The organism is Nitrospirillum amazonense (assembly GCF_029594735.1).
GTDB classification, from domain to species: Bacteria; Pseudomonadota; Alphaproteobacteria; order Azospirillales; family Azospirillaceae; genus Nitrospirillum; species Nitrospirillum amazonense.
Genome location: NZ_JARPAF010000004.1, coordinates 738353 through 796023, shown reverse-complemented (window position 1 = coordinate 796023; position 57671 = coordinate 738353). Strand labels below are relative to the sequence as shown.

General features: G+C 67.7%; 49 protein-coding genes and 1 tRNA gene (1 of these 50 cut by a window edge). 18 read left to right on the top strand and 32 right to left on the bottom strand.

Annotated features, from left to right (window positions below):
• On the bottom strand, positions 1-382 hold the start of the coding sequence (gene ppk2, locus P5F91_RS24325; RefSeq protein WP_277908502.1) for a polyphosphate kinase 2. It extends 536 nt beyond the left edge of the window; the window shows 382 of its 918 coding nt (coding positions 1-382); its start codon is at positions 380-382; its stop codon lies beyond the left edge, outside the window.
• Positions 383-652: 270 nt separating this feature from the next.
• Between ppk2 and P5F91_RS24320 the strand changes: the two genes are divergently transcribed.
• Positions 653-3010: an Orn/Lys/Arg family decarboxylase gene (locus tag P5F91_RS24320; protein WP_145613916.1), complete on the top strand. Its 2358-nt coding sequence runs from the start codon at positions 653-655 to the stop codon at positions 3008-3010.
• A gap of 19 nt (positions 3011-3029) precedes the next feature.
• Positions 3030-3710, top strand: a complete 681-nt coding sequence (locus P5F91_RS24315) for a GNAT family N-acetyltransferase (protein ID WP_277908501.1) — start codon at positions 3030-3032, stop codon at positions 3708-3710.
• 71 nt (positions 3711-3781) lie between these two features.
• Here P5F91_RS24315 and P5F91_RS24310 read toward each other — a convergent pair whose 3' ends face one another.
• From P5F91_RS24310 to P5F91_RS24280, 7 genes are all read right to left on the bottom strand, one after another.
• On the bottom strand, positions 3782-4957 hold the full coding sequence (locus tag P5F91_RS24310; protein ID WP_277908500.1) for a permease: 1176 nt from the start codon (positions 4955-4957) through the stop codon (positions 3782-3784).
• Positions 4958-5039: 82 nt separating this feature from the next.
• Entirely contained in the window at positions 5040-5888 is an 849-nt protein-coding gene (locus P5F91_RS24305) for an SDR family oxidoreductase (protein WP_145613914.1), read from the bottom strand.
• A gap of 139 nt (positions 5889-6027) precedes the next feature.
• Positions 6028-6348: a con-10 family general stress protein gene (locus P5F91_RS24300; protein ID WP_145613913.1), complete on the bottom strand. Its 321-nt coding sequence runs from the start codon at positions 6346-6348 to the stop codon at positions 6028-6030.
• A 200-nt stretch (positions 6349-6548) separates the two neighbouring features.
• Positions 6549-7763: a zinc-dependent alcohol dehydrogenase gene (locus tag P5F91_RS24295; protein WP_277908499.1), complete on the bottom strand. Its 1215-nt coding sequence runs from the start codon at positions 7761-7763 to the stop codon at positions 6549-6551.
• Between the two features lie 117 nt (positions 7764-7880).
• On the bottom strand, positions 7881-8108 hold the full coding sequence (locus P5F91_RS24290) for a con-10 family general stress protein (RefSeq protein ID WP_040845803.1): 228 nt from the start codon (positions 8106-8108) through the stop codon (positions 7881-7883).
• Positions 8109-8303: 195 nt separating this feature from the next.
• Positions 8304-8930 carry a UdgX family uracil-DNA binding protein gene (locus tag P5F91_RS24285; RefSeq protein ID WP_145613911.1) on the bottom strand — a complete coding sequence of 209 codons (627 nt, stop codon included), beginning with the start codon at positions 8928-8930 and terminating at the stop codon, positions 8304-8306.
• A 4-nt stretch (positions 8931-8934) separates the two neighbouring features.
• The gene (locus P5F91_RS24280) at positions 8935-9345 is read right to left on the bottom strand and encodes a CBS domain-containing protein (RefSeq protein WP_277908498.1); all 411 of its coding nucleotides are present in this window, start codon (positions 9343-9345) and stop codon (positions 8935-8937) included.
• Positions 9346-9571: 226 nt separating this feature from the next.
• Here P5F91_RS24280 and P5F91_RS24275 point away from each other — a divergent pair, with 226 nt between their 5' ends.
• The gene (locus P5F91_RS24275) at positions 9572-10450 is read left to right on the top strand and encodes a nickel/cobalt efflux transporter (RefSeq protein ID WP_145613910.1); all 879 of its coding nucleotides are present in this window, start codon (positions 9572-9574) and stop codon (positions 10448-10450) included.
• Between the two features lie 21 nt (positions 10451-10471).
• Here the strand turns inward: P5F91_RS24275 and P5F91_RS24270 are convergent, their stop codons facing one another.
• Positions 10472-11332, bottom strand: coding sequence for a LysR family transcriptional regulator (locus P5F91_RS24270; RefSeq protein WP_246134653.1), 861 nt, complete (start codon positions 11330-11332; stop codon positions 10472-10474).
• Positions 11333-11451: 119 nt separating this feature from the next.
• Here P5F91_RS24270 and P5F91_RS24265 point away from each other — a divergent pair, with 119 nt between their 5' ends.
• The gene (locus P5F91_RS24265; RefSeq protein ID WP_145613909.1) at positions 11452-12444 is read left to right on the top strand and encodes a zinc-dependent alcohol dehydrogenase family protein; all 993 of its coding nucleotides are present in this window, start codon (positions 11452-11454) and stop codon (positions 12442-12444) included.
• Positions 12445-12477: 33 nt separating this feature from the next.
• Here the strand turns inward: P5F91_RS24265 and P5F91_RS24260 are convergent, their stop codons facing one another.
• The 12 genes from P5F91_RS24260 to P5F91_RS24205 all read right to left on the bottom strand — a co-directional run bounded on the left by P5F91_RS24260 (position 12478) and on the right by P5F91_RS24205 (position 25814).
• The gene (locus tag P5F91_RS24260; protein WP_145613908.1) at positions 12478-14157 is read right to left on the bottom strand and encodes a rhodanese-like domain-containing protein; all 1680 of its coding nucleotides are present in this window, start codon (positions 14155-14157) and stop codon (positions 12478-12480) included.
• The gene (locus tag P5F91_RS24255; protein ID WP_145613907.1) at positions 14157-14780 is read right to left on the bottom strand and encodes a cysteine dioxygenase family protein; all 624 of its coding nucleotides are present in this window, start codon (positions 14778-14780) and stop codon (positions 14157-14159) included. The genes P5F91_RS24260 and P5F91_RS24255 overlap by 1 nt, the downstream gene beginning before the upstream one ends.
• A 140-nt stretch (positions 14781-14920) precedes the next feature.
• Positions 14921-17155, bottom strand: a complete 2235-nt coding sequence (locus P5F91_RS24250) for a TonB-dependent receptor (RefSeq protein ID WP_277908497.1) — start codon at positions 17153-17155, stop codon at positions 14921-14923.
• A gap of 183 nt (positions 17156-17338) precedes the next feature.
• Positions 17339-17725, bottom strand: coding sequence for a hypothetical protein (locus tag P5F91_RS24245; protein WP_145613905.1), 387 nt, complete (start codon positions 17723-17725; stop codon positions 17339-17341).
• Positions 17726-17842: 117 nt separating this feature from the next.
• Complete coding sequence (locus P5F91_RS24240) at positions 17843-18730, bottom strand: sigma-70 family RNA polymerase sigma factor (RefSeq protein WP_145613904.1); 888 nt, start codon at positions 18728-18730, stop codon at positions 17843-17845.
• Positions 18730-19209, bottom strand: a complete 480-nt coding sequence (locus P5F91_RS24235) for a carboxymuconolactone decarboxylase family protein (RefSeq protein WP_145613903.1) — start codon at positions 19207-19209, stop codon at positions 18730-18732. Before P5F91_RS24235 ends, P5F91_RS24240 begins: the two co-directional genes overlap by 1 nt.
• 504 nt (positions 19210-19713) lie before the next feature.
• Positions 19714-20703: an ABC transporter substrate-binding protein gene (locus tag P5F91_RS24230; RefSeq protein ID WP_277908496.1), complete on the bottom strand. Its 990-nt coding sequence runs from the start codon at positions 20701-20703 to the stop codon at positions 19714-19716.
• Positions 20704-20729: 26 nt separating this feature from the next.
• Positions 20730-21695: a D-isomer specific 2-hydroxyacid dehydrogenase family protein gene (locus P5F91_RS24225; protein ID WP_277908495.1), complete on the bottom strand. Its 966-nt coding sequence runs from the start codon at positions 21693-21695 to the stop codon at positions 20730-20732.
• A complete protein-coding gene (locus P5F91_RS24220; RefSeq protein WP_277908494.1) occupies positions 21692-22807 on the bottom strand; it encodes an LLM class flavin-dependent oxidoreductase in 1116 nt (371 codons plus the stop codon). The genes P5F91_RS24225 and P5F91_RS24220 overlap by 4 nt, the downstream gene beginning before the upstream one ends.
• A gap of 26 nt (positions 22808-22833) precedes the next feature.
• Entirely contained in the window at positions 22834-24012 is a 1179-nt protein-coding gene (locus P5F91_RS24215) for an acyl-CoA dehydrogenase family protein (RefSeq protein ID WP_277908493.1), read from the bottom strand.
• On the bottom strand, positions 24009-24953 hold the full coding sequence (locus P5F91_RS24210) for an ABC transporter ATP-binding protein (protein WP_422394495.1): 945 nt from the start codon (positions 24951-24953) through the stop codon (positions 24009-24011). The genes P5F91_RS24215 and P5F91_RS24210 overlap by 4 nt, the downstream gene beginning before the upstream one ends.
• Positions 24954-24956: 3 nt before the next feature.
• Entirely contained in the window at positions 24957-25814 is an 858-nt protein-coding gene (locus P5F91_RS24205) for an ABC transporter permease (RefSeq protein ID WP_246134652.1), read from the bottom strand.
• A 212-nt stretch (positions 25815-26026) separates the two neighbouring features.
• Here P5F91_RS24205 and P5F91_RS24200 point away from each other — a divergent pair, with 212 nt between their 5' ends.
• Positions 26027-27244, top strand: a complete 1218-nt coding sequence (locus P5F91_RS24200) for a bifunctional alpha/beta hydrolase/OsmC family protein (protein WP_277908492.1) — start codon at positions 26027-26029, stop codon at positions 27242-27244.
• Between the two features lie 12 nt (positions 27245-27256).
• Here the strand turns inward: P5F91_RS24200 and P5F91_RS24195 are convergent, their stop codons facing one another.
• Positions 27257-28168: an ABC transporter substrate-binding protein gene (locus P5F91_RS24195; protein WP_186455036.1), complete on the bottom strand. Its 912-nt coding sequence runs from the start codon at positions 28166-28168 to the stop codon at positions 27257-27259.
• A gap of 264 nt (positions 28169-28432) precedes the next feature.
• On the opposite strand from P5F91_RS24195, the gene P5F91_RS24190 reads away from it, so the two are divergent.
• Positions 28433-29224, top strand: a complete 792-nt coding sequence (locus tag P5F91_RS24190) for a class II aldolase/adducin family protein (RefSeq protein WP_145613895.1) — start codon at positions 28433-28435, stop codon at positions 29222-29224.
• A gap of 372 nt (positions 29225-29596) precedes the next feature.
• On the top strand, positions 29597-30313 hold the full coding sequence (locus tag P5F91_RS24185; protein ID WP_277908491.1) for an alpha/beta hydrolase: 717 nt from the start codon (positions 29597-29599) through the stop codon (positions 30311-30313).
• 14 nt (positions 30314-30327) lie between these two features.
• Here the strand turns inward: P5F91_RS24185 and P5F91_RS24180 are convergent, their stop codons facing one another.
• Complete coding sequence (locus P5F91_RS24180; protein WP_145613893.1) at positions 30328-31212, bottom strand: LysR substrate-binding domain-containing protein; 885 nt, start codon at positions 31210-31212, stop codon at positions 30328-30330.
• 344 nt (positions 31213-31556) lie between these two features.
• On the opposite strand from P5F91_RS24180, the gene P5F91_RS24175 reads away from it, so the two are divergent.
• The 8 genes from P5F91_RS24175 to P5F91_RS24140 all read left to right on the top strand — a co-directional run bounded on the left by P5F91_RS24175 (position 31557) and on the right by P5F91_RS24140 (position 42175).
• Positions 31557-34070 carry a TonB-dependent receptor plug domain-containing protein gene (locus P5F91_RS24175; protein ID WP_277908490.1) on the top strand — a complete coding sequence of 838 codons (2514 nt, stop codon included), beginning with the start codon at positions 31557-31559 and terminating at the stop codon, positions 34068-34070.
• Between the two features lie 144 nt (positions 34071-34214).
• Positions 34215-35543, top strand: coding sequence for an LLM class flavin-dependent oxidoreductase (locus tag P5F91_RS24170; protein ID WP_277908489.1), 1329 nt, complete (start codon positions 34215-34217; stop codon positions 35541-35543).
• Between the two features lie 216 nt (positions 35544-35759).
• A complete protein-coding gene (locus P5F91_RS24165) occupies positions 35760-36494 on the top strand; it encodes a SapC family protein (protein WP_277908488.1) in 735 nt (244 codons plus the stop codon).
• A gap of 402 nt (positions 36495-36896) precedes the next feature.
• Entirely contained in the window at positions 36897-37907 is a 1011-nt protein-coding gene (locus P5F91_RS24160) for a hypothetical protein (RefSeq protein ID WP_277908487.1), read from the top strand.
• Positions 37908-38029: 122 nt separating this feature from the next.
• On the top strand, positions 38030-39406 hold the full coding sequence (gene selA, locus P5F91_RS24155) for an L-seryl-tRNA(Sec) selenium transferase (RefSeq protein WP_277908486.1): 1377 nt from the start codon (positions 38030-38032) through the stop codon (positions 39404-39406).
• On the top strand, positions 39403-41355 hold the full coding sequence (gene selB, locus P5F91_RS24150; protein ID WP_277908485.1) for a selenocysteine-specific translation elongation factor: 1953 nt from the start codon (positions 39403-39405) through the stop codon (positions 41353-41355). Before selA ends, selB begins: the two co-directional genes overlap by 4 nt.
• Before the next feature lie 13 nt (positions 41356-41368).
• A tRNA-Sec gene (locus tag P5F91_RS24145) sits at positions 41369-41464 on the top strand.
• Between the two features lie 126 nt (positions 41465-41590).
• Complete coding sequence (locus P5F91_RS24140) at positions 41591-42175, top strand: hypothetical protein (RefSeq protein ID WP_145613888.1); 585 nt, start codon at positions 41591-41593, stop codon at positions 42173-42175.
• A 24-nt stretch (positions 42176-42199) separates the two neighbouring features.
• Here the strand turns inward: P5F91_RS24140 and selD are convergent, their stop codons facing one another.
• The gene (gene selD, locus P5F91_RS24135) at positions 42200-43246 is read right to left on the bottom strand and encodes a selenide, water dikinase SelD (RefSeq protein WP_145613887.1); all 1047 of its coding nucleotides are present in this window, start codon (positions 43244-43246) and stop codon (positions 42200-42202) included.
• 261 nt (positions 43247-43507) lie between these two features.
• On the opposite strand from selD, the gene P5F91_RS24130 reads away from it, so the two are divergent.
• Positions 43508-44572: a permease gene (locus tag P5F91_RS24130; RefSeq protein WP_277908484.1), complete on the top strand. Its 1065-nt coding sequence runs from the start codon at positions 43508-43510 to the stop codon at positions 44570-44572.
• Here P5F91_RS24130 and P5F91_RS24125 read toward each other — a convergent pair.
• Positions 44569-45507 carry a LysR family transcriptional regulator gene (locus P5F91_RS24125; RefSeq protein ID WP_145613886.1) on the bottom strand — a complete coding sequence of 313 codons (939 nt, stop codon included), beginning with the start codon at positions 45505-45507 and terminating at the stop codon, positions 44569-44571. The genes P5F91_RS24130 and P5F91_RS24125 overlap by 4 nt on opposite strands.
• Positions 45508-45610: 103 nt before the next feature.
• Between P5F91_RS24125 and P5F91_RS24120 the strand changes: the two genes are divergently transcribed.
• Complete coding sequence (locus P5F91_RS24120; protein WP_277908483.1) at positions 45611-46603, top strand: zinc-dependent alcohol dehydrogenase family protein; 993 nt, start codon at positions 45611-45613, stop codon at positions 46601-46603.
• A gap of 39 nt (positions 46604-46642) precedes the next feature.
• On the opposite strand, the gene fdhE is transcribed toward P5F91_RS24120, so the two are convergent.
• The 5 genes from fdhE to P5F91_RS29990 all read right to left on the bottom strand — a co-directional run bounded on the left by fdhE (position 46643) and on the right by P5F91_RS29990 (position 52415).
• Entirely contained in the window at positions 46643-47569 is a 927-nt protein-coding gene (gene fdhE, locus P5F91_RS24115) for a formate dehydrogenase accessory protein FdhE (RefSeq protein WP_277908482.1), read from the bottom strand.
• Positions 47570-47677: 108 nt separating this feature from the next.
• On the bottom strand, positions 47678-48352 hold the full coding sequence (locus P5F91_RS24110) for a formate dehydrogenase subunit gamma (protein WP_145613883.1): 675 nt from the start codon (positions 48350-48352) through the stop codon (positions 47678-47680).
• Positions 48349-49272, bottom strand: a complete 924-nt coding sequence (fdxH, locus tag P5F91_RS24105; RefSeq protein ID WP_145613882.1) for a formate dehydrogenase subunit beta — start codon at positions 49270-49272, stop codon at positions 48349-48351. The genes P5F91_RS24110 and fdxH overlap by 4 nt, the downstream gene beginning before the upstream one ends.
• Positions 49272-51809, bottom strand: coding sequence for a formate dehydrogenase-N subunit alpha (fdnG, locus tag P5F91_RS24100; protein WP_479684995.1), 2538 nt, complete (start codon positions 51807-51809; stop codon positions 49272-49274). The genes fdxH and fdnG overlap by 1 nt, the downstream gene beginning before the upstream one ends.
• A gap of 12 nt (positions 51810-51821) precedes the next feature.
• Positions 51822-52415 (bottom strand): hypothetical protein, encoded by a 594-nt coding sequence (locus tag P5F91_RS29990; RefSeq protein WP_479684994.1) that lies wholly within the window; start codon positions 52413-52415, stop codon positions 51822-51824.
• 437 nt (positions 52416-52852) lie between these two features.
• Between P5F91_RS29990 and P5F91_RS24095 the strand changes: the two genes are divergently transcribed.
• Positions 52853-53395: a methylated-DNA--[protein]-cysteine S-methyltransferase gene (locus P5F91_RS24095; RefSeq protein WP_277908481.1), complete on the top strand. Its 543-nt coding sequence runs from the start codon at positions 52853-52855 to the stop codon at positions 53393-53395.
• A 6-nt stretch (positions 53396-53401) separates the two neighbouring features.
• Here P5F91_RS24095 and P5F91_RS24090 read toward each other — a convergent pair whose 3' ends face one another.
• A complete protein-coding gene (locus P5F91_RS24090) occupies positions 53402-54874 on the bottom strand; it encodes an efflux transporter outer membrane subunit (protein WP_277908480.1) in 1473 nt (490 codons plus the stop codon).
• A 20-nt stretch (positions 54875-54894) separates the two neighbouring features.
• The coding region (locus tag P5F91_RS24085) for an efflux RND transporter permease subunit (protein WP_277908479.1) at positions 54895-57671 on the bottom strand (2777 nt) is incomplete at its 5' end.

The window sequence follows — 57671 nt, the reverse complement described above, 5'->3', positions numbered from 1 at the left end:
GTTGGAAATACCATTGGGTCTTCTCGCGGTCGGACGGCGCCGGCAACGCCACCACCCGGCAGCTGCGCGGATTGACACGCTGGGTGATGCGCTTGATGGCGCCCCCCTTCCCGGCGCTATCGCGGCCTTCGAACAGGATTACCATCTTGAGGCCTTTGAAACGCACCCAGTCCTGCAGCTTCACCAGCTCGCTCTGAAGACGCAGCAGCTCGCGGAAATAGGTGTGACGGTCGAGGGTGCTCTTCTGGCGCCTTTCCATCAGGGCGCGCAGTTCGGGCGGGATGCGCACATCGTCAACGGCCTGCTCAAGCTCCTCGTCCATATCGTCTTCGAGCTCGATGTCCAGCCAGCTGCGGGTCTCGGTCTTGTCGTGTTCGGTCATGTGTCGTCCTCCTGGTCCCCAAACGGTTACCTGGAAGCGTTTGCAGTTTGGTGACAAAGCCCGAGATGGCGGACCTTACGGACGCAACAAACACTCCGCCGCGAGAGCGGATGGCTTTGATCCTGGTCGCCATGCGGTAGCGTTTGTATTAAGCGAAACGCTGTGGCTTAAGATAATACTGCGGTGCGGTCCAAAGGTAGGGGGCGAGACCGTCACGTAATTGTCATTAAATGATCCGACAGCGTGCTTTGAACAAAGGATGGCTTGGCAATGGATTTCTTTAAGCGTTTCACTGTTCTTCTTTGCGCCCCCGGCTTCGACGCCGATGACCTGGAAGGCATGCGGCTTCAGAAAATCATCGCGGCCATCGAGGACGACGGCATCGAGGTGGTCAAGGCGCGGCGGGTCGAGGACGCGGAGATCGCCGTCCAGACCGACGCCGCCATCGGCTGCATGGTGGTGGACTGGGGCAAGCGTGGGCTGGAGGGTAAGACGGCGGCCCTGATCAACCTGATGCGCCGCCGCGGCCTGGACATGCCCATCGTCATCCTGGTCCGTCGCAAGCGCCTGGAGGACATCCCGGTGGAGGTGCTGGACTTCATCGACGGCTACATCTTCCTGTCGGAGGAAACGCCGGAGTTCATTGCCCGCAACCTGATCAGCCGCCTCAAGAAATATGCCGACACGCTGAAGACGCCTTTCTTCGGCGCGCTGGTGGATTACGCCGAGGAGGGCAACCAGCTGTGGACCTGCCCGGGGCACAACGGCGGCATCTTCTACAGCCGCAGCCCCATTGGGCAGATTTTCGTTGAACATCTGGGCGAGGCGGTGTTCCGCGACGACCTGGACAATTCGGTCATCGAGTTGGGCGACCTGCTGACGCACGAAGGCCCCGCCCTGAGGGCCCAGAAGGAGGCCGCCGCCATCTTCGGGGCGGAGAAGACCTATTTCGTGCTGAACGGCACCTCCTCCTCCAACAAGGTGGTGCTGGGCGCCCTGGTGGCGGAGGGTGACCTGGTCCTGTTCGACCGCAACAACCACAAGGCCGCCCACCACGGCGCCCTGCTGATCAGCGGCGGCATTCCCATCTACCTGGAAACGGACCGTAACTGCTACGGCATGATCGGGCCCATCCAGAGCCAGGCGCTGGACGAGGCGGCGATCCGGGAGAAGATCCGGCTGAACCCGCACGTGAGCGATCCCGAGGCGTGGAAAAAGCCCCGCCCCTTCCGCGTCGCCGTCATCGAGCAATGCACCTACGACGGCACCATCTACAGTGCGGAGATGATCCTGAACCGGATCGGCCACCTGTGCGAATACATCCTGTTCGATGAGGCCTGGGCCGGCTTCATGAAGTTCCACCCCCTCTATGCCGGTCGCTTCGCCATGGGGCTGAAGGATTTGGGTGAGGACGCGCCCGGCATCATCGCCACGCAGTCGACACACAAGCAGTTGGCCAGCTTCTCCCAGGCCTCGCAGATTCATGTCCGCGACCGGCACATCAAGGGCCAGAAGCGCCGGGTGGAGCATCGCCGCTTCAACGAAAGTTTCCTGCAGCACGCCTCGACCTCCCCCTTCTATCCCCTGTTCGCCTCGCTGGACGTGGGTGCGCAGATGATGAAGGGGCGCTCCGGCACCATCCTCTGGGATGACACCGTCCGGCTGGGCATCGAGCTGCGCAAGAAGCTGCGGGCCCTGCGCCGCGAGTACGAACAGAAGGAAACCGATCCCGCGCGCCGCTGGTTCTTCGAGCCCTTCATTCCCGACGTCGTCTCGCCCCCGGGCTCCGGCCCCGAGGAGACGGCTCACGAAGTGCCCTGGGAAAGCCTGAGCACCGACGAACTGGCCACCAACGCGCGGTACTGGTCCTTCTCGCCTGGCGAGACCTGGCATGGCTTCAGCCATGTGACCGAGGGGTTGGCCATGACCGACCCCAACAAGCTGATCATCCTGACGCCGGGGTTCGACCGGCGGACGGGCACCTACAGCGACCATGGCATCCCGGCCCCGGTGGTGGCCCAATACCTGCGCGAGAACCGCGTCGTCCCGGAGAAGAACGACCTCAACTCCCTGCTGTTCCTGCTGACGCCCGGCGTGGAGTCCAGCAAAGCCGGCACCCTGCTGAGTGCGCTGGCGGCGTTCAAGCGTCTGCATGACGACAACGCCCTGCTGGACGACGTCATGCCCCGCTTCGTCACCCGCTGGCCGCAGCGGTACCGGGGCGTGCGCCTGCGCGACCTGTGCGCCCAAATGCACGCCTTCTATCGCGACATCAACGTCAGCGCACTGCAGCAGAAGCAGTTCGCGCCCGAGCACCTGCCGGAAATGGTGGTGCCCCCCCATGAGGCGGCGCGCAGCCTGGTGCGCAACAAGGTCGACTACCTGCCCCTGAGCGAGATCGACGGCCGCATCGCCACCACCCTGTTCCTGGTCTATCCGCCGGGCATCGCCACCATCGTCCCGGGCGAGCGCCTGGACGCGCGGGCCAAGCCCATGCTGGACTATCTCAAGATGTTCGAGCAGAGCGCCAACCTGTTCCCCGGCTTCGAGAACGAGGTGCAGGGGCTCTATCGCAAGATCGAGCCGGATGGGTCGATGCGGTTTTATACCTATGTGATGCAGGAGTGAGCGTGCCGGAATGTCCGCCATGACCGACTCTTCCATGCCCTTTCCCGGGCCCATTCCCAGCATGAACCAGGATCCTGGCGCCAGCCAGGACCTGGCCTCGTCCACGCCTGGGGCCTCGTCCACGCCTGGGGCCTCGTCCACGCTGGGGACGCTGCCGTCGCCCATCGTCCTGCGGCACTCGAATGACGAGGACGTGCCGGCCATGCTCGACATCTACCGGCATCACATCGGGCATGGCGTCGGTAACCTCGGCACCTTCGTACCGACACCGTTCGACATCGAGGACCTGAAGGCGCGGCGCAAGAACATGCGCAAGCACAAGCTGCCCCATCTGGTCGCCACCATCGATGGCGTCGTGGTCGGCTACGCCTACGCCGTGCTGTTCCGCAAGCGCCCCGCCTACCGGTTCACGGTCAAGCATTCGATCTATATTCATCCCGACCGCCTGCATCGCGGCATCGGCCGGGCGCTGCTGCCCGCCCTGATCCAGGAATGCGCCGCCGCCGGCTTCCGCCAGATGATCGGCTATGTCGACAGTTCCAACGTCGCCTCACTGCGATTGCATGAGGCCTGCGGCTTCCGCCAGGTCGGTTACCTGGCAGCCGTGGCCTTCCGCTTTGGGAAATGGACCGACACTGTGATGCTGCAGCGCGCCATCGGACCGGAGGGTGGGCAGGAAGAGTGCACCCATAAGCCGTAAAAACTTGGGCAATCGGGGCGGCGGTGACATGGCCGGGGTGCTGGCCGGCCCCCTGGATGTGCCGTGCGTCCTCATCCACTTGGTGGATGCGATGCTCGGGCACCAGGATGGGCGTGCGGCGAGGGTCCATCCATGGCGCGGATCATCCCCGGCCCGCCCGTGCGCATGAAGCGCCAAACCAGGATCACCGCCAGCCCCAAAAAGACAATGTTCAAGACGGTGGTGTAATTCCAGCTGATGCCGGTGGCGACGACTTGGGCCGTCCGCTGCTCCGGCACCAGGTCCAGCGCCTGGAACAGGAACTCCACGGCCAAGGCTGAGCCCACCATGGCGACGTAGAAGGTGACCAGCAGGAAGGCCGCCATTTTCAGGCCGTAATAGCGGCGGTAGATGTCCAGGATGGGCAGCACGATGAGGTCGGCGAAAATGAAGGCGATCACACCGCCAAAGCTGGCGCCGGCGTTCCATAGCACGGCCGCCAGCGGCACATTGCCCACGGAACAGACGAAGGCGATGATGGCGACGAGGGGGCCGACCAAGGGCCCGATCAATTTGGCCAGCAGCGGGTGGCCGGCCAGGAAAAAGCCCTCCCAGAAGGATTTCGGCACCCAGGCCCCCAAGGCGCCGGCGATGAGCAGGCCGATGACAATGTCCGGCCAAAGCGATACCCAGTCCATGACGAAGTAATGGCTGGTGGCCGTGAACCCGGGGGCGGAAACCAGGCGGCGCAGGACACCCCCACCTTCCGTCACCGCCATGTCCATGGACGCATGCCCCTCCATGCGGCCGGCAACGCCCTTCTCGGCCTGCGCCTTGGCGGCCTGCACCAGGCCGCGGGAAAGCAGCAAGCGGAACAGCACGACCAGTATCAGGATCATGAGGGGGCCACCAACGAACTCCGCCGCAGTGAACCGCCAGCCCATCAGCACCGCCAGGATGATGCCCAGTTCCAGCACGAGGTTGGTGGAGGCGAACTGGAAAGCCATGGCGGCGGTGAAATCGCCGCCCTTGCGGAAAATGGTCCGGGCCACGGCGACGGCGGCGTAGGAGCAGGAGGACGAGGCGGCGCCCAGGCCAGTGGCGACGGCGATGCTGCGGGCGCGATCGTCTGGTAACAGCCGGCCCATCTCCCGATGCGACACCACGGCCTGGATGGCGCCGGACAGGAAGAAGCCAAGGATCAGCGCCCACAGCATTTGCCAGCCCATGGCGAATGCCATCGCCAGCGCATGCCATATCTCATCCATGCCAGCCACCCGCTTTCCTTGGATTAACCGGGGGGCAATCCGTCCCCTCCCCAGCGCGTCTCCAGCGCGCCCGTAGGCTGGCTTAAGAGTTCACGACCGTGCCGCCGTTAGGGTGCATGACCTGCCCCGTCATGTAGGAGGCCTCATCGCTGGCCAGGAAGACGTGGCAGGAGGCGACCTCATTCGGCTGGCCGGGACGGCCCATGGGCGTGTTCTTGCCATGTTCCGCCACCTTGTCCGCGTCGTAGGAGGCGGGGATGAGCGGAGTCCAGATGGGGCCGGGCGCGACCGCGTTGACACGGATGCCAGCCTCCACCAGCAACTGTGACAGGGACCGGGTGAAGGCCAGCACGGCGCCACGGGTGGCCGAATAGTCCAGCAGGTGCGGGCTGCCCTTGTAGGCGGTGACGGAGGTGGTGTTGACGATGGCGCCGCCACGCTGCATGTGCTGCAGCGCCATCTTGGACATGAAGAAGTAACCGAAGACATTGGTGCGGAAGGTGCGCTCCAGCTGCTGCGCCGTCAGGTCGCCCAGGCCCTCGGCCGTGTGCTGCTCCGCGGCGTTGTTCACGAGGATGTCCAGCTTGCCGAAGGTGGCCACCACCTTGTCCACCGCCTCCTTGCAGAAGGATTCCGATCCCACGTCGCCGGCGATGGCCAGGCCGCGCCTGCCCTCGGCCTCGATCAGCGTCACGGTGTCGGCCGCATCCTCATGCTCATCCAGGTAAACGATGGCGACATCGGCCCCCTCGCGGGCCATGAGGACGGCCACGGCGCGGCCGATGCCGCTGTCACCGCCGGTGATGAGCGCCACCTTGTCCGCCAGCCGGCCGGCGCCGGGAAAGCGCGGGGTATAATCCGGGGCCGGCGTCATCTCACGCTCATGGCCCGGCTGGTGGTTCTGCTGCTGTGGGGGGATGGCGTCGTCCATGGATATGCTCCTACCATTCGGCCATGCGGCTGGGGGAAAGTGAACTGCGCGGTGCGGCGCGGGGTTCCAGAGGGACTGACGGCCACGCCGACGGCAGATCCGTCGGCGTGGCCGATATCCAACGACCGCTCAGCTTCCGTCAGCGATGGGCGTGGCTGGCGCCACCCTTGCGCCCCGCCTGGGCCGCGCGTGCGGGATCATTGGCGAAGTTTCCGCCAGAGGCCTGGCCGCCTTTGCGGCCCGCTTCGGCCGCCAGGCTTCGGTTTTGAGAAAAGCTGCGCTTCTCGTCGGGAACGTTCCGCCCCCCCTTGCGGCCGGCGGCCGCTGCCAATCCGGAATCCTGCGAGAAACTGCGCTTTTCGTTCGGCACGCTGGAGCCGCCCTTGCTAGCGATATCCCGCTGCTTGCCCTCATCCATGGCAGCGAAGCCGCGGCCGCGGGTGTTGCTGTCCTTGGTCATGACATCCTCTCTTATGTCAGCGATGCGCCGCGCCCGGTCCTGCCCATCGGCCGGGTGCTTTTTCTTCACGGCGCCCGCATATAAGCGCGAATGCCCATAGAGGTTCCGGTCGTTATTTAAAAATAACCGCAATTATAAATATAGTTAAGCCGTAGCTTCGCTTATAGTTTGACGATCTCTTGAATTGATTATCACATCGCTCACTTGGCCGGCTCTAACTCCACCTTGACCCAGCCGCTTCGCCGCTGGTCGAACGCCCGATAGGCCTCGATAACCCCGGTCATAGGCTCGACATGCGTCAGGACGGCGCTGGGGTCGACGGCGCCCGTGCGCACCAGTTCCACCAGGTGCGGGACATAGCGGCGATGATTGCAGTTGCCCATGTTGACGGTCAGATTCTTGTTCATGGCTTGGCCGATGGGGAAGCGGTCCATGGCCGGTGGATAAACACCAATGATGGCGATGGTGCCCGCCTTGGCCACCGCCTCCACCGCCCACTGCAGCGCCTGGGACGGCGCATCGCCCGGATGCCAGTTGCCATCCTTGGGATGCCGCACGGGCGCCACCTTCTCCACATCCGCCAAGTTCTGGTCCGCCTGGTCGCGCGCGGCCGACGCAGCCGGCCCGTCGTGCGCATGTTCCGCATCCACGCCTACTGCGTCTATGACGCGGTCCACGCCGATGCCGCCGGTCAGGTCCAGAATGGTCTGGACCGGATCCTCGCTCTCGAAGTTCACGCATTCCGCGCCCTGCCGCCGTGCCATGGCCAGCCTGTCCTCCCGCCGGTCCACGGCAATCACCCGACCGGCGTTCATCAGCTTGGCCGAAGCGATGGCGAACTGCCCCACGGGACCACAGCCCAGGACGGCCACCGTGTCGCCGTCCTCGATCTCCGCGATGTCGGCGCCGAACCAGCCGGTGGGGAAGATGTCAGAAATGAGGATGGCCTGATCGTCGCTGACCTCGTCCGGCAGCTTGATCATGCCGACATGGGCATATGGGATGCGGGCCTTTTCCGCCTGCAGCCCGTGGAAGGGGCCCGATGGTCCGGGGCCGCCGAAAAAGGCCGTGCCCGCCCGCTTGCCGCCAGGGTTTGCCACGTCGCATTGGGCGAAATAACCGGCGCGGCAGTAGGCGCAGGACCCGCAGGCGATGGTGGAGACGACCACCACCCGGTCGCCGACATCAAAGTTCCGCACCAACGGCCCCAACTCCTCCACCACGCCCACCGCCTCATGCCCCAGGATGGTGCCCGGACGCATGCCCGCGAACGTGCCCCTGACCATGTGCAGGTCGGTACCGCAGATGGCGGAGGCGGTGATGCGGATGATGGCATCGGTGGGGTCCTGGATACGGGGCTCCGGCACTTCTTCCAGCCGGATGTCGCCGATATCGTGGAAGACGACGGCCTTCATGGGGCGGTTCCTTATGGTCGAATGGACAGGCCTGTGCGGCGGAAAAGACGGGGCCGGACCCGTAGGCCCGGCCCCTCACTCACGAACGATCACTCATGAACAGGCATGCAGGTGTCTCTAGTGCTGACCGCCCTTGCGGCCCGCCTCGGAGGCACGTTCCCGATCATGGGCGAAATTGCCGCCGGAGGCTTGGCCACCCTTGCGGCCCGCCTCGGCGGCCAACTCATGATCCTGGGAGAAGCTGCGCTTCTCATCCGGAACGCTGGAGCCGCCCTTGGCGGCGATCTCGCGTTGCTTGTCGTCGTCCATGGACGCGAAGCCGCGGTTCGAGGTGTTGGAAGCCATTGGATCACTCCATTCTGCTTCGGGATATCAGCCCTGGCGTCCATTCGTTGGCGCCAAGACGTCCAACGCGGTTCATGCGCTGGATACCTGTTAAAGACTGCCAACCCCGTCTCGGTTCCAGATTTTTCCCAGATTTACTGCATTTTCAAATATAGATAAGCTCAAGCTCCGAATATAGACAAGCTCAAGCCCCGCTTAAATTCCGGCCTTTATTCCATTTTTACTGTCTTGGGCTCCCACCATGCCCCGCGCCTGCCGCAGGGCCGCCACCAGGGCGTCATAGGTGCGGGCGCGGGCGGCATCATCCCAGGCTCGCAGCACGGCGGAGGGGTGGTATGTCGCGATGCCAGGCCGGCCGTCGGCCCAGGCCAGGGGCTTGCCCCCCTCACGCACCAGGGCGACGGTTCGGCCCATCAGTGACCGGGCCGCGGTGGCGCCCAAGGCCACGATGACGGCGGGCTGGACTAGCGCCACCTCACGACCCAGCCACCAGCGGCAGGCCTCCACCTCCCCCTGGTTGGGGCGCTGATGCATGCGGCGCTTGCCGCGCATCTCATGCTTGAAATGCTTGACGGCGTTGGTGACGAAAAGGTCGTCCCGCTCCAGGCCGGCCGCCGCCAGCGCCTCGTCCAGTACACGTCCCGCTGGACCGACGAAGGGACGGCCGGCCTTGTCTTCTTGATCGCCAGGCTGTTCGCCCACCAGCACCAGGCGGGCGTCCACCGGCCCTTCGCCGAACACCACCTGGGTGGCGTCGCGGTAAAGGTCGCACCGGCGGCAGTCAGCGGCACTGGCCGCGAGACCGGCCAGGTCGCGATCCATGATGTCAGTCCCGCTGGGAGATACCGCTCAAGGCCCGACCGGCGGTGGCGCTCGCGCGCAGCGCCAGGTCGCCAAGCGCGACAATGCCGACCAGGCGCTTTTCCCGGTTCAGTACGGGCAGGCGGCGCATCTGCACGTTCACCATGTTGTGGCAGACCTGCTCCACATCCTCGTCCTCGTAGCAGTAGCACACCTGCGGGGTCATGACCTCGCCCACCGTGGCGTCGGGGCCGCGCCCCTCGGCGACGCCGCGGATGGTGATGTCGCGGTCGGTGATCATGCCGACCAGGCGATCGCCCTGGCCGACGGGGATGGCGCCGATGTCGCATTCGGACATCAGCCGCGCGGCCTCGCGCAGCTTCTGGTCCGGCGTCGCCAGCTTCACGTTGGTGGACATGATTTCCTGGATCCGCATCGCATACTCCTTCGCCTGGGTTGACATGTGGCCCGTCCCCCGCACCGGCATCCCTGGGCAGCATCCGCGGGGTAAGGGCTGGGGGAAGGGACTGGGGCTGGGCTCACTGCCTCAACGCCCAGGCCGGGCGGGTGTTCCCGGCACCAAGCCGAGGACTTGCCATATCCCCTCGGGGGGGATAGGTTTAGCCCACCATGACGCATGCCCATCGCCTCGGCACCCGCCCATGACGCCGCTTTCCGACCTGCTGCAGCAGGGGGCCGGCAACGCCTGGCTATTTATTCCCAGCGCCATCCTTCTGGGCGCGCTGCATGGGCTGGAGCCTGGGCATTCCAAGACCATGATGGCGGCCTTCATCATCGCCATCCGAGGCACCGTCTCCCAGGCGGTGCTGCTGGGCTTGTCCGCCACCTTGTCCCACACCCTGGTGGTCTGGGCCGTGGCCCTGGCCGGCCTGCATTTCGGCCGCAGCTGGAACGCCGAGACGACGGAACCCTATTTCCAGATCGCGTCATCCATCCTGATCATCGCCGTCGCCCTATGGATGCTGTGGCGCACCCGGCGCGCCCAACTGGAGGAAGCAGGCCACCATCAGGGCCACGGACATGATCACCACCATGACCATCATCACGGGCATGATCACGGGCACGACCATGATCATCACGCCCACCACGCTCACGACCATCGCCACACGGCAGGCGGGCTGGATCTGGGCGTCGCCGGCTATCTGGACGCGCATGAGCTGGCACATGCCGCCGACATCCAGCGGCGCTTCGCCAACCGGACGGTGACCACGGGCCAAATCGTGCTGTTCGGCCTGACGGGCGGGCTGATCCCCTGCCCCGCCGCCATCACCGTGCTGTTGCTGTGCCTGCAGTTGAAGCAGGTCAGCCTCGGCGTGGCGCTGGTGCTATGCTTCAGCATCGGCCTTGCCCTGACCATGGTCAGCGCGGGCGTCGTGGCGGCGCTGGGCATGCGCCATGCCTCCCGCCGCTGGGGGGCCGCCTTCGCCGTATTGGCCCGCCGGGCGCCCTATGCCTCCGGCGCGCTGATCATCCTGGTCGGCCTCTCCATCGGCTGGCAGGGTTGGAGCGCCCTGCCCTGAGCGGTTACAGGGCTTAGGCCTTCAATTGGCCAGGCGCTGGACGATGAGGTCGAACAGCGCCCGCAGACGCGGCAGGCGCCGCAGGTCGCGGTGATAGCCGATCCAGGTGTCGCGGCTGGGCGGCGCCTCGCCCAAATCGACCAGGGCGATGCCGGGCGTGCTGTCCCCCAAGGGCCGGGGCAGCACCGCCAGGCCCGCCCCGAGGGCGCACAGTCGGGCCTGGACCTCGCGGCTGTTGCTGCGCGACACCACGGCGGCCTTGGGCAGCAAGCGGGTGACCCAGCCAACGTCGGGCATGCCGCCGAACGCCGTGTCCATCAACACCAGCCGGCAACCCGCACCATCGCCCGCCACCGGATTGCACAGGCCGGGCTTGGCATAGAGGCCATAGGGGATGGTCACCAGCCGGCGGGCGATGACCTCCGGCTCATCAAACGGTTTTATGCGCATGACCAAATCCGCCTCACGCCGTGGCAGGCTGTAGAGGCGCGGGTCGGTCAGCAATTCCACCACCACGGCCGGATGCATGCCGGCGAATTCGGCCAGCACGGGGGAAAGCATCGCCACCCCGAACCAGTCGGAGCAGGAGACACGCAACATGCCCTCCAGCCCGCCGACGCTGCCGGCCAGCTGGCGCTGCAGGGCCAGCGCCTCCTCCTCCATGCGCAGGGCGGGACCTAGCATGGCCTGTCCCTCATCGGTCAGGACGAAGCCGTCGCTGGTGCGCTGGAACAGGGCAGCACCCACCGCCTCCTCCAGCGCGCGCAGGCGCCGGCCCATGGTCGGCTGCGTCTGGCCCAGCTTACGGGCGGCGGCGCCCAAGGTACCCTCCCGGGCGATGGCCAGGAAGATGGGCAGGTCACTCCACTCCAGGACGCGCATAAGCTCACCCAAACAAAACTGCATGACATTCGTACATTTCTTAAGATTTCCATGCATCGCGGTTGGGCGCAACGTTTGTTGGCGCCGATGAAGGCGCCCCCGAACCGGAGCAGACCGCCATGACAACCACCATGAAGGCCGCGATCGTCGAGACGCAGAACGGCCCCTTCCGCATCACCGACGTCGCGCGCCCCCAGCCGGCCCCAGGCCAGGTGCTGGTCCGCATCCAGGCCAGCGGGGTCAATCCGCTGGACACCAAGATCCGGGCCGGCGCCGCCGCCCATGCCCGCCACCCCCTGCCCGCCGTCCTGGGCCTGGACCTGGCCGGCGTGGTCGAGGCGGTGGGCCCCGGCGTCACCACCTTCCGCCCGGGTGACGAGGTTTACGGCATGACCGGCGGCGTGGGCGGGCTCCAGGGCTCCCTCGCCCAGTACGCCGCGGTCGATGCCGATTTGCTGGCGCTGAAGCCGGCCAACCTGACGATGCGCGAGGCCGCCGCCCTGCCGCTGGTGGCCATTACGGCCTGGGAAGGGCTGGTGGACCGCGCCAAGGTGCGGCCCGGACAGACCCTGCTGGTCCAGGGCGGCGCTGGCGGTGTCGGCCACATGGCGGTGCAGATCGGTCGCGCCCTGGGGGCCAAGGTCTATGCCACGGCCAGCGCCGAGGATGCCGCATATGTGCGCAGCCTCGAGGCCACGCCCATCGATTACGCGACCGAAACGGTGGCGGATTATGTGGGCCGGCTGACGGGCGGCAAAGGCTTCGAACTGGTGTACGACACCAACGGCGGCGCGGTGCTGGATGCGTCCTTCCAGGCGGTGGCCCGCTTCGGCCACGTGGTCAGTGCATTGGGTTGGGGCAGCCATCCCCTGGCGCCCCTGTCCTTCAAGGGGGCGACCTATTCCGGCGTCTTCACCCTGGCGCCGCTGCTGACCGGCTTGGACCGCGCCCACCATGGCGAAATCCTGGCGCAGGTCACCACCCTGATCGAGGCCGGCAAGCTGCTGCCCCGCCTGGACCCGCGCACCTACACCCTGGACAGCGCGGCCGGGGCCCACACCGCTATCACCGACCGCAGCGCCAAGGGCAAGATCGTCGTCTCGATCGCCTGAGACGGGCGGCTGAAGGGCGGCGCCGGCCCGCTGTCAGCGTCCGTGCCCTTCATGGGCCAAATGTGGCGACAGCGATTCAGGGGTGTCGTGGGCCTCACGCGAGGGTGGGATGACGAAGAAGCCGTGGGTGCCATCGCGGCGCAGTTGGCCCACCAGGCCGTACTCCCAATCCAGATAGGCCTGCATCGCCTCCACCGCGTTATCAGTGCCCTCATAGGGCCGGCGGTAGACATCATCAGGGGCGGACAGGTAGGCGCCCTCCCCGGTTTCCAGCTGCAGGCCGGCGGCCGTCCATGCGGCCGTGCCCCCGTCCAGCACCAATGCCGGCCGGCCCGTCAGGGCCTGGATGTCAACGGCGGCGAAGCGGGCGCCGACGCCGTCGAGGGAGGTCACGACGATGGTGCCCTGGCGCGCCGCCGCCGGCAGGTCCGCCGCCAGCCGGGCGCGGATGATGAAGCGGGCCCCCGGGACATGGCCCCGCCGATAGGCCGGACTGGGGCCCACATCCAACAGGGTGACGCCGCCCCCATTCGGTAGATTGGCCGCCAGCAGCCGCGCCAGATGAGTGGGCGGTATGGCCTCCGCAGCCGGCACCGGCGGCAGAGTGGGCCGCCACGGCCCCGTGGCGGTCAGGGCGGACGTGGGAACGTCGTCCAGCACCAGCACCTCCCACCCCATCTGGGCCAGCCAGGACGCGCTCATGTCCGCGCGTACCGACAGGGTGTCGAACAGCACGATGCGGGCGCCGCGCACCGGGGCGGAATGGTCCGTCTCCTGCACCAGCTGGCCGCCCGGCGCGCCGCGGAAGCCGGGCAGATGCCCGGCCTGATACTCCTCCGGCGTGCGCACGTCCAAGCGGTAGAGGGTACGCCCCGGCTCCTCCAGCGCCTCCAGCTGGGTGTAAGACAGGCGGCGCACACCAGCGCGATAGGCCACGGCGCGGGCTGCCGTACGGGCCGCTTCCTGAGCCGCGCTGTCCACCGCACCGAAGCGGCGTTCCTGCCCATGCTCCAGGGTAAAGCCGGCCAGGGTCCAGCCTATGGTGCCGTTGCGCAGCGCGTAGACGGGGTTGGGCACCCCGGCGTTGCGCAGCGACTGGGCGCCGATCAGGCTGCGGGTGCGGCCGGCGCAATTGACGATGATGGTGGTGCTGGGGTCGGGTGCCAGAGTGCGGGCGCGCAGCACCAGCTCCGCCCCCGGCACGCTGGTGCCGGTGGGGATGCTCATGGTGCGGTATTCCTCAAACCGCCGGCTGTCCAGCACAACCACGTCCGCCTGCTCATCCAGCAGGCCCTTGACCTCCGGCGCGCTGAGCGAGGGCGTGTGCGCCTCCGTCTCCACCAATTCGCCAAAGGATTTGGACGGCACGTTCACGTCGCGGAAGATCTCGTAGCCGGCGGCACGCCAGCCTTCCAGGCCGCCGGCCAGCAGGCGGACGTTGGTGTAGCCCAAGGCCCCCAGTGTGGCCGCTGCCCGCTCCGCCAGCCCCTCCCCCGCATCATACAGCACGATCGCGGTATCGCGCCGGGGCACGCGGTCCAGCACCTCCAGCTCCAGCCGCGACAGGGGCAGGTTGGCGGCGAACAGCGGATGGGCCTGGGCGTAGGGATCCTCCTCCCGCACGTCCAGCAGGGCCAGTTCGCGCCGGGCGATCAGATGGAAGCGGACGTCCTCGGGGGGGACGGCGGCGGCTGCGGAGGGGGCGAAGGACATCAGGCGTGCTCCAGGGCCGGCGTGCGGGTGACGGCGAAGGCGGGGGTGGCGCCGGCGTTGCTGTAGCCGGAGATGAAGGGCTTGCGCGGTCCCTCCGCCGGGTAGACCCAGCGCCGCACCTGGCCGATATCGGCGCCATAGACGTGGATGCTGACGGAGGTGCGGTCCAGGTGGGCGTTGGTTACGCGGTGGATATCGCCCGCCTGGGGCGACAGCGTCTCCACCTCCCCAGCCTCCAAGCGCTGCTTGGGGCCGATGGCCACCAGCTCATCGCGCGACCCCACGACGAAGCGCTGGGAATATTCCGCCCCGCGCAGGATGCCCACCAGGCCCCAGACGGTGTGGTCATGCACCGGCGTCTCCTGCCCCGGCCCCCAGACGAAGCTGACGACGGAATAGCGTCCATCGGGATCGGCATAGAGCAGGAACTGGCGATAGCGCACCGGGTCGGGCTCAGCATAGGCGGCCGGCAGCCAGTCGTCCTGGGCCACCAGTTCCGCCAGCGCATCCCGCGCCTGATCCAGCAACGCGCCCTCGGGCAGGCGCTGATCCAGGATCGCGTCCAGCCGGCCGACGAAGGTACGCAGCCGCGCCGGCGCCTCAGGGTTGGTGGTCTCGCTCATCTCGTCCCTCCGCCTGGTGGCATCAATGGGTGGGTGGACAGCAACCGTAGAGGTTGGACCATAGCCGGGGAAATCGAGTTTTTCTGAAGGTGGCCTTGAGGCCCGGTGGTCCGCTGGTGGAAGCTTAGCAGACCTGCGCCTCACAGCTTATACCCCACCTTGAAGAACACGGTGCGCGGCGGGCTTTCCACGTAGTACCAGACCGTGCCGGCGGCGGAGGCGGAATAGCTGCCGCCCTGGGGCAGGCGGCGGTCGGCCAGGTTGCGGACGGTGGCGGAGAAGGTCCAGCGCTCGTCCTCGGTCGTGTATTTGGCGAATAGGTTTATGTTCCACTGCGCCGGGATGGCCACCTGCCAGGAGTTGGCGACGTCGGCGTAGGACAGCGTCTGGTACTGGGCGTCCACGCCTACCTGCGCCTGGCCCGGCACCGCCAGCGGCAGGGTGTAGGTCGGGGCCGTGCGGAAGGTCCAGCGCGGGGCGTAGGGCAGCCGGTTGCCGCTGGCGCTGGTGCCGATGCCGGCGTAGTTCGGGAACTGGTCGTACAGCGCCAGGGTGTAGCTGGCGGAATTGTCCCAGCGCAGGCCATCGAAGGGCTGGAAGGTGGTCTCCAGCTCAAACCCCTCGGTATGGGCCGACGCCGCGTTCAGACGGCGGGAGCGCAGTGTGGCGGGATCGGTCGCCGTCGCCTGCAGGTTCGTGTAGTCGTTGTAGTAAAGTGCCAGGTTGACCAGCAGCCGCCGCTCCCACCACTGGCTTTTCACACCCACCTCATAGGTCTCGACCTTTTCCGGCTGGTAGGGCAGCTGGGCGTTGATCAGCGCGCTGGCCCGGTTGTCGAAGCCACCAGCCTTGAAGCCCTTGGAATAGCTGGCATAGGTCAGGAGGTCCGGCGTCCATTGGTAGGAGACGCCGAACTTGGGCGTCAGCGAGTACCAGGTCGCGTCCGACTTGGCCTGGAAGGCGCCGGCCTTGTTGGTGGCCGTGGCCGGCACGATGGGGTTGCCGGCGGCATCGGTGATGCGCGTGCCGTCCGGCGTGTCGTCAAACTGCCGATAGGTGAAGTCGCGGCTTTCGATGGTGTAGCGCAGGCCCACCGTGCCGGTCAGCTTGTCGGTGACGTGGTAGTCACCCTGGCCATAGGCCGCGTAGCTGTCGGTCTTGGTGTTGCCCACCTGGTCCTGCGGCGGGTTGGCCAGGCTGGGATAGCTGAAACCGTTGCGGTCGCTGGAGAAATTTTCGTGCAGGTAGAACAGGCCGCTGGTGAAGTCCAGCGGACCCCAACTGCCGTTGGCCTGGAATTCCTGCGTCAGCTCATTCTCGTAATAGCGGATGTAGTTCACCTGCTTCACCGCCGCCTCGCCGTCGTTGTCGTAGGCGACGGGCGCCTGGCCGAACAGGCGGTAGGCAGTCACGGACTTCAGGGTCAGCTTGTCGCCCAGCGCCTGGGTGATGCGCAGCGCCGCCCCGCCGGAGTTGGAGTTGTTCTGCGGCTGCGGTTCCGCGAACGACAGCGACGGGTCGAAGCCGCCGCCCGGCTGGTTTTTGGGCGTGTAATAGGCGGTGGTGGAGCGGTCGCGCTTGGCGTCCAGGGTCAGCTGGATGTCCAGGTCGTCCGTGGCCTGCAGCTTCAGCTTGGCGCGGGCGCTGTCCACGTTCAGGTCGTTCACGTCCTTGTTGATGGTGGGGTCGCGGGTGTAGCCGTCGTGCTGCTCATGCCCGTAGGCCAGGCTGGCGTACAGCTTGTTGGCGATCAGGGGGCCGGAGACGTAGCCGTGAGTCTCGAACGCACCCCAGGTGCCGACCCCGGCGTCCACCGACAGCCGCACCTCGTCATTCGGGTCGCGGGTGATGTAGCGGATGGCGCCGGCGCTGGTGTTGCGGCCGTAGAGCGTGCCCTGCGGCCCGCGCAAGACCTCCACCCGCTCCAGTTCCGCCAACAGGGGGGAGGCGGCAATGGAGCGCGGGATGTAGACGTCGTCCACGTACTGGGCGATGGCGGGGTCGAAGATGGGGTCGGTCTCACCGATGCCGCGCAGGAAGAACAGCTGCGTCGTCGGGGTGATGCCGCCGCGCGGCACCGTCAGGCCGGGCACCAGGCCCGCCAGGTCGCGCACCGTGCTGATGTGCTGATCGGCGATGGCGTCGCCGGTGTAGGCCGACAGCGCGATGGGCGTTTCCTGCAGCCGCGTCTGGCGCTTTTCCGCCGTGACCACGATATCGGCGATGCCGCCGCCGCTGGTGTCCAGGTCCGGCGCCACCTCGGCCACCGGCGCCGGGACCGTCTGGGCTGACGCGGATGCCGTCAGCGCGCACAGGGCAATCCCCAGCAGCAACGAAGAAACGGCAACGGGGGAAAACGAGGCCCGGCGAACCATGGAAGAGTGCTCCGCGAAACGAATGGGGAAGCATTCGTTTCGCGTATTTCACAGTTCCATAAAAACGAGATTTGCTTATGTGATTAGTGATTGCCCGTCAAATGACTGTGATATTTTCCAATATCACAGTCATTGCCGTTAGGGCAGACGGCGACGCGGCCGCCCCTTGGAACCGGATGGGCCCTATCGCCCAAGCCACCTTACCGCCGCCGCGTCGGTGTCATCCGGCCGGGTGTTGAAGGCGATACGGGAGTGTGGGGCCACGCGGTGGATGGTGTTCAGGACGGTTTCCAGCAGGATGAGGTTGGCCGGCGGGTTGCGGATGCCGGCACCGATCACCACCACGTCATAGGTCGCGCGGGACAAGGCGGCGGTGACTTCCGTCTCCGCCACGGCGGGGGCGGGCTGAACATACAGGTTGTCGCAGATGTAGCCCTGGTCCTCCAGCGACTGCTTGGACGCAGTCACGCCCGCGCGAACCTTGTCAGCCGTCATGCCCGGGATGATCCCCGGTGCCGTGAAGTCCACGGTGTCGGGATCCTGCCCGACGATCAGGATGCGATGAGTCATAGCGCAAAACTCCCCCAGATTTGCGACGGGAGGATGCAATGAAAGCGACCACGACGCAAGCACAGGGCAGGTCAGATTCAGACCTTCACAATTCCCGTCGTGCCCAGGTTCGCCCATTCATGGGGTCACGCCGGCCAGCCCCAGCGCCTGCGCAATCCGGACCAGCTTGTCGGGGTTGCGGGTGATGTAAATGGCGGTGATGCGGCCGTCTTCGATCTCGAAGGCGGTGGTCTGCAGCGCTGTGCCCCGCTCCACACTGACATAGCCCGGCAGGCCGTCGATGCGCATGGACCGGATGAAGGCGGCCGACTGGAATTCCCCCTTGGCATACAGGCTGGCGAACAGGCGGACCATACGCTCCACCCCGACGATGGGGTTGCGGAAGGCGTGCACCTTGCCGCCGCCGTCAGCCCGCAGCACCACGTCCTGCGCCAACAGGCCCCGCAGCGTGTCCACATCACCCAGGTGGGATGCAGCGTAGAAGGCCTGGGCGATGCGCTCCCCCTCCTCCGGCGCCACGGGATAGCGGGGGCGCGCCTCCTGCACATGACGGCGGGCGCGCACGGCCAGCTGGCGCACGGCGGCGGCATCGCGGTGCAGGGTGCCCGCCACCTCGTCCAACGCCACGCCGAACACGTCATGCAGCAGGAAGGCCGCCCGTTCCAGGGGCGACAACCGCTCCAGCGCCATCATCAGGGTCAGGGTCAGGTCATCCTCCCCCGCTTCCTCGTCACTGCCGGCCAAGGGCTCCGGCAGCCAGGCGCCGACATACGTCTCCCGCCGCACCCGGGCCGATTTCAGCGTGTCCAGGCACAGGCGGGTGACGATGCGCGACAGGAAGGCGGCGGGGACCTCCACCGCGGCGTGATCCGCCTGCCGCCAGCGCAGGTAAGCCTCCTGCACCACGTCCTCGGCTTCCGCCAGGGAGCCCAGCATGCGGTAGGCCAGGCGCACCAGCCGGGGCCGGTGCGCCTGAAAGATCGCGGTGGTGTCCCCGCCGTTCATCAGGCGGCCGCCCCTTGGATGGGCGCCACCGGCGGATGGGCGGCGCGGAAGCCTACCTGCAGGCGGTTCCACAGGTTGATGATGCCGATGGCCAGCGACAGCTGCACCTGCTCCGCCTCGGTGAAGTTGGCCTGCACCAGGGCGTAATCCTCATCCGGCGCACCGGTGTCGGCCACGCGGGTCAACGCCTCCGTCCAGGCCAGCGCCGCACGCTCACGATCGGTGTACAGGGAGGAATCCCGCCAGGCGTTCAGCAGATGCAGGCGCATCTCCGTCTCCCCCATCTTGCGGGCGTCGGTGACGTGCATGTGCAGGCAGAAGGCGCAGCCATTGATCTGCGACGCCCGGATCTTCACCAGTTCCAGCAGCGCCGGCTCCAGCCCGCTGGCCTTGAGGGCGTTGCTGGCCGCCAGCAGCCCCTTGATGGTCTCGGGCGCCAGCTTGAATGCGTCATTGATGCGGGGGGTGTGGGTGCTCATCGTCATCTCCATCAGGTCATGCGTCATCGCATGCCCCAAAGACGAGATGGCGTCATGGCCGTGTGACATGGGGCCTGAAAAAATTCCGGCCCCACGCATTTCATTCCTATCAGGCCGTGGTGCTTGATCAGATTGACGGAAGATTCCCCCTGTGGTCAGGGAGCGGATCGGCCGCCTCCCCGCCACAGGAAGAGGGATACCAGATGCTTATCCGGGCCTTCTTCCTTCATCTCCGTTTCCGGTTCTTCGGCATGGCCGTGGAACTGAAAATCGGGAGGTGAAGGGCGCCGGGGAGAGTAGCCGCTCTCCCCGGTTGCCCTCAGAAAATACCGCGTTCTGCGATCTTGGAAAATCACAAAACGTAGCGCCTCGCGACACGGCGCGAATTGCTCGTATCGCTAACCGTAGCGCAATGCCCGTAGCGCAATGCCCGCCGCGTAGCGCTAATGTCATTCTATAAAGTCGCGTATCGCGGCGTACCGCGAAACGCATTCTTCTACGCCGTTACAGTTTCGCCAGCACCTCATGCAGGCTGTCGTCCCACAGCGGGCGCACATCCACCGGGGCGGGAATGACGCCGGCGGCGGCGAAGGTGTCGGCCACGTCCTGTTGCGAGGCGATGGCCGCGTCGCTTATCGGCAGCAGGCGATAGCCGGCGCTGCGCTCCCGGTATTCCTGGATGTAGGCGGCCTCGGGAATGCTGGTCAGCTGCGCCCGGATGCGGGCCCAGCGGGTGTAGTCCGCCTCGATCCAGGCCAAGGTCTTGGCGTAGCGCTGCAGGTAGTCGCCGATAGCACGCCTCTTAAGCGGGTCGGCCAGCGCGTCCTTGGATGCGGCCACCAGATAGTTGCCGGACAGGCGGTGCAGGCCGGTGGTCAGCACCCGGGCCCCGGCCTCGCGCGCCAGTTGCACCACCACGCCATAGATGACCCAGGCGTCCAGGCTGCCCTGGTTGAAGGCCGCCAGGCCGTCCTGCGGCGACAGCGCCACCGGCGTGATGTCGGCGAAGGTCAGCCCCTGTTCCTTCAGGATCTTCAGCAGCATGTATTGCGAGGTGGTGGCGCGGACATAGCCCACGCGCTTGCCCTTGAGATCCGCCGTGGTCTGCAGCGGGCTGTCCTTGGGCACCAGCACCACCTGGTTGTTCACGTCGCCCTGCAGCACGGCGATGATGCGCACCAGGGGGTTGGCGGCGGCGATGAAGATGGGCGGGATCTCGCTCATGCCGCCCACGTCCAGGGAATGGGCGTTGATCGCCTCCGCGATCAAATTGCCGCCCGCGAACTGCGCCGTTTCAAGCGTGTAGGGCGTGTCGGCCACGCCCGCCTGCTCGAAGAAGGAGTCCGGGTTGCCCCGGTATGTCGCCGCCCGCAGGGTGACGCCGGCAAGGTCCGCATCCTTCTTGCGGCCGCAGCCGGCCAGGTTCAGGGCGCCCAGGCCCAACGCCCCCGCCGCCAGCCCCTGCAAGGCGGACCGGCGCGAAATCAGCATCATGGGTTCGGTCTTTCTTTTAGTAGCCGCTAATAGCCGCGCGACAGGTCGACCACGTCCTGCAGCGGCTCTCCACGGCGGAAACGGATCAGGTTATGGGCCAGCTGGGCCGCCAGGTTGGCATGGGTATCCGGCGTGAAGACGGAGGTGTGCGGCGACAGGCGCACGCGGGGGTGGCTGTAATAGGGGTGGCCGTCCGGCAGTGGTTCCGGATGCGTCACGTCCAGGGTGGCCAGCGAAACCCGCCCCTCCGCCAGCGCGGCCAGCAGCGCCTGGTCGTCGATCAGCGCGCCGCGCGCCACGTTGACCAGGTGCAGGCCGGGCTTGGCGGTGGCCAGCACCCGGGCGTTCACCAGATGGTGGGTTTCCGCCGTCGCGGGTGCCGCCAGCACCACATGATCGGCGCGGGCGAACAGCGCCGCCACGTCATCCACCCGCTCCACGCCGGGCACGCCCAAGTGACCGGCGCCACGCCGCGTGGCCAGCACCGTCATGCCCAGCGCCAGGGCCTTGGGCGCCAAGGCCTGGCCAATGCCGCCGAAGCCGACAATGCCCAGGGTGGCGCCTTCCACCAGGCCCAGGGGCGATGGTTGCCAGTCGGCCGCCCGGCTGACCCAGATATCGGGGAAGCGCTTGGCGGCGGCGAAGATGGCGGCCAGCGAGAACTCGGCCAGAGCCGTGGCGGAGGTGCGCTTGGCCGCCGTCACCACCGGCCCCTCGAACAGCCAGCCGGGATAGAAGTCGATGCCGACGGAAACCAGCTGCACCCAGCGCAGGTTGAAAGGCCAGCCCGGCGGCTGGGCCGGCAGATCGCCACCGGCGCGGCGGAAGGGCGCGGCCACGAAGACGTCGGCGTCGCACGGCCACTCGGCCGGCACCCCCCGGGGCAGGGTGATCAGCTCGACCGCCCCCTCCCCCGTCGCGGCGATGACCCGCCGCACCACCTCGGCATTGATGGGCTCGGCCAGTTGGCTGGCCACGCGGATGGGGCTCATTCGGCGGCCACCGCCGTGGCGTGTCCGGCCTCCCTTGCCGCGACCGCCTGGCGCACCAGGGGAATGAGGTCGCGGCCATACTCGATGGCGTCCACCAGCGGATCGAAACCCCGGATGAGGAACGTGCGCACGCCAAGGTCATAATAATCCAGCAGCGATTCCGTGACCTGCTCCGGCGTGCCCACCAGGCTGGTGGAATTGCCCTGGGCGCCGGTCAGGGCGGCGATCTCCGTCCACAGGCGCTTGTCCCGCACCTTGCCGGCGGCAGCCGCCGCCAGCAGGCGCTGCGAGCCCACATTCTGCGGTTCGCCCGTGCGCACGGGCCGGAAAGTCGACTGGGTGGCGCGCAGCTGCTTGGCCTGCTCCAGGATGCGGTCAGCCTTGGCCCAGGCCTCCTCCTCCGTCCGCCCCAGGATGGGGCGCAGCGACAGGCTGAACTGGACATGGTCCTGACGCCCGTGCAGGGCTGCGGCGGCGCGCACCTTGGCGATGGTCTCGCGCACGTCGTCCAGCGGCTCGCCCCACAGGGCGTAGACGTCGGCATGACGGCCGGCCACGGCGATGGCCTCGTCCGACGATCCGCCGAAGTAGATGGGCAGCGTGCCGTTGATGGGCTTCACGTACGATTGCGATCCGCGCGACTTGTAGTAGGGACCGTCATGGTCGAAGGGCGCCGTGCTGGTCCACACCTTGCGCACCACCTCCAGATAGTCGTCGGTGCGGGCATAGCGTTCCGTCTTGTTCAGGAAATCGCCGTCGCGCTGCTGCTCTTCGTCCGACCCGCCGGTGATGATGTGCACGGCCAGGCGTCCCTGGCTGAATTGATCCAGCGAGGCCAGCTGGCGGGCGGCCAGCGTGGGCGCCACGAAGCCCGGGCGGTGGGCCAACAGAATCTTCAGCCGCTCCGTCTGCTGCACGGCGTAGGCCGCGATCTGGAAGCCATCCGGCGAGGCGCTGGAGTGCGCGATCAGCACGCGGTCGAAGCCGGCATACTCCTGGGCCCGTGCCACGGTGCCGATGTAATCACGGTCGATGATGGGGCCGCTGCCGGGCCGGGTCTCGGACCCGTCCTGCGACCCGATGAAGCCGATGAACTGCAAGGTGTTGGACATGGCGGAACCCTTTCAGGATGGGGGCTTCAGGACGGGGTGGCGGCGGCGAAGGCGGCGCGGCCGGCGCCGACCAGCACCACATCGGCCTGGGGGGTATGGATGCGGCCGCACAACACGTCGCGGTAATGCCGCTCCAGCGGGTTGTGGCGGGTGATGCCGGGGTTGCCGGTCAGGCGCACCGCCGTCTCCACCGCCTGGATGGCGTTCTCGGTCACCAGGTGCTTGACCAGGCCGGCTTCCGCCGTGGTGGTCTCGCCGCGTGTGGCGGCGGCCAGCAGGGCGCGGTTGGACAGCAGCAGGCCGTTGATGGTCCCCACCGCCTCTTGGAAGCGCGGCAGGGTGGACAGGGCGGCGCCCAGGTTGCTGGGCACCCGCCGGCGGGCGAAATCGATCAGCCAGTCGCGCGCCGCCTCCGCCACCGCATCATAAATGCCAGCGGTCAGCACAGCTGCCCAGGCGCCGAAGACGGCGTCGCGCGGGCTGAGTTCGCCCGGCTTGCGCAGGTCCAGGGCGTGGTCCAGCGGCGTGGGCACGTCGGTCAGGATGACGTCGTGGCTACCGCTGGCGCGCAGGCCCAGATGGTCCCAGGTTTCCACCACCTGGATGCCAGGGCTGTCGCGATGCACCAGGAAGCCGCCAACGCGCGGCTCCGCCTCATCGGTGCGGGCCCAGACCACCAGCCAGGTCAGCGCCGGGATGCCGGTGGAATAGAGCTTGTGGCCGCTGATGGACCAGCCATCGGCGGTGCGCCGCGCCACCGTGGCCGGCAGGCCGCCGCGCGCCGGCGTGCCCAGGTCGGGCTCCACCCGCAGGGCATTGATCAGGGCGCCGTTCTCCACCGCATCCCGCGCCACCCGGGCATAGAGCGCATCGGACACGCCGCGCTGATCAACGGAAGCATGAAACAGATACTGCATGACCAGCACCAGGGCGGTGGCGGGGTCGCCCTTAGCCACCGCCCGCACCACTTTCAGCGTGGTGGCGAGGTCGGCACCGGCACCGCCCCAGGCGGGCCCCACCGTCAGGCCCAACAGGCCCTTGGCGTGCAGGCTGCTGAAATTTTCGAAGGGAAAGCTGCCGTCGCGGTCATGCGCGGCGGCGCCGGCGGCGAACTCGGCCGTCAGCTCGGCCAGCACGGCGTCCAGGGCCGGGCCGTCGAAGCGCCCCTCCTCCACCGCTTCCACGCGGCGCAGGGCCGCCGTCATGACAGGCCCCCGCCCAGCTGGGCGCCATGATGGGCGCCGCCATTAAGCGCACCGTTATGGCCATTGTGACCGTTGACAGCGTGTCCGTTGACAGCGTGACCGTTGACGGCGCCCGGCCGGTTCCAGCCGGGGCGCAAGCCAGCGGCGGGCGGGATGAAGGTCAGGGGCGCCGTGTCGCGCGGCGCCGGCTGCTCCACCCCCAGATGGCCCAGCAGACGGCGACGCAGGGCCTGGAACTCCGGCCCCGCCTCACGCGGGCGGGCCAGGGTCACCTTCTCCTCCACCGCCAGCCGGCCGTCGGCTAGCACCAGGATGCGATCGGCCAAGGCAATCGCCTCATCCACGTCATGGGTGACCAGCAGCACGGCCGGACGGTGCGCCCGCCACAGCGACAGCACCAGCTGATGCATGCGCAAACGGGTCAGGGCGTCCAGGGCGGCGAAGGGTTCGTCCAGCAGCAACAGTTGCGGTTCCCGCACCAGGGCGCGGGCCAGGGCGGCGCGTTGCGCCTCACCGCCCGACAGTGTGGCGGGCCAGGCGTCGACGCGATGGCCCAGGCCTACCTCCTCCAGCGCCGCCGTGGCCTGCAGGCGGGTGCGGCCGCCCTTCAGGCCCAGGGTGACGTTGCGCCACACCTTCTTCCACGGCAGCAGGCGCGGTTCCTGGAACACCACGGCGCGGGCGCCGGGGGTGGATACCTGCTCCGCCGGGGCGGCGTCCAAGCCAGCCAGGGTGCGCAGCAGGGTGGTCTTGCCCGAGCCGCTGCGGCCCAGCAGGGCCACGAACTCACCCGGGGCGATGTCCAGGTCCAGGTCGCGCAGCACGGTGACGTCGCCAAAGCGGCGGGTGAAGCCACGCACGCGAACCGCGGCGTCGCTGGACGCGGTGGAGCTGTCGGCAGTCAAGGGGGCAGCTGTGAGAGGGGCGGTGTTGGAAGCCATGGTTCAGCGCTCCAGGAAGGTGGGACGCCAGGCCAGCAGGCGGCGCTCCAGAAGGCGGACGAGGAAGTCGGTGCCCAGGCCCAGCACGGCATAGACGCCCAGGCAGACGACGATGATGTCGGTGCGCATGAAGTCGCGGGCGTTGTTAATGAGGTAACCCAGGCCGGCGGAGGCGTTGATCTGCTCCGCCACCACCAGGCTCAGCCAGGCATGGCCCAGGGCGTAGCGCAGGCCGACCAGGAAGGACGGGGTGGCCCCCGGCAGCACCACGTTGGTGATCAACTCCAGCCGCGACAGGCCGAAGCTGCGTCCCGCCTCCACCAGCTTGGCCTCGATGGCGCGGATGCCGGAGAACAGGGTGAGGTAGGTGGGGAACGCGGCGCCCAGGGCGATCAGCGCCACCTTGGGCACCTCGCCAATGCCGAACCACACGATGAACAGGGGCACCAGCGCCAGGAAGGGCAAGGTGCGCAGCATCTGCATCAGAGGGTCGACCAGCGTCTCCCCCCGGCGGAACAGGCCCGCCAGGACGGCGAGCACCGTACCGACACCGACCCCGATGCCCAGGCCGGTGGCCACGCGGACCAGCGACACCAGCAGGTTGGACACCAGCTCGCCCGAGGCCAGCAGGGTCCAGAAGGTGGCCAGCACGGCGCTGGGGGCGGCGAGCACGCGGGAGGGCACCAAACCCACCCGCGACCCCAGTTCCCACGCCAGGATCAGAGCCAGGGGCACGGTCCAGCGCGAATTGCCCAGCCGGGCCAGGAGGCGCCGGATCAGCGGAACGCCAGCGAGCCGGGGGGCGGGGCGGGGGACGGCGGACAGTGCCGCGTCTTGCGGAGCGTCGAGGGTCAGGGACAAGGCCGCACCTCATTCTACATGTGAAATATGGTGATCTCCGATCGGTAAACTCCATTAAATGTCGTGGATTTTAATCCGACAATGGACTTCTCATGCTGTGAATGTTTGAAAATTCTCAAGCATGGAGATTTCGTTGCGTGGCGGTGGACGGCTTGGCCATTGCCCCGCTGGCGGTGCTACAAGAACGGCAGGCAGAGGGAAGGGAGGCCGCCATGGCCAGCCAGCAGTTCGATTTCGATAGCGCCAAGGGGTACCGGTTGTCCGGCCGGATCGAGCCGGCGGAGGGTACGCCGCGCGGCTGGGCCATCTTCGCCCACTGCTTCACCTGCGGAAAGGACAGCCTGGCCACCACGCGGCTGGCCCGTGCCCTGGCCATGGCCGGCATCGGCGTGCTGCGCTTCGACTTCGCCGGGCTGGGCAAAAGCGGCGGTGACTTCACCGGCGGCGGTTTCGCGGCCGATGTCGATGACCTGATGGCGGCCTATGCGGCCATGACCCAGGCGGGCATGCCGCCCAGCCTGCTGGTGGGCCACAGCTTCGGAGGGGCCGCGGCCCTGGCGGCCGCCGGCGACATGCCCACGGTCAAGGCCGTCGTGACCATCGCCGCCCCGTCCGACGTGGCCCACGTGCTGCAGACCTTCGGGCCGGAAGCGCTGAATCGCATCGAGGCGCAGGGTGAGGCCGAGGTTGATCTGGCCGGCCGGCCCTTCGTGATCCGCCAGAGCTTCGTCGATGACGCCCGCGAACAGGATCTGGCAGCGCGCATCGCCCGCCTGCGCCGCCCGTTGCTGATCCTGCACTCCCCGGGCGACATGACGGTGGGCATTGACAACGCCACCCGCATCTTCGTGGCTGCGAAACATCCCAAGAGCTTCGTCTCGCTGGACGACGCCGACCATCTGCTGACCCGCCCGGCGGACGCCGACTACGCGGCGGCCGTCATCGCCGCCTGGGCCAGCCGCTACCTGCCGCAGCAGGGCGAGACGCCGGACCCGCATGGCGAGGCGGAAGGCGTGCTGGCAACGGAGACGGGTCACGGCCGTTATCAACTGGCCATGCGCAGCGGACCGCATCAGTTTCTGGCGGACGAGCCGGTGGACGTGGGCGGCCTGAACAGCGGCCTCGCCCCCTACGACTTCGTGTCGGCGGGCTTGGCCGCCTGCACCACCATGACCATGCGCATGTATGCGGAGCGCAAGGGCCTGCCCCTGGTACGCGCCCAGACGCGGGTGGTGCATACCAAGCGGCCGGACCAGACGCCCGCCGACCTGTTCACCCGCACCATCACCCTGGAAGGCCCCCTGGATGCGGAGCAGCGCGCCAAGCTGCTGTCCATAGCCAACCGCTGCCCGGTGGACATCACCCTGACCCGCGCGTCGGAGGTGGAGACGCTGCTGGTGGATGAGCAGCCGGACGACCAGCCCTCCTGATACAGGCGGCCCCTACAGCACCCGCTCGAAGGCCGGCCGCACGTCCAGGCCGTCGCCACCCAGACCCACCTTGGCGAACTGGTCCACGATGCTTTGCTGGTCGGCGATGATACCGTCGTCCAGGGCCACGGGGTGGAAGTTGGTGCGGCGGATCATGAGCGACGCCACCTCCGCCGGCACGCCCGTCTGCTGGGCGAAGACCGCGGCGTAGGCGTCGGGCTTGGCGGCGGAATACTCCCGTGCCCGGTCGATGCGGGCCACGAAGTCCCGCACCAGGGCGCGGCGGGCGGACAGCGCCGCCGGTGTGGACAGCAGATAGGAAAGGCCGGGCATGCGCCCCTGCGCGTTCACCAGCACCTTCAGCCCATCGTGCAATTCCCCCAGGGCGGTATAGGGGTCCCAGGTGGCCCAGGCGTCGATGCTGCCGGCCAGCAAGGCGGCCTTGGCGTCGTTGGGCGCCAGGAAGGCGATGGTGACCTTGTCCACCGGCACGCCCGCCTCCGCCAGCGCGCGCAGCACCAGGAAATGACCGATGGAGCCCTTGCTGGTGGCGACGGTGCGGCCGGCGAGATCGGCCACCGCCTGGACCGGGCCGTCCGGCTTCACCAGCACGGCGGTACCCTCACCGCTGGAGCGATAGGCGGAAACCGCCTTGATCTGGGCCTTGCTCGCCAGGCCGAAGCCGAAGGGCGCGTCGCCCACCGCGCCCACGTCGATGGCCTGGGCGTTCAAGGCCTCGATCACCGGGGCGGCATTGGGGAATTGCGCCCATTCCACCTGATAGTTCAGAGCAGGCTTGTCATCGGGATAGGCACTGAGCAGGGCCTGCAGCCCGCCGCGCTGGTCCCCCACCTTCAGGACGCTTGGCGCCTTCTTGTCGTCGCAGGCCGTCAGCAGCGCCGGGGCGGCGATGATTGCGCCCAAACCCGCCCCCGCCCGCAGAAAACCGCGCCGCGACCAATCCCGAACCCACGCCATGTTGCACCCGAACCCATGCCATTGCAGCGAGAACCCAGGCTAACGGACGGGCACGCCGCCGACTGTTTGATAAGTTTCAACAGTCCCTTGAGCGGCACCGGCCGCAGCGCCGCTCGCAGGGCCGCTCAAGGGATGCTTTAAAATCCCCAATTTGACGTCCCGGCCGCGTGGATCGACGCTGAAGGCCAATCGACGCGATGGAGAATGAGGATGGCGGACGGATCCTACCTGGGCATCCAGTCCCTGAAGGGGCGGGTGGATGAGGCGGAGTGGCAGACGCGGGTGGAACTGGCGGCGCTGTACCGCCTGGTGGCGCTGTTCGGCTGGACCGACCTGATCTACACCCACATCTCCGCCCGCGTGCCGGGGCCGGAGGAGCATTTCCTGATCAATCCCTACGGGCTGTTTTTCGACGAGATCACGGCCAGCAGCCTGGTGAAGGTGGACCTGGACGGGAACATCCTGCAGGCGCCGGTCTGGGAGGATACGGAATACGGCATCAACCCGGCGGGCTTCACCATCCATTCCGCCATCCACGGCGCCCGGCATGACGCCAAGTTCGTCATCCATCTGCATACCGCCGACGGCATCGCCGTCTCGGCGCACAAGGAGGGGCTGCTGCCCCTGAACCAGCATTCCCTGACCGTCATCCCGCGCCTGGCCTATCACGACTATGAAGGCATCGCGCTGCACCTGGATGAGCGGGAGCGGCTGGTGGCCGATCTGGGCGACAAGAGCCTGATGCTGCTGCGCAACCACGGCACCCTGGCCCTGGGCCCCACCGCCGCCCACGCCTTCCTGGGCATCCACGCCCTGGAACGCTCCGCCACCCTACAGGTGCGCACCCTCAGCGCCGGCCGCGACGGCATCCTGCTGGCGCCCGAGCATGCCCAGGCCGAGGTGCGCCAGCAGGTCGCCAACCACCGCCCCGACCACGCCAAACTGCCGTGGGCCGGCCTGCTGCGCCGCCTGGCCCGGGAGTCGCCGGGGTACGATAGCTGACCCTTCCGCATGGGCGATCCAGCCCCCGCATTGCACCCCGTCCAGGACATCGCCACTATCGGTTCGCGCGCCGGTGCGGATGGCGAGGCGCACCAGTCCTCGACGGGGAAAAGCATGCGGCGGTCCAGGTGGTCGTACTGTGTGGCCGGCGCCGGTCTTCTGATCGGCGTCCTGACGGCGGGACCTGGAGCATGGGGCCAAACGGCACCGACGACGGCCTGGGCCGCCTACCCCTGCTATGAGGCCGCCAATCCCGACGATCTTCGCCTGTGGCCTGGGCGTGCGCCGGGGGCGGTGGGGGATGATCCCTGCCGCGACGTCCCTTTTGTCCAGGTTTTCCGGGCGCGCGGGGTGGATCATGGCCCGGCCCTGGTGCTGATTCCCGGTGGCGGTTACGATCACCTGTCCAATGAGCGCGAGCAGGCGACGGTCGCGGCCTATTTTGCCGAACACCTCAAGATCACCACTTTTTTGCTGGCCTACCGGCTGGTGCAGCCGGACGGGACGTACCGCTACCCCGTGCCGCTCTGGGATGGACGCCGCGCGGTGCGGCTCGCACGCGCCCTGTCGTCCCGCTATGGGGTCGATCCCAATCGGATCGGCGTGTTTGGATTTTCAGCCGGCGGCCACTTGGCCGCCTTGATCGCCTTCCGGCCCAAGGACGATTTCGGCTTCGCCCCTGGGGACGTCATCGATGCCGCGGACGACAGGGTGGCCGTCCTGGGGTTGGGTTATCCCGTGGTCAGCCTTGATCCCACCGTGGTGCCGCCGTCCGGCAGTGTCAGGCACCTGTTGGCCGGCTACCGCGGCGCGGAGCGGGCCGCCCTGGAACAACAACTTTCCGCCCAGACGCAGATTGGCCCGGACGCGCCGCCGGTTTTCCTATTCGACGGGCTGGATGACCAGCGCGTCAGCGCCAAGAACAGCCTTTTGCTGGCGCAGGCCCTGCGCGACGCGGGGGTGCCCAACGACATCCATTTGTTCGACCATGGCCCCCACGGGGTGGGGCTGGCGACGGGCGTCACCGGAGAGGAGGCGTGGCCCCGCCTGTTTCAGGACTGGCTGCTGCAGCGCGGCTTTCTCCCATAAGCGCACACCCATCCTCACGCCGCGTTGGCCCGCGGCTCACCCTCCTCACCGCCGTCGTCCCCGGCGCCCTGGGCGCTGATCGCCTGATGCACCAGGCTGATCAGGCTGGTGATGGACTCGGACGGATTGGGGCGGTGGGCCAGGACGACGCTGACGGGGGCCAGGGGCGGCAGCACGCCCAGCGGCAGGGGCGGCAGCGGGTCGAAAGCCATGGCGCGGCAGGTCAGGCCCAGGCCGGCGCGCACGGCGGCACGCAGGCTGGACAGGTTGGGCGTTTCCACCACGATGCGGTGGGGCCGGCCAATGCGGTCCAGGGCCGCCAGCGCCGCTTCGCGGAAGCGGCAGGGCGTTTCCAGCACCACCAAGGGCAGCACGTCGGCGCTCAACAGTTCCGGATTGCCCATCCAGCGCACCGGCACCGTCAGCACTCCGTTGGGGTCCCCCGCGGGGCCGAAGCCCGCCACCACATCCAGCCGGTCGGCCGTCATCTGCTCCAGCAGCTCGGCCGTCCCGGCGATGCGGGCATGCAATTGCGCCTGGGGATGGATCTGGGCGTAGCTGGCCAGCACCCCGGTCAGCAGCGTATCGGTCATGTCCTGCACCATGCCCACCCGCACCGGCCCGGCGAAGGCGCCGGCGGTGACGGCGCTGACCGCCTGCTCGTTCATTTCCAGGATCTTGCGGGCGAAACCCAGCAAGGTCACCCCCGCCGGCGCCAGCGTCAGGCGCCGCCCCTCGCGCAGGAACAGCTGCGTCTGCAACAGATCCTCCAGCCGCTTGATCTGCAGGCTGAGGGCGGACTGCGTCAGGAAGATGCGCTCCGTCGCCTTCTGCAGGGTGCCGGCGTCAACGATGGCGACGAAGGTGCGCAGCAGCTCGGTGGGCAGATTGGGGGGCATGGGGCACGGTCCTCACTGTCCATGGGTTCTCATTGATCCCAATTACACATGCCGGAACGCAAGACAGCAAGCCGAGTCCGCAGCATAGCGATGTACAATATATCGCATAGCTCTTAATTTAACACTTATTTACCGTGTTATAAGAATCCAGCCTTTCCAAGGCTTCACCCTGTGCAGCCCGTCGCAATGATGCGCGGCCTGACTACCAATTTAGTGCCCTCATCAAATCCTCAAGGATAAGTCGATTTACGGGCCAGGGCGGCGGCCTGTCTAAAAACCCAACGCTTTATTCAACATCGGGGAAGCCCGGCAGGCGTGCCAAGTCGGGCCCAAGGGGGTTTTACATGCATGCCGCCGCTATTCTGAGCCGTCACAAGATTCTGCTGCTGGCCACCGCGCTGGCCCTGCCCGCCGTGGCCACCACGGTGCACGCGGCGGAACCGGCCGGCCCGGCGACCACAACCACCGGAGCCCCGGCCAGCGATAGTGTGGAATTGGACGCGGTGCAGGAAACGGTGGTGACCGGCCTGCGCGGCGGCAGCCGGGCGGCCATCGACAGCCCCTCCCCCATCGATGTCGTCGGCTCGGCGGCTTTGGCGGAAACTGGCAAGGTCGGCCTGAAGGAACTGCTGAACCAGTTGGTGCCGTCCTTCAACCTGCCGGGCGTGAACGGCGGCGGCACCAGCTGGACCGTGCGCTCCACCACCATGCGCGGCCTGAACGGCGACCAGGCGCTGGTGCTGGTCAACGGCAAGCGCCGGCACAACACGGCGCTGATCAACAACCTGGCGCGCATCGCCAACGGCGGCGTACCGGTGGACCTGGACCTCATCCCCGTGGGCGCCATCGACCATATCGAGGTGCTGCGCGACGGCGCCGCCGCCCAGTACGGCTCCGACGCCATCGCCGGCGTCATCAACGTCATCCTGAAGAAGGCACCTGAGGGCGGTAGTGTGGAAAGCAGCCTGGGCCAGAACTACGGCGGCGACGGCTTCACCAAGCATGTGGCCGCCAATTACGGGCTGGAGTTGCCTCGGCAAGGCTTCCTCAACCTGTCCGCCGACTACAAGGACAACCAGTCGGCCAGCCGCGCCGCGCCCACCAGCGTGGCCAACCTGTACAATCCCCTGGCCAATGGCGCCCGCGACCCGCGCGAGGCCACGGCCGACCGCACCTTCTACGGCAACAGCTATGGCCCAGGGCAGGAGACGATCTACAGCGGATCGTACAACGCCGAGCTTCCGGTTGGTGACGACGCCACGCTCTATTCCTTCAGCACCGTGTCAAAGCGCCGCTCACGCAAGAACACCGGCAGCTTCCTGCCCAACAACATCAACTCCCTGGCCGAGGTCTATCCCAACGGCTTCAACGCCCTGCGCCGCATTTGGGAGACGGACTTCCAGACCACGGTCGGCGGGCGCGGAGAAATCGCATCCTGGTCCTGGGACCTCAGCACCACCTACGGCCGCGACAATGCCAAGCTGGATGGCGAAAACACGCTGAACGCCACCTTGGGGCCCACAAGCCCCACCTATTTCCACCTGGCCGACCAGATCTTCGACCAGGTGACCACCGACCTGGATGTCAGCCGGGCCCTGAATCTGGGCCTGCCCGCCCCCGTGACCGTGGCCTGGGGCCTGGAACATCGGTATGAGCGTTACGAGATCGATCCCGGCGATCCGGCCAGCTACATCATCGGAAGCTACGTCATTCCCAGCGGCTACTACGCCGGACAGCATCCGCAGCCGGGCCTGGCGTCCTACACCGGCACCTCGCCCGCCGACAGCGGGGCCATCGCCCGGAACAACGGTGCGGCCTACATCGACCTGGCCACCAACCTGACGCCCGCCTGGTCGCTGGACGCCGCCGGCCGGGTGGAGCATTACACCGGCGCCGTGGGCGACACCGCCAGCGGCAAGCTCGCCACGCGCTATGAACTGGCGCCCGGCTACGCCTTGCGCGGCACGATCAGCAACGGCTTCCGCGCGCCCTCGCTGGCACAGACCATCTACGCCTCCTCCACCTTCACCGGCACGGTGGACGCCGCCGGCAATTACATCACCCTGCCCATCAAGGTGCTGCCGGCGACCTCGGGCGAGGCCAAGGCCCTGGGCGCCACGCCGCTGACGCCCGAGACGTCCACCAACTACAGCGTCGGCGTGACCGCGGAGCCGGTGCATAACCTGCAGCTGACGCTGGACGCCTACCGCATCGACATCAAGGATCGCATCGTCGAGACCGGGTTGCTGACCGGCAACGCCGTCTCCGCCATCCTGCAGCGGGCCGGCTTCGCCCCCGGCCTGTCGGCGCAGTACTACACCAATGCCGTCGATACCCGGACGGAGGGGGTGGACGCCGTGGCCAACTACCTGGTCGATCTGGGCGACGCCGGCGACGTCCGGCTGGGTGCCGCCTACAGCTGGACGCGCACCTATATCACCCACATCAAGCCGACACCGACCCAGCTGTCCAGCCTGGGCTATGCCCTGTTCGACCGGCAGCGCCAGGCGGACCTGACCGACGGCACGCCGCGCGGCAAGGCCATCCTGTCCGCCAACTGGCACTGGGACCGCCTGCATGTCGACACGCGCCTCACCCGCTACGGCAGCTATACCGAGGCCGGCACGGTGGCCGCCAACGACCGCACCTTCGGCGCCAAATGGATCACCGACCTGGACGTGGGCGTGGACCTGACCGACCGCATCAGCGTCAGCCTGGGCGCCAACAACCTGTTCGACGTCTATCCCGACGCCATCGGCATCGTCGACGCCAAGACCGGCCTGAACAAGTACGGCCTGTTCTCGCCCTTCGGCATCACCGGCGGTTATTACTACAGCCGCGTGTCGGTGAAGTTCTGAGCCATCCTTCAGCGCCGCCAAACAGTCGCTGCACGATTTCCAAAATTTCCCGGCGGCCTGGCGGCGCTAGACTTTCCCTGAGATAGCCCCATCCCGAACCGATCAACCGGCGGCCAGCCCGGCCGCCGACTGGAGACACGCACCATGACCCGTTCCCTGCACCTGGGCGCCATCCTGGCCGGCGTCGGCACCAGCCACGACGATTGGCGCGACCCCGACCTGCCCGGCGACGCCAGCATCGACATCAACTGGTATATCAACGCCGCCCGCAAGGCGGAGGCCGCCAAGTTCGACCTGGTCTTCATCGTCGACAGCCCCTACATCACGCCCGACAGCGCCCCCCATTTCCTGAACCGGCTGGAGCCGCTAACCCTGCTGTCGGCCCTGGCCGTCTCCACCAGCCACATCGGGCTGGTGGGCACGCTGACCACCTCATACTGGGAGCCGTACAACGTCGCCCGCCAGTTCGGCTCGCTGGACACCATCAGCCGCGGACGCGCCGGCTGGAACGTGGTGACCACCGGGCTGGAAGGCGCCGCCCGCAACTACGGCCGGGACCACCACCTCGACCATGCGGAACGCTACCAGCGCGCCCGGGAGTTCGTATCGGTCGTCCAGGGCCTGTGGGACAGCTATGAGGACGACGCCTTCCCCCGCGACAAGGCGGCGGGCGTGTTCCTGGACAAGACCAAGCAGCATGCGCTGAACCACAAGGGCCGCTTCTTCTCCGTTGCCGGGCCTCTGGCCCTGACCCGCAGCCCGCAGGGCCAGCCGGTCATCTTCCAGGCGGGCGACAGCGACGCCGGCCGCAACCTGGGTGCCACCATCGCCGACGCCACCTTCGCCAGCGCCGACGGGTTCGAGGCGGCCCAGGCCTATTACGCCGACCTGAAGGCGCGCGCCGCCGCCCAGGGGCGCAACCCCGACCATATCGTCGTCCTGCCCGGCCTGACCGTCACCATCGCCGACACACAGGATGAGGCGGATCGCCTGGCCGCAGCGCACGAGGCGGAACTGGATTTGGACAAGCTGCTGGTCCAGCTGGGACGGCCCTTCAACTACCATGATTTCCGGCAGTACGACCTGGACGCGCCCTTCCCCGACCTCAGCCATGTCAGCCTGAACGGCTACAAGGGCCATGCGGAGCGCATCATCAGGACCGCACGGGAGGAAAGCCTGACCCTGCGTGAGGCGGCGTGGCGTTTCGGCCGCTGGCGCTCCGGCTTCGTCGGCACGCCGGAGGCGGTGGCCGACGAGATCGAACGCTGGTTCACCGGGCGCGCGGCCGACGGCTTCAACATCCATGTCACCAAGCCCGGCGCCTTTGCGCAGTTCACGGACAAGGTGGTGCCCATCCTGCAGCGCCGGGGTCTGTTCCGCGCCGATTACACGGCCGGCACCCTGCGCGGCCACCTCGGCCTGCCCATCCCCGCGAACCGGTACAGCGGACGGCTGGCGCAGGTGGCGGAATAGGGCCCGGCGAGCCATGTCCAATTGGGGGAATGAATGGCGGTGCCCTTCCCCCCGCCATCGGTGGTAGCGTGCGGGGATGGGCATTACCCCATCCCCGACGTTGACCACGGGCGGGTGCGGCACCACTAACTTCAAGATTGCCAGGCCCTAACCGCCAGCGGCGCGGGGAACGGCGCATAACTCATAACCCCAATTGATCCGGGACTTGGAACAGAGATGAGCACGCAGACCCTTCCCGCCTTCTACCAGCGCCCCCGCCCCCTGGCCGCGGAGCGAGACGGCGACCTGTCGCTGGCCCCCGCCGCCGGCTACCAGTTCGCCGCCGGCTCCAACTCTGTGCCCGTGATCGCGGCGGAGTTCACGCTGGCCTGCAAGCACTACCCCATCCTGTTCCTGGACGGTGCCCCGCCCCAGGCCGTGGCGCTGCTGGGCTTGCGCAATGGCGAGAACCTGTTCGTGGACGCCGACGGCACCTGGGAATCCGGTGCCTACATCCCGGCCTATGTCCGCCGCTACCCCTTCATCTTCCTGGAAAACCGCGAGAAGGCGGAATTCACCCTGTGCATCGACGAGGCCGCCTCCAGCCTCAGCCACGGCGGCCCCAACAAGCTGTTCGAGGGCGGTCAGCCCACCGAGGTCACCCGCAACGCCCTGGCCTTCTGCAGCGACTACCAGGGCCACTACAACGCCACCACCGAGTTCGTGGAGGCCCTGATCAAGGCCGACTTGCTGGTGGAGAACCGCGCCGACGTCACCCTGAAGGACGGCCAGAAGCTGAGCCTGGCCGGCTTCAAGGTCATCGATGAAGCCAAATTCAACCAGCTGCCGGCCGAGGACTTCCAGCGCTGGCGCGAGCGCGGCTGGCTGGCCCTGGCCTACGCCCACTTCATCTCGGTCAGCAACTGGGCCGGCCTGGTGGACCGCACCTCGCTGCGCCCGGCGACCAACTGACGCAGCGCCTTAAGCCTTAATTGAAACGGCGGCCCGGGTCATCCCAGGCCGCCGTTTTCATGTCGGAATGGCGGAGCCGACATTCCACAGATTTCTTTTGGTATTCCCGCTCAGGCGGGCGCGCCGGTGAACAGCATGCCCAGCAGCATGAGATACAGCAGCGCCGCCAGGGGCAGGCACGCCTCCGCCCAGGTTTCGGCACGCATCCGCGTCTTCGCGATCGCCGTCATCCGCACCCTCATCCGCGCATCGTGAACGTGGGATAATTTCAAACACCATAATCAGTGAAGGTCAACCGCATTTATTTTACATTTATTATCCGTTATTACTCTTGGCGCATTGCCGCCCCGCCGCCAAGGGACATTTCCTTGGGGAAGGGTCGCAGCGATCGGATAGGCGGGCATGGGACATTGGTTGGCGGTACTCACCCCTCTGTGGCGCGCAGCCGTCATAACCACCGGCATGGCCGCCGTCCTGCTCTGCCCAGGGGCGAAGGCGCAAACCACCCCTTCCACCGTCGACCCCCAGGCCATCCGCGACGCGGTGCGCGACCAGCTGAAGGCGGAGGACATCGGCCACGGCTTCGAAACCCTGGGCGTCTTCGGCGGCACGCCCGACGCCAGCGCCGCCCGCTACAGCAGCAATGAGATCACGCTGCACGGCTACAAGCTGCCCATCACCCACAGCTTCCGCGACAAGGACGACACCGACAGCGTCGCCCCCTACCTGGAGGTGACGCTGGGCTATGAGACGGCCTGGCATCAGACGGCCTTGGGCGCCGATACCGGCGCGCCGGACGTGGTGAAGGAAAACTACAAGTCCTATTCCGCCTTGGGCGGCTTCGGCCTGGACATCCCGATCGGCGGTTCCACCTCCGTCCGGCCGGTCGCCCTGGGCGGCTACACCCGCATCCGCGGCAGCGGGGAATTCACCGGCCCTAATGCCGACCTGTTGCGGGAGAGCACGGGCGGCATCCTGACCAGCATGCGCATCGACAGCTTCCTGGCCGGCGGCGGGGTGGAGGTGCTGCACGAACGCACCCTGCCCGACGATCTGCGCCTGCACCTGATGGGCCGCTTCAGCGAGTTCGCCGACATCCCCAGCCGCGTCAGCGACCCGTCCTTGAAATCCACCGGCAGCTTCGGCTTCGCTACCGTCAACGCCCAGCTGGACGGCCCGCTGGGCCATCTGTTCGCCGACGACCTCCGCTGGATCGCCTTCAGCCGGGGCAACATCCTGATCGGGTCGCAGCAGGATTTCCTAGGCTTCGACAAGTTCCTGGAAGTGGGCGGCGGGCTGGAGGTGGTGACGCCCCACCTGGGCTATGGCATCGAGGGCGTGACGCTGCGCGGGTCGGCCATCATCGGCAACGGCGTGCGCGGCTGGACCATCGGTCTGGGCCTGGCGTTTTGATGGGGGCGTTCTGAATTGCACGCATGGTGGGACATCAGAGCAAAAAACGTTTAACATCTTGATTTTTTTGAAGCTTGGCACAGATTTGGCGCTACGCCCTTCTCCAGGTCCAGGCTTCCCCCGTGTCCCTACATGAGCTGCCGTCCGTCAACGCCGTCCTGACATGCAAGGAGGCCCAGCAACCGCTGGAGCGCTATGGTCGCGCGCCCGTCACCGCCGCCGTCCGGTCGATCCTGGCGGAGGCGCGCACCGCATTGCTGAACGGCGGCGGCAAAGTCCCGACCGCTGACGAAGTGGCCGGGCACGCATACATGAACCTGATCGCGGCAAGCGCCAGCACCCTGCGGCCCGTGATCAACCTTACAGGCACCGTCCTGCACACCAATCTGGGCCGGGCGCTGCTGGCTAAGGAGGCCCAGGACGCCGCCGTCGCCGCGATGGCGGAGCCGGTCGCCCTGGAATTCGACCTTGATACCGGCAAGCGGGGGGAGCGTGACGACCATGTCCGCGCCCTGCTGTGCGAACTGACGGGCGCGGAGGACGCCACCGCCGTCAACAACAACGCCGCCGCCGTGCTGCTGGTGCTCAACACCCTGGCCCGGGGCCGCGACGCCATCGTCTCGCGCGGGGAGCTGATCGAGATCGGCGGCGCCTTCCGCATGCCTGATATCATGGCGCAGGCCGGCGCCCGCCTGGTGGAGGTCGGCACCACCAACCGCACCCACGCCAAGGACTACAAGGGCGCGCTGACGCCCGAGACCGGCGTTATTCTGAAGGTCCACACCAGCAACTACCGCATCCAGGGCTTCACCAAGGAGGTGTTGGCGCCCGAACTGGCCGGCATCGCCCATGACGTCGGGGTACCCTTGGTGAACGACCTCGGGTCGGGCACCTTGGTGGACCTGTCCGCCTATGGTCTGAAGCGCGAACCCACGGTGCGCGAGGCGGTGGCGGAGGGGGCGGATCTGGTCACCTTCTCCGGCGACAAGCTGCTGGGCGGGCCGCAAGCGGGCTTCATCGTCGGCCGCCGTGACCTAATCCAGGCCCTCAACCGCAACCCCATGAAGCGGGCCCTGCGGGTGGACAAGGTGCGGCTGGCCGCCATCGAGGCGACGCTGAAGCTGTACCGCGACCCCGACCGCCTGGCCCAGCGCCTACCCACCCTGGCCCTGCTGTCCCGCCCCCAAGGCGAGATCGCGGAGCAGGCCCGGCGTCTGGCGCCCGTGCTGGCTGCGGTCCTGACCGAAGACTACGCCGTCGAGGTCTGCGACTGCGACAGTCAGATCGGCTCCGGCGCTTTGCCGTTGGACACCTTGCGCAGCGCCGGCCTGGCGGTACGCGGCACCGGGACGGCCCTCAACCAGTTGGCGGTGGCGTTGCGCGTCCTGTATCAGCCGGTAATTGGCCGCATCGAGGATGGGCGCCTGATCCTGGACCTGCGCTGCCTGCGTGATGAGGACGCCTTCATCACCACGCTCCAAGGGCTCATGCTGCCATGATCATCGGCACCGCCGGCCATATCGACCACGGCAAGACAGCCCTGGTCCGGGCGCTGACGGGCGTCGATGGCGACCGGCTGAAGGAGGAGAAGGCCCGGGGCATCACCATCGACCTGGGCTTCGCCTACCTGCCGCTTCAGGACGGGCCCACCCTGGGCTTCGTCGATGTGCCGGGGCATGAGCGCTTCGTCCACACCATGGTGGCCGGCGCCAGCGGCATCGACTACGCGCTGCTGGTGGTGGCGACCGACGACGGCGTCATGCCGCAGACGCGCGAGCATCTGGCCATCATCGACCTGCTGGGTATCCGCCACGGCCTGGTGGCTCTGACCAAAGCGGACCTGGCCACGCCCGACCGCCTGGCGGCGGTGACGGCGGAAATCAGGGCGGCGCTGGCGGGCACCAGCCTGGACGGCGCCGACATCCTGCCCGTCTCCGCCCTCAGCGGCACCGGCATCGATGCGTTGCGCCAGCGGCTGGAGGGGGAGGCCCGCGCTCAGGCGATGGCGAAAACGGCGGCTGACCCCGGCGCCTTCCGCCTGGCCATCGACCGCGCCTTCACCCTGACCGGCGTGGGCGTGGTGGTGACGGGCACGGTGCTGTCCGGCCGGGTACGTGTAGGCGACAGCGTGACGGTCAGCCCATCCGGCTTGCCGGCCCGGGTTCGCTCGCTGCACGCGCAGAACGCAGTGGCGGAGGAAGGCCGGGCCGGCGACCGCTGCGCCCTGAACCTGGCCGGCCCCGACATCACCAAGGAAGCCTTGCACCGGGGCGACATGGTGCTGGCCCCAGCATTGCACGCCCCCACCGACCGCATCGACGCCAGCCTGCGCCTGCTGCCGCGCGAGGCGGGGGCCAAGCCGCTGCCGCAATGGTTCCCGGTACGGCTGCACCACGCGGCGGCGGAGGTGGGCGCCCGCGTCGTGCTGCTGTCGGAAGAGGCGCTGGCGGGTGGCGAAGCCACGCAGGTGCAACTAGTGCTGGAACGGCCCATCGCGGCGGCCGTGGGCGACCGCTACGTCATCCGCGACGTCTCGGCCCAGTACACCCTTGGCGGCGGCCGCTTCATCGACCTGCGCCCCCCACCCCGCCGCCGCCGCACGGCGGAGCGCGTGGCCCAGCGCATCGCCCTGGCCCTGCCGGACCCCAAAGCCGCCCTGGCCGCCCTGCTGGCCATCCCGCCGCACCATGCCGACCTGACCGCCTTCGTCCGCGACCACGCCCTGCCCGACGGCGCAGCGGAGGCGCTGGCCGCGGCGCTGGACCTCGTGGTGCTGGAACACGGGGAGGCCCGCACCGCCCTGTCGGCGGAACGCTGGGCCGCCTACCTCGCCCATCTGTCGGAAACGCTGGCGGCCTATCACGCCGAGAACCCGGACCTGCAGGGCATGGGGCGGGAGAAGCTGCGCCTGGCCGTGCAGCCCCGCCTGCCCGCCCCCGTCTTCGCCGTCGCCATCGCCAAGGCCGTGGCCCAGTGCCTGGTGGCGCTTGATGGCGCCTTCATCCGCCTCGCCGGGCATGTCGTACGCCTGGCGCCGGCGGATGAGGCGGCGTGGGCCGACCTCGCCCCCCTGCTGAGCGGGGAGGTACGCTTCCGCCCGCCGCGGGTGCGCGACATCGCCGCCGACACCGGCCGGGATGAGGGTGAGGTGCGACGCATCCTGAAGCTGGCCGGTCGCATGGGCTGGGCCGACCAGGTGGCGCACGACCATTTCTTCCTGCGCGACACGGTGCGCGAAATGGTGGCCATCGCCGTGGACGTGGCGGCGCAGGCCCCCGGCGGCGCCTTCGTCGTGGCCCCTTTCCGCGACCGCATGGACAACGGCCGCAAGGTCGCCATCCAGATCCTGGATTTCTTCGACCGGCATGGCATCACCCTGCGCCGGGGTGACCTGCGCCGCGTCAACCCGCACCGGCTGGACTTGTTCGGGCCGCCTGTGGTTTTGTGAGTTTGGTTTATATGGAAGGGAATCGCCCCTGGTGGGGCGTCCGGACTTCAAATCCGGGTGGGGCAGCGAGACTGTCCCGGGTGGGTTCGACTCCCATTCCCTTCCGCCACCGCTTTCCCGTCAGCGGTCGGTAATTTTTACCACCATAAGGTGGTTCCCTATGGCGCCGTCCCGGGAAATTGCATACCCATTTAGGGCGCCCACGTCCGGCGCCAAACCATGGGGAGCAATGATCATGCGATCCAAGACGCCAGTGCCGCCGCCCGAGGAACAAGGTCCGGTTCAGATTTACGGTTCCGTGGAGAAGGACTACAGCGCCCGCTTCACCTCCGACTTCCCCCGCCGGGGCAACAGCCAGCCGGGCACGCGCATCGAGAATCCAGCGGGTGCCGGCGGTGGCGCCTTCAGCCCCAGCATCGATGGCGACGCCAGCCTGCACTTGCGCCTGTCGGCCAACGGCGTCCGCAAGGTGGAGGCGATCTTCGACCCTACCCAATTCTATGTGGCGCCTGCCGACTTGACCGCGAATCCCGGTTTCCAGTTCACGATGCGCCAGGAAAATGGCGTGGGCATCACCGTGCTGTTCCAGTCGGAAAACCCGGTGATCATGAAGGACCGGCTGTTCACAATCTTCCCGTATGGCGCCGGCAGCCGGCCCGGCCGTGTCATCGTGCCGGGCCCTCAGCACATCTGGCCGGCCGGTTGGTTGAAGCTGCGCATCACCGGCGCCAACGGCGATGTCATCCACGCCGTGAAGACCAGCTCCGAAAACGGCGAGGGCGAGTTCACGATCGAGAAGATCGACCGCTGGCGTTGGTGAAGTGGGCGCTGGTGACGGCGTGGCCTACACCACCCGCACCACCGGTTCCCCCTCCGTCACGCGCCCGATGATGCGCGCCATGGGATACCCCGCCTCCACGATCTGGCGGCAGATCTCCTCCGCCCGCCCCGGCGCCACGGCGACCAACAGGCCGCCGGAGGTCTGCGGGTCGGTCAGCAGGGCGCGGCGCCAGGGGGCGAGATCGGCGGGCAGGCGCGTCTCCTCGCCATAGCTGGCCCAGTTGCGGTTGGAGGCGCCGGTGATGAATCCCGCCTCCGCCAGCTGGACCGCCTGCGACAGGAAGGGCAGACGGTCCCACTCCAGCGCCAGCGTCAGCCCGGCGCCGCGCGCCATTTCCAGACCGTGGCCCAGCAAGCCGAAGCCGGTGACGTCGGTGATGGCGTGCACGTCGGCATCTTGCGCCAGGGTGGCGCCGACGCGGTTCAGCAAGGTGGTGCTGGCCACCATCTCGGCGTAGCCGGCGGCATCCAGCTTCTGCTTCTTGAAGGCGGCGGAATAGACGCCCACGCCCAGGCCCTTGGTTAGGATCAGGGCGTCGCCGGCCTTGGCCGTGGCGTTGCGGCGGATGGCCTGGGGCGGGGCGACGCCGATGACGGCCAGGCCGTAGATGGGCTCCCCTGAATCGATCGAATGGCCGCCGGCCACGGGAATGCCGGCCTCGGCGCAAATGCTGGCGCCGCCGGCCAAGATCTCCCGCACCACCTCGGGCGCCAGCTTGCCCAGCGGCATGCCCAGGATGGCCAGCGCGAACAGGGGCCGGCCGCCCATGGCGTAGACGTCGGACAGGGCGTTGGTGGCGGCGATGCGGCCGAAGTCGCGCGGATCGTCCACCACCGGCATGAAAAAGTCGGTGGTGGCGATGATGCAGTGGCGATCGTCCAGCTGCCAGACGGCGGCGTCGTCCCCCGTTTCCGTCCCCACCAGCAGGTTGGCGTAGCCGGCCGTCTGCGGTTGGCCCGCCAGCAGCTGCTGCAGCACCGCCGGCGCCAGCTTGCAGCCGCACCCCCCACCATGGGCGAGATCGGTCAAACGTATCGGGTCATTGGACATTTCTATCGCCTTCAATTGCATGGAAGACCGATTTTTGTATTGTCTGCAGGCAAACCGGCCGCATTGCAGATAAGGACATTGCCCTTATTTGCAAGCGGCGTTAAGACCGCAGTTGTTCGATCGAGGATGCCTATCGCCGCGACCCCCGCCATCGGGTGGCGATAGCGGCCTCCCGACGCCGAACCGTGGCCCGGTCGGGTCCAAGACGTGGGGGACGTCACGCCCCCTGCGTGCCCCAGCCTATGCCACGGACGCATCCCCATGGACCTGACCGCCGCGAAGTCATCGCACATCCCCGGACGCCCCCACCCCATGGTGGGCATCGCCATCGTCGCCCTGATCGCCATCGCCGGCCTGTTCTACGTGAAATGGTCGCCCTATTACGCCCGCGCTTTCGCGGCGGCGGCCAACCACGCCATCGGCAAGTCCATCCTGATGGGCACCGACGCAGCCGCCCCGGCCCCGTCGTGGGATGCGGCCGTGGGCTATGCCCTGGCCTACGGCAAGGCCATCTGGCAGGCCATGGTGCTGGGCCTGCTGCTGGGCTCCGCCATCCAGGCCTTGCTGCCCGTCACCTGGGTGGCCCGCCTGCTGGGCCGTACCGGCTTCGGCAGCGTGCTGGCCGGCGGCCTGCTGTCCCTGCCCGGCATGATGTGCACTTGCTGCGCCGCCCCTGTGGTCATGGGCCTGCGCCGTCAGCAGGCGGCGCCGGGGGCGGCCATGGCCTTTTGGCTGGGCAACACCGTGCTGAACCCCGCCACCCTGGTCTTCATCGGCTTCGTCCTGGGCTGGCAATGGACGGGCCTGCGCCTAGCCCTGGGGCTGGTGATGGTGCTGGGCCTGGGCCTGCTGGCCAACCGCGTCAGCCCCATGCCCGACCAGGCGGCCGCCCTGCTGGCCCTGCAGGCGGAGGCGGAGGCGCAGAACCCCTTCGTCCGCTGGCTCAAAATCCTGGGCCGCATGGCCGTGCGCCTGATCCCGGAATACGTCGTCATCGTCCTGGCCTTAGGCGCCGCCCGCGCCTGGCTGTTCCCCGCCATCGGGCCGGAGATCGGCAACCAGTTCATCTGGATTGCCGCCTTCGCCATCGCCGGCACGCTGTTCGTCATCCCCACGGCGGGCGAGGTTCCCATCATCCAGGCCATGCTGTCGCTGGGCATGGGCGTGGGGCCGGCCGGCGCCCTGCTGATGACCCTGCCGCCCGTCAGCCTGCCCTCCATTGCCATGCTGCACCGCTCCTTCCCCCAGAAGGCGCTCGCCGCCGTCATCGCCGGCGTGGTGCTGCTGGGCATCGTCGGCGGCTATCTGGCGCTGGCGTTGTTCTAGCCCTCGCCCCCCGGGTCGCCCCCCGGGTCGCAACGCGGCCCCATGTAACCCGGCAGGGCGGCGGCCAGGGCATCCACCGCCGCCCGCACCTTCAGGGGCAGGTGCGGCGTCTGCACCCACAGGGTATGGACGTCGTAGAGATACTCCGGCTGGTCCGGCAGCACCGTCACCAGCGCGCCTGACGCCAGCTGTTCGCGGATGAGCCAGGAGGGCAGCCAGGCCAGCCCCATGCCGGCCACGGCCAAGTCGGCGATGGTCTCCAGATCGTCCAGCTGGATGCGGTGGCGGGGCAACACCTCCACCGCCGGGCGCCCGTCGCGCGGGAACAGCCATTGCGGAATGCGGGCGGAGCGGCGGTAGATGATGCCCTCATGCCGGGCCAAATCATCCAAATCCGTCGGCGCGCCATGCGCCGAGAGATAGGCGGGGGCGGCGCAGACCACCATACGCTGGCGCGCCACGCGCCGGGCGATCAGGCCGGCGCGGTCGGCCAGGCCGCCGGTGCGGATGGCCAGATCGAACCCCTCCTCCACCAAATCGACCAAGCGATCGCCCAGCGACAAATCCAGCTCGAGCGCCGGATAGCGCCGCGCCAGTTGCAGCAGCACGGGCACGACGCAGCGGCGCCCGAAATGTTCCGGCATGGTCACGCGTAGACGGCCGCGCGGCTCCCCTAACTGGTCGGCGGCCAGGGCGTCGGCCGCGTCCGCCTCCGCCAGCACGACGCGGCAGCGCTCGTAATAAGCCCGGCCGAAATCCGTCAGGCTCTGTCGCCGCGTGGTGCGGTTCAGCAGGCGCACGCCCAGCCGTTCCTCCAGGAAACGGATGTGCTTGCCCACCATGGGGCCCGACAGGCCCAGCGCCGACGCGGCCGCGGCGAAAGACCCCAGATCCACCGCCTTGACGAAGACGGCCATGCTGCCCAAGCGGTCCATATTGAAAACCATTGGTTCGTAGTGTTCTGCATCCTAGCCCATTTATCCCGCCTGACGGTCACGCTCATGTTCATTCCTGTCAATTGATTTGGAGTGAATGACCATGGCACGCGTTATCCGCTTTCATGAGCATGGCGGCCCCGAGGTCCTGCGTATCGAGGAGGCCGATGTGCCGCCGCCCGGCGTCGGGCAGGTGCAGATCCGCGTCAAGGCGCTGGGCCTGAACCGGGCGGAGTCCATGCTGCGCACCGGCGCTTATATCGAGACGCCGGAAAGCTGGCCCAGCGGCCTGGGCTTCGAGGCGGCCGGCGAGGTGGCGGCCCTGGGCGCCGGTGTGGAAGGCCTCAAGGTTGGCGATGCCGTCAGCGTGGTGCCGCCGCCCTCGCAGATCGAATGGCCTGCTTATGCCGAACTGGCGAACTTCCCGCAGCACCTGGTGGTGAAGCACCCGGCCACCCTCAGCTGGGAAGAGGCCGCCGCCACCTGGATGCAGTACGTCACCGCCTACGGCGCCCTGATCGACTTGGCCAAGCTGGCGGCCGGCGATGTCGTCGTCATCACGGCGGCCAGCAGCAGCGTGGGCCTGGCCGCCATCCAGATCGCCCGCATGGTGGGTGCCACCCCCATCGCTGTCACCCGCACGCATGCCAAGCGCCAGGCCCTGCTGGAGGCCGGGGCCGCCCATGTCGTCGCATCGGCGGAGGAGGATTTGGAGGCGCGGCTGGCGGAGATCGCGGGGCCCGAGGGCGTGCGCGTGGTGTTCGACCCCATCGGCGGCCCCATCTTCACGCCTTTGACCGCCGCCATGGCCCGGGGCGGCGTCCTGATCGAGTACGGCGCCCTGAGCCCCGAGCCGACGCCCTTCCCCCTGTTCACCGTGCTGGGCAAGAGCCTGACGCTGCGGGGATATCTGATCCACGAGATCACCACCGACCCCGCGCGGCTGGCGGCGGCGAAGGCCTTCGTACTCAATGGCCTGGAGTCCGGCGCGCTGAAGCCCATCATCGACCGCAGCTTCGCCTTTGACGACATCGTGGCGGCCCACCGCCACCTGGAATCGAACCAGCAGTTCGGCAAGCTGGTAGTGACGGTCTAAGGGAACCGGCCCCGATCTCATCAACCGGGGCCGTATTCCCTACGCCAGCAGCAGCGGATTGGGTGCGTGGCGCAGCCAGCCGACTTCGGCCACCATCAGGTCCAGGCCCAGGCTGGCCAAATCGTCGGCGTAGGGGTCCAGCTTGGGGTCCTTGGCGACGTACAGCATCTTCGCGTAGGTGTGGCAGTCGTCGCAGGTTTCCACCTGCACCGCACCGTTCTCGCCCTCCACGCTTTTCAGCGACAGGTGGGCCGACTGGCCGCAGGTGATGCACACCGCCCGCACATGGTTCCAAGCGGTGGAGCAGAGGGAGCAATAGAGATAGCGCACGCCGGGCGTGGAGCCGGAAGCGGTGATGACGCCCGCCACCGGGGTTGACCCGCAGCAGGGGCACAGGCCGCGTTCCGGCAGCAAATGCACCTGGGACTCGTCCAGGGTGGCGGCCAGCTTGGTGAAATAGACCTGCAGGGCCGCCGCGATGAAGACGGCGCGGCCGGCATCCTCTGGCGCGACGTTGCCGCTGAGGAAGTCGTTGGCCAGATACTCCAGCGTGTCGCCATCGATGTCGTTCAGGCTGTCGATGACGGACGCCACCAGGTCCGGCACCTCCGGCAGGCGGTCGAAATGGCGCAGGATCAGAGTCAGCGCCTCGCGCCAGACGATGTCGCGCTCATGGCCATCGGCGGCCAGGGGCGGCATGCCGGCGTCGGTGGCCGTGGCCACGTCGTCGGCGTCCGGGGCGGTCACATCGATCAGGTCGGCCGCATCATGCTGGGCCTGCGACAGCTCGCACAAAAACTCCAGCCACTGGGCCATGGGATGGTCGACGGCCAGCACGCCCAGCCGCCCGGAGGTGCGGGCGAAGCGCGTGGACGGATCGGGCAGGATAATGGGGGCCGGCGCCGTCACCCCACCCTGGGGGTTGCCGATCCACGGCGCCTTGGGCGCCACTTCACCCTGTCTCATGATCGGACTCTCCTGGAGTGGCTGATCCGCCACCCCTCATAGCATGAAAGAATTGGGGCGCGGCCCCGCGACAGGACCACGCCCCTGATACATAGGCCCTGAGGCCGCTCAGTGCTCGCGGAATTTGGCCGTGCTGTCCGGCGTCGGCCCGGGGGAGCCGCTGGCGACCAGGCTGCGGAACCATTTGCGGTGATGCCGATGGGCCCAGCCGGGCGTGACCCAGCCGTGCAGCATGGCCCGCATGGAGCCCTTCACCCACAGCGCGGCATAGACATGCGTGATCCAGATCAGGATGGCGCCGATGGCGGCCATGCTGTGGATCAGCACGGCGACCCGCTGCGTCTCGATGGAGGTGGCGCCCCCGAAATAAACCTCCCAGATCAGGATGCCGGTGACGAACAGCACCGGGATGATCAGGGCCATGCCCCAGAACACCGCCTTCTGGCCGGCGTTGAAGCGGCCGACGGGTGGCACCTCCTCCTCCCGGTTGTCCAGCACCTTGTCCAGCGACTTGGCCCATTCCACGTCGTCGCGGTTCCACAGGTTGTCCCGCCAGAACTGGATGAACAGGCCCAGGAAGCTGACGATCAGGCACACGCCCAGCCAGGGATGCAGCGCCCGCATCCATTGTCCGCTGCCGAACAGGTTCGACAGCCAGAAGAACACGGGATGGAACATGGCCAGGCCCGACAGGGTCAGCAGCACGAAGCAGAGGCCGGTGATCCAGTGGTTCACCCGGGTCAGGGTGGAATTGCGGACGATGGTTCCCTTGGGATAGCTCATGACTTCGCACTCCCTTCCCGTTTGGCCTTCTCCATCTCCAGCCGGGCGTGGGCTTCATCCTCCTCCGTCGTCTCATTGGGGCCGGCGACGATGGAATGTACGAAGGCGCCCACGGCGGCGAAGGCCAGGCCCGCCAGGGCCACCGGCTTCAGGAAGCCCTTCCACGCCCCCACCAGCGCGCTGATGTGGGGCTTGTCCGGCAAGCCGGAGTAGAGCGAGGGCTTGTCGGCGTGGTGCAGCACGTACATGACGTGCGTGCCGCCCACCTCCGGCGGGTCATAGAGGCCGGCGTTCTGGAAGCCGCGTTCCTTCAGCTCGGCGATGCGCTCGCCCGCCCAGTCCTTCATGTCGTCCTTGGAGCCGAACATGATGGCGCCGGTCGGGCAGGTCTTCACGCAGGCCGGCTCCAGCCCCACGCCCACGCGGTCGGAACACAGGGTGCACTTGTACGACTTGTGGTCCTGGGCGCTGATGCGCGGGATGTTGAAGGGGCAGCCCTTCACGCAATAGCCGCAGCCGATGCAGTTCTCGCTGATGAAGTCGACGATGCCGTTGGCGTACTGGACGATGGCGCCCGGGGCCGGGCAGGCCTTGAGGCAGCCCGGATCCTCGCAGTGCATGCAGCCGTCCTTGCGGATCAGCCATTCCAGGTTCCCCTGCTCGTCCTCGTACTCGGCGAACCGCATCAGGGTCCATGTGCCGGGGTTGAGGTCGTGCGGGTTCTCGTACGCGCCCTGGAACTCCTCCATCTCCGGCCGCAGGTTGTTCCATTCCATGCAGGCGGACTGGCAGGCCTTGCAGCCGATGCAGCGGCTGACGTCAATCAGCTTCGCCACCTCAAGCTCATGGTGGCGCGCCGAGGGCGGCGTCAGGTTGGTGGCCGACCGGCGGATGTAGTCTTGGGATTGCAGGTCGGCCATCACAGGCTCCCCACCTTGGTGAGCGACTTCGGCACCCCTTGGGCGTCACGCGGCCCCTGGGCCACGTCCACCGCGGGGGGCGCGCTGGTCTTCTCGATGTTGAGCAGGAAGGCCTTGAACTCCGGCGTGTTGGTGTTGGCGTCCCCCACGAACGGCGTCAGCGTGTTGGCGCCGTAGCCCTTGCGGGCCACGCCGGTGAAGCCCCAGTGGATGGGGCAGCCGATGACGTGGGTCGGCTTGCCGTCCACCATCAGCGGCTTGATGCGCTTGGTCACGAAGGCCTTGCAGATCACCTGGCCGCGCTTGGACGACACCTTGACCCAGCCGCCCTGCTCGATGCCCTTCTCCTTGGCCAGAGCCTCGCCGATCTCCACGAATTCCTCCGGCTGGAGGATGGCGTTGATCAGCGAATGCTTGGTCCAATAGTGGAAGTGCTCGGTCAGGCGGTAGGTGGTGCCGACGTAGGGGAAGTCGGCCGACGCGCCCATGTGTTCCTTGTCGCTGGCGAACACGCGGGCGGCCGGGTTGTTCTTCACCTTGGGGTGCAGCACGTTTTCCGACGGGCTTTCGAACGGCTCGTAATGCTCGGGGAACGGCCCCTCGTTCATCAGGCCGCGGGCGAACAGGCGCGCCTGCCCCTCCTGGTTCATGATGAAGGGGCCCACGCTGTCCGACGGCTTCACCGTCGGGCCGTAGTCGGGCACGTCCACGCCCACCCACTTGGACCCGTTCCACTCGATGACGGGCTTGGCCGGGTTCCAGGCCTTGCCCTCCGGGTTGGCGCTGGCACGGTTGTACAGGATGCGCCTGTTGGCGGGCCACGCCCAGGCCCAGTTGGGGGCGATGCCCGCCTCACGCGGGTCCGTCGCGTCACGGCGGGCCGTCATGTTGCCCTTGTCGGTGAAGCTGCCGGCGAAGATCCAGCAGCCCGACATGGTGGTGCCGTCGTCGCGCAGCTGGGCGAAGGCGTCCAGCTGCTGCCCCGCCTTCAACAGCGGGGCACCCGTGGCCGGGTCGTTGACGTCCGCCAGCGCGCGGCCGTTCATCTCCTTGGCGACTTCCTCCGGCTCCGGCTCGTGCGGGTCGGCGTAGGTCCAGGTGAGGTTCAGCAGCGCATCCGGGAAGGCCCCGCCGTCCTTGGCGTACATCGCCTTCATGCGGTTGTAGAGGCCGGCGATGATCCACAGGTCGGTCTTGGCCAGGCCGGGGGCGTCGGCCGCCTTCCAGTGCCACTGCAGCCAGCGGGCGGAGTTGACCAGCGTGCCGTTCTCCTCCGCGAAGCAGGTGGTGGGCAGCTGGAATACTTCGGTCTGGATCTCCGTCGGCTTGGACGGATTCTGCGGACCGTAGTCCTGCCAGAAATTGGCCGTCTCTGTATCCAGCGGGTCCATGACGACAAGGTACTTCAGGTTCGACAGGCCCCGGCGGATCTTGCCCCGGTCGGGGAAGGCCTGCATGGGGTTGAAGCCCTGGCAGATGTAGCCGTTCATCTGCTTGTTGTTCATCATCTCGAACGCGCGCAGGATGTCGTACCCGTCCACGTCCAGCTTGGGCAAGTAGTCGTAGGCCCAATTGTTCTCGGCCGTGGCGGCGCTACCGAACATGGCCTTCTGGAAGCTGACGAAGAACTTGCGGTAGTTCTGCCAGTAACTGGTCTGCCCCGGGCGCAGGGGCTTGAACAGCTTGGTCTCCATGTACTTGTCGAAGGTGACTTCACTGTCCTTCGGCATGTTCATGTAGCCCGGCAGCGATGCCGAGAGCAGGCCGATGTCGGTCAGTCCCTGGATGTTGGAATGACCGCGCAGGGCGTTCATGCCGCCGCCCGCCACGCCAATGTTGCCCAGCAGCAGCTGTACCATGGCCATGGCGCGGATGTTCTGCGCACCCACCGAATGCTGCGTCCAGCCCAGCGCGAACAGGCTGGTCAGGGCCTTGTCCGGCGCCGAGGTGGTGGCGATCAGCTTGCAGATCTCCAGGTACTTGTCCTGGGGCGTGCCGCAGATGCGGGACACCATCTCCGGCGTATACCGGTCGACGTGGCTTTTCAGCAGGTTGATGACGCAGCGCGGGTTCTGCCAGGTGTCGTCGGACTTGGCGTAGCCTTGCTCATCCAGCTCGTAATCCCAGCTGGACTTGTCGTAGCTGCGCTTTTCCTCGTTATAGCCGCTGAACAGGCCGTCCTCGAAGGCGAAGCCGTCCTTCACGATCAGGCTGGCGTTGGTGTACGCCCGCACATACTCGTGCTGGATGGCATCGTTCGTCAGCAAATAGCGCATGAGGCCGCTGAGGAAAGCGATGTCGGTGCCCGGCCGGATGGGGGCATAGACATCCGCCACGGAGGCCGTGCGGGTGAAACGCGGATCGACAACGATGAGCTTGGCCTTGTTCTCGATCTTGGCCTCGACCACCCATTTGAATCCGCAGGGGTGCGCTTCGGCGGCATTGCCGCCCATGACGATGACGACGTTGGCGTTCTTGATGTCCTGCCAGGTGTTGGTCATCGCACCGCGACCGAATGTTGGGGCCAAACTGGCCACCGTCGGTCCGTGTCAGACACGCGCCTGGTTGTCGAACGTCACCATGCCCAACGCGCGGGCCCACTTGAACGTCACATAGGCCGCCTCGTTCGAGGCCGCCGAGGCCGCCAGCATGCCCGTGGTGTTCCAGCGGTTCACCGTGGTGCCGGCGCCGTTCTTGGCGATGAAGTTGGCGTCGCGGTCCTGCTTCATCAGCGTAGCGATGCGGTCGAGCGCGAAGTCCCAGGAGACTTCCTTCCACTCCGTGGCACCGGCGGCACGGTACTTCGGAACGGTCAGGCGGCCCGGCGCGCGCACGATGTCCAGCAGGCCGGCGCCCTTGGGGCACAGCGTGCCGCGGTTGACGGGATGGTCCGGATCACCCTCGATATGGATGACCGAGGACTTCACGTTCTTCGCGCGATCGCCCTGGCTGTAGATGAGGATGCCGCAGGCCACCGAGCAATAGGTGCAGGTGTTGCGGGTTTCGGTGGCGGCGGTCAGCTTGAACGGCCGGACCGAAGCCGCCAGCGCGGTGCCCGCAGAGCCGAAGCCCAGCGCGCCCATGCTGGAGACCGCCAGTCCCGCGCCGGTCAGCTTGATAAAGCCGCGACGACTGAGATCCATGTCTCACACGCTCCCGTGAAAATCGGCCCTGCCAAAACGCCGAAGCCGCCCGGGAAGGGCAAGCAGACGCCGGCAGACGGATACACGCATCATAAGACGCGGTCGCAGCCCGTCAAGTTATTGGCGGTGAATTTCTCGGGCAGCGAATGAAGACGACCCTATTGATAACCGTTCTCATTAACTAAATTCAGAAAAGTGGTTGCGTCATGCGCAAAGTTTATTACCCAACCAAAGGTATTCCATGTCCGCTACCTGAAACGCGGGGCTTTAATGCGCTATATTTAAATGGATATAACGATTCCTTTCCCCAGACCGGGCCCTCAGACCGGGCCCTCAAGTCGGGAAAGGCAAAGGCCCGGGGCCTGTGATGACCGCCCTTGCCCCTGACCTCATCGTTTTGCCACCCTGTCCCCTTCCCGGATGAGGAGCTTGCCGCCATGACCGGCACTGCCACGTTTGCGTTCAGATACCTGCCCTCCCCCATCGGGCGGCTGACCCTGGTGGCCGGCAATGAGGGTCTGGCAGCCATCCTCTGGGAGAATGACAGGCCGGGCCGGGTGCGGCTGGGTCCGCTGGTTCCGGCGCCCGACCATCCGGTGTTGAGTGAGACCGAACGACAGCTGCGGGCCTATTTCGGCAAGGAGCTGACGGTATTCGACGTGCCGCTGTCCTTCACCGGCACGGATTTCCAGAAACAGGTGTGGCGGGCGCTGCTAACCATCCCCTATGGCGAGGTGCGCAGTTACAGCGACATCGCCCGGCAGATCGGCAAGCCTGCGGCGGTGCGGGCGGTGGGGGCCGCCAACGGGCGCAACCCCATTTCCATTATCGCGCCCTGCCACCGGGTGGTGGGCATGGACGGCACTCTGACCGGCTTCGCCGGCGGCCTGGAGGCCAAGGACTATCTGCTGACGCTGGAAGGACGCCGCCCCGCCCGCCGCCCGGCAATAACGGGCGACCTGTTCGCGACCGCCGGATAAACGCCGTCACCGCGCGTCCGCGACGTCCTTGGCGATGGTCCAGCCGCCGCCCAGCGCGCGGTATGTGGCCACCAGATCCTGCGCCACCTGGATACGGCTCTGGGCCAGCTGGTCCTCCGCCTCCAGCTGGGTGCGCTGGGCATCCAGCACGGTCAGGAAATTGTCGGCACCGTAGCGGTAGCGCGTCGCCGCCAGGCTGGCGGCCCGGGTGCTGGCCATGGCGGCGGTGTCCAGCGAGGCACGCCGCGACCTTTCCTGGGCATAGCGGGCCAGCGCCGTCTCCGCCTCCTGCCAGGCGGTCAGCACCGCCTTCTGGAAATTGGCCGCCGCCTGGTCGGTGTTGGCGTTGGCCTCGCGGATGCGGGCATAGAGGGCGGCGTCGAACAGCGGCAGGCTAATGCTGGGCCCGATGCCGTAGGTGAAGGCGCCCCGCGCGCCCAGGTCCCCCGGCTGCAGGGCCTGCACCCCCACCGACCCGGTGAGGGAGATCTTGGGATAGAGATCGGCGGTGGCGACACCGATGCGAGCCGTGGCCGCGGCCAGGGCACGTTCCGCCGCCGCCACGTCGGCCCGTCGGCCCAGCAGGGTGGCGGGCGTGCCCACGGCCACGCTGTCGGGCAGGTCGGGCAGGGGGGCCGGCGCGTCGAGCAGGCTCAGCAGCGCCCCCGGCTCCCGCCCCGTCAGGGTGGCCAGGATGTGCTCATCCGCCGCCACCGTGGCGCGCAGGGGCGGAATGGAGGCCAGGGTGGTTTCCAGCTGCGCCTGGGCGCGGGCGATGTCCAGGTCCGTGCCCCGGCCGGCATCGCTGAGGGTGTGGGTCAGGTCGAAGGTGCCGCGCTGGTTCTCCGCATTGCGCAGCGCGACGGACAGGCGCAGCTGGGCGCCGCGCAGGTCGACATAGGTGCTGGCCACGTCGGCGATGATGACGGTCAGCACCTGGTGGCGCAGCGCCTCCGCCCGCGCGCTGTCCGCCTCCGCCGCCTCGATGGCGCGCCGCACCTGGCCGAACAGGTCGATCTCCCACGACAGGCTGCCGCCGGCCGTGGTGACGTTGCTGTCGGGCAGTTGCGCGTTGGGCTGGCCTTGTTGCGTGGCCGCGGCGGCGCGCGCCCGGCTGTAGCTGGCGCTGGCGCCCAGGGAGGGCAGGTTGCGGGCGCCCACCGCCTCCGCTTCCGCCCGGGCGGCGCGGACGGCGGCGTCGGCCGCCTTCAGGTCCAGGTTGGCCTTGACGGCGTCGGCCACCAGCTGGTCCAGCACCGGGTCGCCCAACTGGCGCCACCATTCCTCCAGCGGTTCCTCCGCCTTCAGCATGTCGGCCGCCTTCACCTCCGCACTGCCGGGCGCCGCACCCGCGCGGGTGAAGGAGGTGCCGGCGGCGGCCGGGCTGGCCGGCGCCTGGTAATCCGGCCCCACGGTGATGCAACCGGCCAGCGGCAGCAGGCAGACCGACAGGGCCAACAGGGTGCGATAGGTGCGCATGAACTGATCCCCCTTCCCCGTCAGGCCGTATGATGGCCCGGTGACCCGGCATGCGGCGGCCCCACATGCGGCGGTGGTGTTTCTTCCCGCTTGCCGAAACGCCGCTGGCCCCATAGCGCCAGCCAACGGCAGACGACGTAGAACACCGGCGTGAACAGCAGGCCGAAGAAGGTGACACCCAGCATGCCGAAGAAGACGGCGGTGCCCAGGGCCTGCCGCATCTCCGACCCGGCGCCCGAGGCGTTCACCAAAGGCACCACGCCCAGGATGAAGGCGAAGGAAGTCATGAGGATGGGGCGCAGGCGCGTGCGGGCCGCGCGCACCGCCGCCTGGAAGCGGTCCATCCCCTCCTCCTCATCCTGCTTGGCGAATTCCACGATCAGAATGGCGTTCTTGGCCGCCAGGCCCACCAGCACGACGAGGCCGATCTGGGTCAGGATGTTGTTGTCCATGCCCCGCAGATTGACGCCAGAGATGGCGGTCAGCAGGCACATGGGCACGATCAGGATGACCGACAGCGGCAGCATCCAGCTTTCATACAGGGCGGCCAGCAGCAGGTAGACGAACACCACGGCCAGACCAAAGGCGATGGGGGCGGTGTTGCCGGCGATGATCTGCTGGAAGGTCAGTTCCGTCCACTCGATGGCGAAACCGTCGGGTAGGCGTTGCTGCGCCAGCTGCTGTACGGCGGCGATGGCTTGGCCGGTGGAATATCCCGGCGCGGGCGACCCCTGCAGTTCCGCCGCCGGATACAGATTGTAGCGCGGCACGCGGTAGGGCCCCGTCACGTCGCGGAAGGTGGCGACGGAGCCCAGGGGCACCAGCCCCCCGCTGTTGGAGCGCGTGCGCAGGTAGGCGATGTCGCGCACACTGGTGCGGTCGGCGCCGTCAGCCTGCGCCGTCACCCGGTAGGTGCGGCCCAGCAGGTTGAAGTCGTTGACGAAGGCCGACCCCAGATAGACGTTCAGGGTGTCGAAGATGCGGGACGGCGGCACGCCCAGCATGTCGGCCTTCACCCGGTCGATGTCGGCGTACACCTGCGGCGTGCGGGTGTTGTACAGGCTGAAGACGTTGGCCAGGCCCGGCGTCTGGTTGGCCGCCAGCATCATGTCCTGCGTGGCGTCGGCCAGGGCCTGCAGGCCGCGCGAACGTCTGTCCTCGATATAGAGCTTGAACCCGCCCGACGAGCCGATGCCCGGCACCGTGGGCGGCGGGATTAGCAGGATCAGGGCGCCATCGACCTGCTGTATCGTCTTCTGCAGGTCGGAGAAGATGCCCTGGGTGGTCAGGCTGCCGCGCTCCGCGAACGGCGTGGTGGCCACGAAGACGGCACCGGCGTTGGGGGCGTTGGTGAAAGTGGCGCCGTCGAAGCCGGCGAAGCCCACGGTGTGGGCGACACCCGGCCGTTTGCTCAGCAAATCCTGGACATGGCGCAGGATGGCGTCCGTCCGGGCGAGGGAGGAGCCTGGCGGCAGCTGGATGACGGTGATGAAATAGCCCTGGTCCTGCGCCGGGATGAAGCCCGTGGGCGTGCGGGAAATAAGGCCGCCGCCCAGCACGATCAGCCCGGCATAAACCACCAGCACGACGGTGGCCAGGCGCACCAGGTGGCCGGTCAGCCGGCCATAGCGGTCCGACAGCCAATCGAAGCCGCGATTGAAGCCGCCGAAGAACCGCGCCACGGGATGGAAGCCCCGCCGGGGCGCCGCATGCTCCTGCACGTGCGGCTTCAGCAGCAGGGCGGCCAGGGCCGGGCTCAGCGTCTGCGACACCAGCATGGAGATGACGGTGGCGGCGGCGATGGTGACGCCGAACTGGCGGTAGAACTCGCCCGCGATGCCGGTGAGGAAGGCCGTGGGCAGGAAGACGGCGGTCAGCACCAGGGCGATGGCGACCAGGGCGCCGCCGACCTCGTCCATGGTGCGGTGCGCGGCCTCGCGCGGGGACAAGCCCTGGGCCAGGTTGCGCTCCACATTCTCCACCACCACGATGGCGTCGTCGACGACGATGCCGATGGCCAGCACCAGCCCGAAGAGGGACAGGTTGTTGAGGGAGAAACCCACCGCCGCCATGACGGCGAAGGTGCCGATGAGCGAGATGGGGATGGCGATGACGGGGATAAGGGCCGCCCGCCACGATTGCAGGAAGACGATGACGACGATGACCACCAGCACCACCGCCTCGAAGATGGTGTGGTAGACCTCCTTCACCGATTCCGCGATGTAGTTGGTGGGGTTGTAGACCACCTTGTAGGCCATGCCCTTGGGCATGTCGTGGCTCATCGTCTCCATGGACGACAGCACGCTGGCTGCCGTCTTCAGGGCGTTGGATCCCGGCCGCTGGTAGATCAGGATGGCGGCGGCCCGCTGGCCGTCGACGTAGGAATACGTGTTGTAGTCCTGCGCCCCCAGCTCCACCCAGCCCACGTCGCGCACGCGGGTGACGCGGCCCTGGGCGTCGGACTTGATGACGATGTCGGCGAACTGGCTGGGGTCGGTCAGACGGCCCAGGGTCTGCACCTGCACCTCGAAAGCGCTGGGCTTGGGCACGGGCGGGTGGTTCAGCTGGCCCGAGGCCACCTGCACGTTGTTGCCCTGCAGCGCCTGCACCACCTCCGCCGTGGTCAGGCCGCGGGCCTGCACCTTCTCCGGGTCCAGCCAGACGCGCATGGAATAGTCGCCGGCGCCGCGGATGCGGGCGTCGCCCACGCCGTCCAGACGGGCCAGCGGGTCGCGCACCTGCAAGGTGGCGTAATTGGAGATGTAGAGCTGGTCCAGGCTGTCATCCGGGGAATAGA

Bases quoted from the DNA above. Each gene is read 5' to 3' on its own strand.
- P5F91_RS24250 (WP_277908497.1), bottom strand. From the start codon at position 17,155: ATGGTTCGCCGGGCCTCGTTTTCCCCCGTTGCCGTTTCTTCGTTGCTG.
- P5F91_RS24165 (WP_277908488.1), top strand. From the start codon at position 35,760: ATGAGCACGCAGACCCTTCCCGCCTTCTACCAGCGCCCCCGCCCCCTG.
- P5F91_RS24310 (WP_277908500.1), bottom strand. From the start codon at position 4,957: ATGGATGAGATATGGCATGCGCTGGCGATGGCATTCGCCATGGGCTGG.
- P5F91_RS24270 (WP_246134653.1), bottom strand. From the start codon at position 11,332: ATGCGCGTCCTGGAGTGGAGTGACCTGCCCATCTTCCTGGCCATCGCC.
- P5F91_RS24240 (WP_145613904.1), bottom strand. From the start codon at position 18,730: ATGAACGGCGGGGACACCACCGCGATCTTTCAGGCGCACCGGCCCCGG.
- P5F91_RS24170 (WP_277908489.1), top strand. From the start codon at position 34,215: ATGACCCGTTCCCTGCACCTGGGCGCCATCCTGGCCGGCGTCGGCACC.
- P5F91_RS24305 (WP_145613914.1), bottom strand. From the start codon at position 5,888: ATGGACGACGCCATCCCCCCACAGCAGCAGAACCACCAGCCGGGCCAT.
- P5F91_RS24230 (WP_277908496.1), bottom strand. From the start codon at position 20,703: ATGATGCTGATTTCGCGCCGGTCCGCCTTGCAGGGGCTGGCGGCGGGG.
- P5F91_RS24255 (WP_145613907.1), bottom strand. From the start codon at position 14,780: ATGAGCGAGACCACCAACCCTGAGGCGCCGGCGCGGCTGCGTACCTTC.
- P5F91_RS24190 (WP_145613895.1), top strand. From the start codon at position 28,433: ATGGCGGACGGATCCTACCTGGGCATCCAGTCCCTGAAGGGGCGGGTG.
- P5F91_RS24245 (WP_145613905.1), bottom strand. From the start codon at position 17,725: ATGACTCATCGCATCCTGATCGTCGGGCAGGATCCCGACACCGTGGAC.
- P5F91_RS24175 (WP_277908490.1), top strand. From the start codon at position 31,557: ATGCATGCCGCCGCTATTCTGAGCCGTCACAAGATTCTGCTGCTGGCC.
- P5F91_RS24095 (WP_277908481.1), top strand. From the start codon at position 52,853: ATGACCGGCACTGCCACGTTTGCGTTCAGATACCTGCCCTCCCCCATC.
- fdxH (WP_145613882.1), bottom strand. From the start codon at position 49,272: ATGGCCGACCTGCAATCCCAAGACTACATCCGCCGGTCGGCCACCAAC.
- fdhE (WP_277908482.1), bottom strand. From the start codon at position 47,569: ATGAGACAGGGTGAAGTGGCGCCCAAGGCGCCGTGGATCGGCAACCCC.
- P5F91_RS29990 (WP_479684994.1), bottom strand. From the start codon at position 52,415: ATGGATCTCAGTCGTCGCGGCTTTATCAAGCTGACCGGCGCGGGACTG.
- P5F91_RS24295 (WP_277908499.1), bottom strand. From the start codon at position 7,763: ATGAAGGCCGTCGTCTTCCACGATATCGGCGACATCCGGCTGGAAGAA.
- P5F91_RS24290 (WP_040845803.1), bottom strand. From the start codon at position 8,108: ATGGCTTCCAACACCTCGAACCGCGGCTTCGCGTCCATGGACGACGAC.
- P5F91_RS24200 (WP_277908492.1), top strand. From the start codon at position 26,027: ATGGCCAGCCAGCAGTTCGATTTCGATAGCGCCAAGGGGTACCGGTTG.
- P5F91_RS24285 (WP_145613911.1), bottom strand. From the start codon at position 8,930: ATGGATCGCGACCTGGCCGGTCTCGCGGCCAGTGCCGCTGACTGCCGC.
- P5F91_RS24215 (WP_277908493.1), bottom strand. From the start codon at position 24,012: ATGACGGCGGCCCTGCGCCGCGTGGAAGCGGTGGAGGAGGGGCGCTTC.
- P5F91_RS24315 (WP_277908501.1), top strand. From the start codon at position 3,030: ATGACCGACTCTTCCATGCCCTTTCCCGGGCCCATTCCCAGCATGAAC.
- P5F91_RS24090 (WP_277908480.1), bottom strand. From the start codon at position 54,874: ATGCGCACCTATCGCACCCTGTTGGCCCTGTCGGTCTGCCTGCTGCCG.
- P5F91_RS24300 (WP_145613913.1), bottom strand. From the start codon at position 6,348: ATGACCAAGGACAGCAACACCCGCGGCCGCGGCTTCGCTGCCATGGAT.
- P5F91_RS24320 (WP_145613916.1), top strand. From the start codon at position 653: ATGGATTTCTTTAAGCGTTTCACTGTTCTTCTTTGCGCCCCCGGCTTC.
- P5F91_RS24275 (WP_145613910.1), top strand. From the start codon at position 9,572: ATGACGCCGCTTTCCGACCTGCTGCAGCAGGGGGCCGGCAACGCCTGG.
- P5F91_RS24280 (WP_277908498.1), bottom strand. From the start codon at position 9,345: ATGCGGATCCAGGAAATCATGTCCACCAACGTGAAGCTGGCGACGCCG.
- P5F91_RS24225 (WP_277908495.1), bottom strand. From the start codon at position 21,695: ATGAGCCCCATCCGCGTGGCCAGCCAACTGGCCGAGCCCATCAATGCC.
- selD (WP_145613887.1), bottom strand. From the start codon at position 43,246: ATGTCCAATGACCCGATACGTTTGACCGATCTCGCCCATGGTGGGGGG.
- P5F91_RS24110 (WP_145613883.1), bottom strand. From the start codon at position 48,352: ATGAGCTATCCCAAGGGAACCATCGTCCGCAATTCCACCCTGACCCGG.
- P5F91_RS24125 (WP_145613886.1), bottom strand. From the start codon at position 45,507: ATGGACCGCTTGGGCAGCATGGCCGTCTTCGTCAAGGCGGTGGATCTG.
- P5F91_RS24140 (WP_145613888.1), top strand. From the start codon at position 41,591: ATGCGATCCAAGACGCCAGTGCCGCCGCCCGAGGAACAAGGTCCGGTT.
- P5F91_RS24265 (WP_145613909.1), top strand. From the start codon at position 11,452: ATGACAACCACCATGAAGGCCGCGATCGTCGAGACGCAGAACGGCCCC.
- P5F91_RS24120 (WP_277908483.1), top strand. From the start codon at position 45,611: ATGGCACGCGTTATCCGCTTTCATGAGCATGGCGGCCCCGAGGTCCTG.
- selB (WP_277908485.1), top strand. From the start codon at position 39,403: ATGATCATCGGCACCGCCGGCCATATCGACCACGGCAAGACAGCCCTG.
- P5F91_RS24260 (WP_145613908.1), bottom strand. From the start codon at position 14,157: ATGTCCTTCGCCCCCTCCGCAGCCGCCGCCGTCCCCCCCGAGGACGTC.
- P5F91_RS24210 (WP_422394495.1), bottom strand. From the start codon at position 24,953: ATGGCTTCCAACACCGCCCCTCTCACAGCTGCCCCCTTGACTGCCGAC.
- P5F91_RS24160 (WP_277908487.1), top strand. From the start codon at position 36,897: ATGGGACATTGGTTGGCGGTACTCACCCCTCTGTGGCGCGCAGCCGTC.
- P5F91_RS24235 (WP_145613903.1), bottom strand. From the start codon at position 19,209: ATGAGCACCCACACCCCCCGCATCAATGACGCATTCAAGCTGGCGCCC.
- P5F91_RS24130 (WP_277908484.1), top strand. From the start codon at position 43,508: ATGGACCTGACCGCCGCGAAGTCATCGCACATCCCCGGACGCCCCCAC.
- P5F91_RS24220 (WP_277908494.1), bottom strand. From the start codon at position 22,807: ATGTCCAACACCTTGCAGTTCATCGGCTTCATCGGGTCGCAGGACGGG.
- P5F91_RS24180 (WP_145613893.1), bottom strand. From the start codon at position 31,212: ATGCCCCCCAATCTGCCCACCGAGCTGCTGCGCACCTTCGTCGCCATC.